General features: G+C 72.3%; 53 protein-coding genes, 1 pseudogene and 1 riboswitch (1 of these 55 running past the window's edge). Of the genes and pseudogenes, 29 read left to right on the top strand and 25 right to left on the bottom strand.

What is annotated here, in order from left to right:
* Nucleotides 1–517, bottom strand: the 5' end (the start) of a protein-coding gene (locus tag RIN75_RS06880; protein WP_309110940.1) for an LLM class F420-dependent oxidoreductase. The gene continues 533 nt to the left of window position 1, outside the view; only the first 517 of its 1,050 coding nucleotides appear in the window; it begins with the start codon at nt 515–517; its stop codon lies beyond the left edge, outside the window.
* Between the two features lie 119 nt (nt 518–636).
* Between RIN75_RS06880 and RIN75_RS06875 the strand changes: the two genes are divergently transcribed.
* On the top strand, nt 637–1,602 hold the full coding sequence (locus RIN75_RS06875; protein WP_309110939.1) for an aldo/keto reductase: 966 nt from the start codon (nt 637–639) through the stop codon (nt 1,600–1,602).
* Between the two features lie 104 nt (nt 1,603–1,706).
* Nucleotides 1,707–2,426, top strand: coding sequence for a carbonic anhydrase (locus tag RIN75_RS06870; protein WP_309110938.1), 720 nt, complete (start codon nt 1,707–1,709; stop codon nt 2,424–2,426).
* A gap of 1 nt (nt 2,427) precedes the next feature.
* Here the strand turns inward: RIN75_RS06870 and RIN75_RS06865 are convergent, their stop codons facing one another.
* Entirely contained in the window at nt 2,428–3,495 is a 1,068-nt protein-coding gene (locus RIN75_RS06865; protein ID WP_309110937.1) for a hypothetical protein, read from the bottom strand.
* Between the two features lie 172 nt (nt 3,496–3,667).
* On the opposite strand from RIN75_RS06865, the gene RIN75_RS06860 reads away from it, so the two are divergent.
* The 4 genes from RIN75_RS06860 to RIN75_RS06845 all read left to right on the top strand — a co-directional run bounded on the left by RIN75_RS06860 (nt 3,668) and on the right by RIN75_RS06845 (nt 8,104).
* Nucleotides 3,668–4,639 (top strand): hypothetical protein, encoded by a 972-nt coding sequence (locus tag RIN75_RS06860; protein ID WP_309110936.1) that lies wholly within the window; start codon nt 3,668–3,670, stop codon nt 4,637–4,639.
* Nucleotides 4,636–4,848, top strand: a complete 213-nt coding sequence (locus RIN75_RS06855) for a DUF5703 family protein (protein ID WP_309110935.1) — start codon at nt 4,636–4,638, stop codon at nt 4,846–4,848. Before RIN75_RS06860 ends, RIN75_RS06855 begins: the two co-directional genes overlap by 4 nt.
* Nucleotides 4,849–5,206: 358 nt before the next feature.
* On the top strand, nt 5,207–5,395 hold the full coding sequence (locus tag RIN75_RS06850) for a hypothetical protein (protein WP_309110934.1): 189 nt from the start codon (nt 5,207–5,209) through the stop codon (nt 5,393–5,395).
* An 87-nt stretch (nt 5,396–5,482) separates the two neighbouring features.
* A complete protein-coding gene (locus RIN75_RS06845; RefSeq protein WP_309110933.1) occupies nt 5,483–8,104 on the top strand; it encodes a CHAT domain-containing protein in 2,622 nt (873 codons plus the stop codon).
* Between the two features lie 441 nt (nt 8,105–8,545).
* Here the strand turns inward: RIN75_RS06845 and RIN75_RS06840 are convergent, their stop codons facing one another.
* From RIN75_RS06840 to RIN75_RS06830, 3 genes are read right to left on the bottom strand one after another with little or no spacing between them, the layout of a single operon-like run.
* Entirely contained in the window at nt 8,546–9,649 is a 1,104-nt protein-coding gene (locus tag RIN75_RS06840; protein WP_309110932.1) for an SWF/SNF family helicase, read from the bottom strand.
* Entirely contained in the window at nt 9,646–12,315 is a 2,670-nt protein-coding gene (locus tag RIN75_RS06835) for a DEAD/DEAH box helicase (RefSeq protein WP_309110931.1), read from the bottom strand. Before RIN75_RS06835 ends, RIN75_RS06840 begins: the two co-directional genes overlap by 4 nt.
* Before the next feature lie 25 nt (nt 12,316–12,340).
* Nucleotides 12,341–12,922: a PadR family transcriptional regulator gene (locus RIN75_RS06830; RefSeq protein WP_309110930.1), complete on the bottom strand. Its 582-nt coding sequence runs from the start codon at nt 12,920–12,922 to the stop codon at nt 12,341–12,343.
* 62 nt (nt 12,923–12,984) lie between these two features.
* Between RIN75_RS06830 and RIN75_RS06825 the strand changes: the two genes are divergently transcribed.
* Entirely contained in the window at nt 12,985–14,139 is a 1,155-nt protein-coding gene (locus RIN75_RS06825) for a winged helix DNA-binding domain-containing protein (protein WP_309110929.1), read from the top strand.
* Entirely contained in the window at nt 14,136–15,056 is a 921-nt protein-coding gene (locus tag RIN75_RS06820; RefSeq protein WP_309110928.1) for a DinB family protein, read from the top strand. Before RIN75_RS06825 ends, RIN75_RS06820 begins: the two co-directional genes overlap by 4 nt.
* Here the strand turns inward: RIN75_RS06820 and RIN75_RS06815 are convergent.
* Nucleotides 15,031–15,798 (bottom strand): putative protein N(5)-glutamine methyltransferase, encoded by a 768-nt coding sequence (locus RIN75_RS06815; protein ID WP_309110927.1) that lies wholly within the window; start codon nt 15,796–15,798, stop codon nt 15,031–15,033. The genes RIN75_RS06820 and RIN75_RS06815 overlap by 26 nt on opposite strands.
* 11 nt (nt 15,799–15,809) lie before the next feature.
* Nucleotides 15,810–16,589, bottom strand: coding sequence for a TetR/AcrR family transcriptional regulator (locus RIN75_RS06810; protein WP_309110926.1), 780 nt, complete (start codon nt 16,587–16,589; stop codon nt 15,810–15,812).
* Between the two features lie 625 nt (nt 16,590–17,214).
* Between RIN75_RS06810 and RIN75_RS06805 the strand changes: the two genes are divergently transcribed.
* Both RIN75_RS06805 and RIN75_RS06800 read left to right on the top strand, forming a co-directional pair.
* Nucleotides 17,215–19,476 (top strand): excinuclease ABC subunit UvrA, encoded by a 2,262-nt coding sequence (locus RIN75_RS06805; protein ID WP_309110925.1) that lies wholly within the window; start codon nt 17,215–17,217, stop codon nt 19,474–19,476.
* Between the two features lie 18 nt (nt 19,477–19,494).
* A complete protein-coding gene (locus RIN75_RS06800; protein WP_309110924.1) occupies nt 19,495–20,307 on the top strand; it encodes a siderophore-interacting protein in 813 nt (270 codons plus the stop codon).
* Between the two features lie 95 nt (nt 20,308–20,402).
* Here the strand turns inward: RIN75_RS06800 and RIN75_RS06795 are convergent, their stop codons facing one another.
* The gene (locus RIN75_RS06795) at nt 20,403–21,218 is read right to left on the bottom strand and encodes a hypothetical protein (RefSeq protein WP_309110923.1); all 816 of its coding nucleotides are present in this window, start codon (nt 21,216–21,218) and stop codon (nt 20,403–20,405) included.
* Nucleotides 21,219–21,856: 638 nt separating this feature from the next.
* Between RIN75_RS06795 and RIN75_RS06790 the strand changes: the two genes are divergently transcribed.
* The 3 genes from RIN75_RS06790 (at nt 21,857) to RIN75_RS06780 (ending at nt 25,816) form a co-directional block, all read left to right on the top strand.
* Nucleotides 21,857–23,779 carry a S8 family peptidase gene (locus RIN75_RS06790; protein WP_309110922.1) on the top strand — a complete coding sequence of 641 codons (1,923 nt, stop codon included), beginning with the start codon at nt 21,857–21,859 and terminating at the stop codon, nt 23,777–23,779.
* A gap of 61 nt (nt 23,780–23,840) precedes the next feature.
* Nucleotides 23,841–24,581, top strand: a complete 741-nt coding sequence (locus RIN75_RS06785; RefSeq protein WP_309110921.1) for an IclR family transcriptional regulator — start codon at nt 23,841–23,843, stop codon at nt 24,579–24,581.
* Between the two features lie 83 nt (nt 24,582–24,664).
* Nucleotides 24,665–25,816 carry a 4-hydroxybenzoate 3-monooxygenase gene (locus RIN75_RS06780; RefSeq protein WP_309110920.1) on the top strand — a complete coding sequence of 384 codons (1,152 nt, stop codon included), beginning with the start codon at nt 24,665–24,667 and terminating at the stop codon, nt 25,814–25,816.
* A 22-nt stretch (nt 25,817–25,838) separates the two neighbouring features.
* On the opposite strand, the gene RIN75_RS06775 is transcribed toward RIN75_RS06780, so the two are convergent.
* Complete coding sequence (locus RIN75_RS06775; protein ID WP_309110919.1) at nt 25,839–26,408, bottom strand: hypothetical protein; 570 nt, start codon at nt 26,406–26,408, stop codon at nt 25,839–25,841.
* A gap of 110 nt (nt 26,409–26,518) precedes the next feature.
* On the opposite strand from RIN75_RS06775, the gene RIN75_RS06770 reads away from it, so the two are divergent.
* Genes RIN75_RS06770 through RIN75_RS06750 form a run of 5 tightly spaced genes read left to right on the top strand, consistent with a single transcriptional unit; the run spans nt 26,519 to nt 29,599 of the window.
* Nucleotides 26,519–26,965: a YbaB/EbfC family nucleoid-associated protein gene (locus RIN75_RS06770; RefSeq protein ID WP_309110918.1), complete on the top strand. Its 447-nt coding sequence runs from the start codon at nt 26,519–26,521 to the stop codon at nt 26,963–26,965.
* Nucleotides 26,962–27,270: a type VII secretion target gene (locus RIN75_RS06765; protein WP_309110917.1), complete on the top strand. Its 309-nt coding sequence runs from the start codon at nt 26,962–26,964 to the stop codon at nt 27,268–27,270. Before RIN75_RS06770 ends, RIN75_RS06765 begins: the two co-directional genes overlap by 4 nt.
* Nucleotides 27,267–28,655 carry a hypothetical protein gene (locus RIN75_RS06760; RefSeq protein WP_309110916.1) on the top strand — a complete coding sequence of 463 codons (1,389 nt, stop codon included), beginning with the start codon at nt 27,267–27,269 and terminating at the stop codon, nt 28,653–28,655. Before RIN75_RS06765 ends, RIN75_RS06760 begins: the two co-directional genes overlap by 4 nt.
* Nucleotides 28,652–29,110 (top strand): DUF6346 domain-containing protein, encoded by a 459-nt coding sequence (locus RIN75_RS06755; RefSeq protein ID WP_309110915.1) that lies wholly within the window; start codon nt 28,652–28,654, stop codon nt 29,108–29,110. Before RIN75_RS06760 ends, RIN75_RS06755 begins: the two co-directional genes overlap by 4 nt.
* Before the next feature lie 45 nt (nt 29,111–29,155).
* Nucleotides 29,156–29,599 carry a hypothetical protein gene (locus tag RIN75_RS06750; RefSeq protein ID WP_309110914.1) on the top strand — a complete coding sequence of 148 codons (444 nt, stop codon included), beginning with the start codon at nt 29,156–29,158 and terminating at the stop codon, nt 29,597–29,599.
* Here the strand turns inward: RIN75_RS06750 and RIN75_RS06745 are convergent.
* On the bottom strand, nt 29,586–30,143 hold the full coding sequence (locus tag RIN75_RS06745) for a class I SAM-dependent methyltransferase (protein WP_309110913.1): 558 nt from the start codon (nt 30,141–30,143) through the stop codon (nt 29,586–29,588). The genes RIN75_RS06750 and RIN75_RS06745 overlap by 14 nt on opposite strands.
* Before the next feature lie 53 nt (nt 30,144–30,196).
* Here RIN75_RS06745 and RIN75_RS06740 point away from each other — a divergent pair, with 53 nt between their 5' ends.
* On the top strand, nt 30,197–30,622 hold the full coding sequence (locus RIN75_RS06740) for a MerR family transcriptional regulator (protein ID WP_309110912.1): 426 nt from the start codon (nt 30,197–30,199) through the stop codon (nt 30,620–30,622).
* Nucleotides 30,623–30,670: 48 nt separating this feature from the next.
* On the opposite strand, the gene RIN75_RS06735 is transcribed toward RIN75_RS06740, so the two are convergent.
* The 3 genes from RIN75_RS06735 to RIN75_RS06725 form a co-directional block, all read right to left on the bottom strand.
* Nucleotides 30,671–30,955, bottom strand: coding sequence for a PEP-utilizing enzyme (locus RIN75_RS06735; protein WP_309110911.1), 285 nt, complete (start codon nt 30,953–30,955; stop codon nt 30,671–30,673).
* A 125-nt stretch (nt 30,956–31,080) separates the two neighbouring features.
* On the bottom strand, nt 31,081–32,385 hold the full coding sequence (locus tag RIN75_RS06730; protein WP_309110910.1) for a PEP/pyruvate-binding domain-containing protein: 1,305 nt from the start codon (nt 32,383–32,385) through the stop codon (nt 31,081–31,083).
* Nucleotides 32,382–32,954, bottom strand: a complete 573-nt coding sequence (locus tag RIN75_RS06725) for a PEP/pyruvate-binding domain-containing protein (RefSeq protein WP_309110909.1) — start codon at nt 32,952–32,954, stop codon at nt 32,382–32,384. Before RIN75_RS06725 ends, RIN75_RS06730 begins: the two co-directional genes overlap by 4 nt.
* 320 nt (nt 32,955–33,274) lie before the next feature.
* Here RIN75_RS06725 and RIN75_RS06720 point away from each other — a divergent pair.
* Nucleotides 33,275–33,523, top strand: a pseudogene (locus RIN75_RS06720) (alpha/beta hydrolase); the annotation flags it as partial.
* A gap of 18 nt (nt 33,524–33,541) precedes the next feature.
* Here RIN75_RS06720 and RIN75_RS06715 read toward each other — a convergent pair.
* Nucleotides 33,542–33,700: a hypothetical protein gene (locus RIN75_RS06715; protein ID WP_309110908.1), complete on the bottom strand. Its 159-nt coding sequence runs from the start codon at nt 33,698–33,700 to the stop codon at nt 33,542–33,544.
* A gap of 118 nt (nt 33,701–33,818) precedes the next feature.
* Here RIN75_RS06715 and RIN75_RS06710 point away from each other — a divergent pair, with 118 nt between their 5' ends.
* Both RIN75_RS06710 and RIN75_RS06705 read left to right on the top strand, forming a co-directional pair.
* The gene (locus RIN75_RS06710) at nt 33,819–34,538 is read left to right on the top strand and encodes a hypothetical protein (RefSeq protein ID WP_309110907.1); all 720 of its coding nucleotides are present in this window, start codon (nt 33,819–33,821) and stop codon (nt 34,536–34,538) included.
* Between the two features lie 68 nt (nt 34,539–34,606).
* Nucleotides 34,607–34,957: a hypothetical protein gene (locus tag RIN75_RS06705; RefSeq protein ID WP_309110906.1), complete on the top strand. Its 351-nt coding sequence runs from the start codon at nt 34,607–34,609 to the stop codon at nt 34,955–34,957.
* Between the two features lie 51 nt (nt 34,958–35,008).
* On the opposite strand, the gene RIN75_RS06700 is transcribed toward RIN75_RS06705, so the two are convergent.
* The 3 genes from RIN75_RS06700 to RIN75_RS06690 form a co-directional block, all read right to left on the bottom strand.
* Nucleotides 35,009–36,187 (bottom strand): S8 family peptidase, encoded by a 1,179-nt coding sequence (locus RIN75_RS06700; protein WP_309110905.1) that lies wholly within the window; start codon nt 36,185–36,187, stop codon nt 35,009–35,011.
* A gap of 114 nt (nt 36,188–36,301) precedes the next feature.
* Nucleotides 36,302–37,252 (bottom strand): DMT family transporter, encoded by a 951-nt coding sequence (locus RIN75_RS06695; RefSeq protein WP_309110904.1) that lies wholly within the window; start codon nt 37,250–37,252, stop codon nt 36,302–36,304.
* Between the two features lie 68 nt (nt 37,253–37,320).
* The gene (locus tag RIN75_RS06690; protein WP_375295922.1) at nt 37,321–38,589 is read right to left on the bottom strand and encodes a cytochrome P450; all 1,269 of its coding nucleotides are present in this window, start codon (nt 38,587–38,589) and stop codon (nt 37,321–37,323) included.
* 96 nt (nt 38,590–38,685) lie between these two features.
* A riboswitch (cobalamin riboswitch) is annotated at nt 38,686–38,803 on the top strand.
* Nucleotides 38,804–38,895: 92 nt separating this feature from the next.
* Here RIN75_RS06690 and RIN75_RS06685 point away from each other — a divergent pair.
* The 5 genes from RIN75_RS06685 to RIN75_RS06665 are packed head-to-tail and all read left to right on the top strand — an operon-like array spanning nt 38,896 to nt 44,324.
* The gene (locus RIN75_RS06685) at nt 38,896–40,125 is read left to right on the top strand and encodes a prenyltransferase/squalene oxidase repeat-containing protein (protein ID WP_309110902.1); all 1,230 of its coding nucleotides are present in this window, start codon (nt 38,896–38,898) and stop codon (nt 40,123–40,125) included.
* Nucleotides 40,122–40,937 carry a hypothetical protein gene (locus RIN75_RS06680; protein ID WP_309110901.1) on the top strand — a complete coding sequence of 272 codons (816 nt, stop codon included), beginning with the start codon at nt 40,122–40,124 and terminating at the stop codon, nt 40,935–40,937. The genes RIN75_RS06685 and RIN75_RS06680 overlap by 4 nt, the downstream gene beginning before the upstream one ends.
* Nucleotides 40,934–41,971, top strand: coding sequence for an energy-coupling factor transporter transmembrane component T (locus RIN75_RS06675; RefSeq protein ID WP_309110900.1), 1,038 nt, complete (start codon nt 40,934–40,936; stop codon nt 41,969–41,971). Before RIN75_RS06680 ends, RIN75_RS06675 begins: the two co-directional genes overlap by 4 nt.
* Nucleotides 41,968–43,557 (top strand): ATP-binding cassette domain-containing protein, encoded by a 1,590-nt coding sequence (locus RIN75_RS06670; protein ID WP_309110899.1) that lies wholly within the window; start codon nt 41,968–41,970, stop codon nt 43,555–43,557. The genes RIN75_RS06675 and RIN75_RS06670 overlap by 4 nt, the downstream gene beginning before the upstream one ends.
* On the top strand, nt 43,554–44,324 hold the full coding sequence (locus RIN75_RS06665) for an ECF transporter S component (protein ID WP_309110898.1): 771 nt from the start codon (nt 43,554–43,556) through the stop codon (nt 44,322–44,324). The genes RIN75_RS06670 and RIN75_RS06665 overlap by 4 nt, the downstream gene beginning before the upstream one ends.
* Here RIN75_RS06665 and RIN75_RS06660 read toward each other — a convergent pair.
* The 6 genes from RIN75_RS06660 to RIN75_RS06635 all read right to left on the bottom strand — a co-directional run bounded on the left by RIN75_RS06660 (nt 44,310) and on the right by RIN75_RS06635 (nt 51,379).
* The gene (locus RIN75_RS06660) at nt 44,310–44,987 is read right to left on the bottom strand and encodes a hypothetical protein (protein WP_309110897.1); all 678 of its coding nucleotides are present in this window, start codon (nt 44,985–44,987) and stop codon (nt 44,310–44,312) included. The two genes, RIN75_RS06665 and RIN75_RS06660, sit on opposite strands and share 15 nt — an antisense overlap.
* Nucleotides 44,988–45,067: 80 nt before the next feature.
* Nucleotides 45,068–46,249: a sugar efflux transporter gene (locus RIN75_RS06655; protein WP_309110896.1), complete on the bottom strand. Its 1,182-nt coding sequence runs from the start codon at nt 46,247–46,249 to the stop codon at nt 45,068–45,070.
* A 60-nt stretch (nt 46,250–46,309) separates the two neighbouring features.
* Nucleotides 46,310–47,893, bottom strand: coding sequence for a methyltransferase (locus RIN75_RS06650; RefSeq protein ID WP_309110895.1), 1,584 nt, complete (start codon nt 47,891–47,893; stop codon nt 46,310–46,312).
* A 79-nt stretch (nt 47,894–47,972) separates the two neighbouring features.
* Complete coding sequence (locus RIN75_RS06645) at nt 47,973–49,358, bottom strand: acyl-CoA reductase (RefSeq protein WP_309110894.1); 1,386 nt, start codon at nt 49,356–49,358, stop codon at nt 47,973–47,975.
* Nucleotides 49,355–50,419 carry an acyl-CoA reductase gene (locus RIN75_RS06640; RefSeq protein WP_309110893.1) on the bottom strand — a complete coding sequence of 355 codons (1,065 nt, stop codon included), beginning with the start codon at nt 50,417–50,419 and terminating at the stop codon, nt 49,355–49,357. The genes RIN75_RS06645 and RIN75_RS06640 overlap by 4 nt, the downstream gene beginning before the upstream one ends.
* 198 nt (nt 50,420–50,617) lie before the next feature.
* Nucleotides 50,618–51,379 carry a VOC family protein gene (locus RIN75_RS06635; RefSeq protein WP_309110892.1) on the bottom strand — a complete coding sequence of 254 codons (762 nt, stop codon included), beginning with the start codon at nt 51,377–51,379 and terminating at the stop codon, nt 50,618–50,620.
* 492 nt (nt 51,380–51,871) lie between these two features.
* Between RIN75_RS06635 and RIN75_RS06630 the strand changes: the two genes are divergently transcribed.
* Both RIN75_RS06630 and RIN75_RS06625 read left to right on the top strand, forming a co-directional pair.
* Nucleotides 51,872–53,983, top strand: a complete 2,112-nt coding sequence (locus tag RIN75_RS06630) for a cyclic nucleotide-binding domain-containing protein (RefSeq protein ID WP_309110891.1) — start codon at nt 51,872–51,874, stop codon at nt 53,981–53,983.
* A 78-nt stretch (nt 53,984–54,061) separates the two neighbouring features.
* Entirely contained in the window at nt 54,062–54,925 is an 864-nt protein-coding gene (locus RIN75_RS06625) for a sigma-70 family RNA polymerase sigma factor (RefSeq protein WP_309110890.1), read from the top strand.
* On the opposite strand, the gene RIN75_RS06620 is transcribed toward RIN75_RS06625, so the two are convergent.
* Together RIN75_RS06620 and RIN75_RS06615 are read right to left on the bottom strand one after the other, a co-directional pair.
* The gene (locus tag RIN75_RS06620; protein WP_309110889.1) at nt 54,909–56,120 is read right to left on the bottom strand and encodes an FAD-binding protein; all 1,212 of its coding nucleotides are present in this window, start codon (nt 56,118–56,120) and stop codon (nt 54,909–54,911) included. The genes RIN75_RS06625 and RIN75_RS06620 overlap by 17 nt on opposite strands.
* Nucleotides 56,117–56,406 (bottom strand): DUF6098 family protein (locus RIN75_RS06615; protein WP_309110888.1); only part of this gene is annotated, 290 nt, incomplete at its 5' end. The genes RIN75_RS06620 and RIN75_RS06615, both read right to left, overlap by 4 nt.

Below are 56,406 nucleotides of genomic sequence, written 5' to 3'. Positions count from 1 at the left end.
TCTTCGGGCCGACCGAGGCCAGGTAGACCGGGATGTGCTCGCGCACCGGGTGCACGGTGAGGGTGAGCGCCTTGCCGGGTCCGCCGGGCAGGGGCAGCTGGTAGTGCTCGCCGTCGTAGCGCAGCTTCTCCCGGCGCAGCGCGGCGTTGACGATGTCGACGTACTCGCGGGTGCGGCCCAGCGGCTTGTCGAAGCGCACGCCGTGCCAGCCCTCGGAGACCTGCGGGCCGGACACGCCCAGGCCCAGCCGGAACCGGCCACCCGACAGGGTGTCGAGGGTGGCGGCGGTCATCGCGGTCATCGCCGGGGTGCGCGCCGGGATCTGGAAGATGGCGCTGCCGACGTCGATGCGTTCGGTCTGCGCGGCCACCCAGGCCAGCACGGTGGCCACGTCGGAGCCGTAGGCCTCCGCCGCCCACACCACCGACCAGCCCAGCCGGTCGGCTTCCCTGGCCAGTTCGAGGTTCGCGGCGTCGTTGCCCGCGCCCCAGTACCCGAGGTTCAGTCCCAGTCGCACGCCCCAGGACCCTACCGGCGGGTAACCTCGGGCGCCAGGGCAGGCTATCGGGTTGTTCTCGCCGGACACGTGCGGTGCGCGCACGGCCGGAATGTCGATCACCGTTTAGGCTGCGCCGCGTGGAACAGCGATACCTCGGCCGCAGCGGTCTGCGGGTCTCCCGGATGGCCCTGGGCACCATGACCTGGGGCCGGGACACCGACGCGGACGAGGCCGCCACCCAGCTCATGGCGTTCACCGAGGCGGGCGGGACGCTCGTCGACACCGCCGACGTCTACGTGGAGGGCGAGAGCGAACGCATCCTGGGCGGCCTGATCGGCGAGGTCGTGCCGCGCGACGAGCTGGTCATCGCGACCAAGGCGGTGGCCCGGCGCAACGACGGCCCGTTCGGCGGCGGCGCGTCGCGGGCGGCGCTGCTGTCGGCGCTGGACGGCTCGCTGCGCAGGCTCGGGGTCGAGCACATCGACCTGTGGCAGCTGCACGCGTGGGACCCGGCGGTGCCGCTGGAGGAGACGCTGTCCGCGCTGGACCAGGCGGTGGCGTCGGGCCGGGTCCGGTACGCGGGCGTGTCCAACTACTCGGGCTGGCAGCTGGGGACCGCCGCCGCGCTGCCGGGGCACACACCGATCGTGTCCACACAGGTGGAGTACTCGCTGCTGGAGCGCGGTGTGGAGCGCGAGGTCGCGCCCGCCGCCCAGCACCACGGGATCGGGCTGCTGCCGTGGGCGCCGCTGGGGCGGGGCGTGCTGACCGGCAAGTACCGCAACGGGACGCCGGCGGACTCGCGGGGCGCGTCGGCGCACTTCGCCGGGTACGTCGAGCAGCACCGCACGGAGCGGGCGGCGCGGATCGTGCAGGCGGTGGCGACGGCGGCGGACGGCCTGGGCACGAGCCCGTTGTGCGTGGCGCTGGCGTGGGTGCGCGACCGGCCGGGTGTGGTGGCCCCGGTGGTGGGCGCGCGGGACACCGGCCAGCTGCTGGGGTCGCTGGCGGCGGAGGACATCGCGCTGCCGCCCGCGATCCGGTCGGCGCTGGACGACGTGAGCGCGGTGGAGTTCGGCTACCCGGAACGTCCGATGGGATGACGTACGACCGAATTTTCCGCTTTGGTGACTTTGTGTAACCAAATTTGTGAGCTGTGTTACCTCAATGGCGGTGTTGGTCTGAACCAGGTCTAACGTTCGCCGCCGTGCGCGATTCAAGTGACACAGCCGCGGTGACGCGGCGCAGGCTGTTCGGCCTCACGGCCGGCACGGCGGCGGCCCTGACCGTCGCGTCCTCCGCCTCCGCCCAGGAGGCGCCGGAATCCAAGAAGCTCGACGCGGAAGGCGCGTGGCGCAAGCTCGCCGAGGGCAACCAGCGGTTCGTCAGCGGTCACCAGACCCACCCGCACGAGTCGTTGAAGTGGCGCGAGTCCCTGGTCAAGGGTCAGCACCCGTTCGCGTGCGTGGTCGGCTGCGCCGACTCGCGCGTGCCACCGGAGCTGGTCTTCGACGAGGGGTTCGGCGACCTGTTCACCATCCGCGCGGCGGGCGAGGTCCTGGACAACAGCGTCCTGGGCAGCGTCGAGTACGCGGTGGAGCACCTCGAAGTGCCGCTCGTGGTCGTGCTCGGGCACGCCTCGTGCGGCGCGGTGTCGGCGACCATCGACGTGGTCCGCGGGCGGGCCGAGGTGAGCGGTGACATCTCCACGCTCGTGCGGGCGATCGAGCCCGCGGTGCTGTCCACCCCGCCGGACGGGGACGAGAAGGCCTTCCTGGCCCGGTGCGTGGACAACCAGGCCAAGCGGGTGGCGGCCCTGATGGTGGAGCGCTCGGTGACCATCCGGACCGCGGTGCGCCACCACGGTCTGAAGGTCGTGGCCGCGAGCTACCAGCTCGACACCGGCGCGGTCAGCCGGCTGACCTGATCTAGATCAGCACCTCGTCCACCAGCCGGAACCACTCCCGGACCCCCGCGAGCTGGTCCTCCAGCCAGGTCGCCACGTCGGCGGCCAGGTCCAGCGCGCGGGGTGTCCGGACCCGACCCGCCAGGTGCTCGACCAGGGCCTGGATGCGGCGCACCGGCGGCGGGTGGATGGAGGCGAACGGGATCGGCCGGGACTGCTCGGCGGCCAGCCGGTCGGTCACCTCGTGCAGGAACAGCACCAGCAGCAGCGCGCCCACCAGGCACGGCTCGATGGCGTCCACCTGGCGCGGGGCCAGGTCGTCGAGGGTGCGCAGCATGATCGTGGCGGCCACCCGGTCGGCCTCGTGCTCCCGCGGCCAGCCGACCGACAAGGCGTCCAGCGCGCCGACCGGGGTGTCCGGGTCGGTGACGCGGCGGGCGGTGACCAGGTGGCCGGAGATGACGTGGGCGACCTCGTGGGCGATGACGAACTGGGTGGCCCGGCGCAGCATCAGGCCCACCAGGGCCAGGCGTTGGCCCGCGAGTTCCGGCAGCGGTCGGGCGGACACGGCGCCGTTGCCGTACAGGTAGGCGTTGACGGCTTCGGCCAGCGCGTAGGACGCCTGTTCTTGGGTGAGCAGCGACGGCGTCCCGTACGCGGGCAGGACGCCGGTCATGATCTTCAACACAGCCGCCGCCAGGTCCAGCAGGGCGGTGTTCACCAGCACCAGCACACCCCGGCCGGGCACCGGCACGCTGAGCCCGTCGAGCGTCCCGGTCGGGAACACGCCGGCCAGGACCGGAGTGCGGACCGCCCAGCCGGCCGCGTCGGCCAGGTGCAGGACCTCCGGCTGGCACGCGTCGAGGGTGGACTGGAGGTCGCGCAGGTGCTGCGGGCGGTAGGCGGCGGGGCGCACGCGGACGTCGGCGAGCCTGGCCAGGCGGGTCTTCAACGGTTCCGCTGCCACCTGGTTCCACGTGTGGTAGCGGTCCGGGTGCGGGCGGTCGGGGTCGGGTGGGCCGAGGTGGTCGGCGACACGCCGGTCGCGCAGCAGTTCCACGTGCCTCGCCCGCAATTCCTCGACCGTCATCCGCGCCTCCCGTCACCTGGGATAGTCGCGGAAATCCCCGCCGGGGTACGGGCGCGCGGCCACTACCACTCCCCTGGACCAACGACAACACCCTCCCCCTGCGTGACGATGGTGGTTTCGTGATGGATGCTGGGAGGAAGTTCTCGCGATCGGGCTAGCTGGAGGTTCGACGTTGCGCCGACTGGCCGCGGCAGTGCTCACCGGGACCGCGTTGCTGTCCGGCTGCGCGACCGAGGGGGAATCCGGCGACCCGTTGCAGATAGCCGCGACCCTCGAACCCGCGAAGCCCGCGGTGTCACCGCAGGTCACGGCCACGCCCGAGGGCAACGTCCTGCCGATGCGCCGCGCGACCGCCATCGCGGTCCTGCCCGGACACGTGGCCGTGGCGTTGTCCGATCCGCCTTCGGTGTCGCTGCACCCGCTGGACAACCTGGCCGCGCCGCGGGTCGTGCCGCTGCCCGGCCCGGCGGAGCGGCTGGTGGTCGCCGGTGACGCGGTGGAGGTCCCGGTGCCCGGCAGCGGTGTCGTGGTGACCGTGCGGTCGGACGGGACGACGTCGTCGCGGCCGGTCGACGGCGGGCCGGTGGACGTGGCGCGGGTCGGCGGCAAGGACGTGGTCGCGAAGCGGGACGCGAAGTCGCTGGACGTGGCCGGGCGCGCGGTGACCGGGGTGTCCAGCCCGGACCGGCTGGTGCCGGTCGGCGACCACGCGGTGGTGCTGGACCGGCCGCGCAGCGCGGTGTTCGACGTCGACCTCGGGCCTGAGCCGAAGCTGGGCGCGGGGCTGCGCGCGGGTGACGGCGCGACGACGGCGGTGGCCGACCGGTTCGGCCGGGTGCTCGTCGTGGACACCCGCGGCGGCGAGCTGATGGCGTTCTCGGTGCGCCCGCTGATCATGCGGCAGCGCTTCCCGCTGCCCGGCGCGCCGTACGGGATGGCCTACGACGAGCGGCGGGACCTGGTGTGGGTCACGCTCACCGAGCGCAACGAGGTCGTGGCGTTCGACGTCGCGGGTGGCGAGCCGGTGGAGAAGCACCGGTACGCCACGGTCCGCCAGCCGGATTCGGTGGCGGTGGACCCGGGCAGCGGGCGCGTGTTCGTCGCGTCCGGAGACGGCCAAGGGATGCAGGTGATCGGGTCATGAACGAAGGGGTGGTCGACGGGGACTGGGAGTACCGGCCGCTGCGCCTGCCGGCCGGTGTCTCCCGTCGCACGGCGACGACGCAGTTGGCGATCCACGCGGAGTTCGCGGGCTGGGAGCTGTCGCGGACGCTGCTGTTCGGCGACGGTTCCCGCAAGGTGTGGCTGCGCCGCAAGCGCACCGCCGCCGTGCTGCCCGGCGTGATCACCTAGTCGTCCCGCCAAACCCGCTCCCCCGCACGCGCCGTCCCCGGCTCGCGCGTCTGCGCCCCCACTCCCGGCCTCGACCGGCGATCTTCGCGCGCGGCCCGCCGGTCGCCGCAAATATTCTGCGCGCCGAGGAATTTTTGCTTTCGGTCACCCCCGCATTACCTGAACGGGTGAATACTAGGCCGTTTCCGCACGTCAGCCGAAGGTTGCGCGCCGATGTGCACAATTTACCCATCGATCATTACTCCGTTGTGCCACCATTGGTCCGTTCGTGCGGAGGAGGGGCCGCCGAACGTGACTCGGCGCAGTCGCGCGGGTCGCTTGATTGGCCTAGGCAGATCATCAGGGGAGGAAGATCGCGATGTCTACGACCACCGAGACCGGGTTCCAGGGCGGCGACGTGCCGGAGGACTCGACCACCACCGATGTCCTGACCGAGACGCAGGAGCAGGAGCAGGAGCAGCACGAACACGAGCACAACCACGACGGCGGCGAGCTGTCGCCGATGTGCTCGGGCAACGGCTGCGTCCAGAAGACGTCCTCGAACTGATCGACCCAGCGTGACGGCGCCCGTCGACCGACGATCCGGTCGGCGGGCGTTTCCAGTTGCGTTCTGTGATGTCATGGACATGTGCCTGTGATCGCTTCTCGCGACGAATCCGTGGTCATCCGCGAGGCCCGCGCCCTGCACCGGGACGGTGTGGACGCGTCGTGTTCGGGGCGACATCGCGAGGCGATGCGGTTGTTGCGCCGCGCCCGCACGTTGGCGGAATCGGTCGATCCGGACGATCCGGACACGCGCGTGGAATGGCTCGTGACGCGCATTCGCCTTTCCTCGACCTTGTCGGCGTTGATGGCCGACACGGCGGGGTTGGCCGCGGGACTGGCGGGCCTGGACGAGGTCCAGTTGCTGATCGAGGACGTCGACGACCCGCTGCTGCGGGCCGAGCTGTCCGGCAGCGTCGGGCACAACCGGGGGCTCCTGCTGCTCAACGCGGGCCTGCTGGAAGAGGGCGTGGCCGTGCTCGACCAGGCGCTGGCGCACGAGGAGTGGCGGCTGGCGGCGGCGGACGAGCCCGTGCCGGCGCTGGTGGAGCCGATCGTGAAGACGCTGCGCAGCCGCGGCACCGCGCACACCAACCTCGGCTCGATCACGCAGGCCCGCCAGGACCTGACCCGCGCGGTCGCGCTGGCCACCGGGCACGGCCTGGTGAACCTCGCCGCCGACGCCAGCCACGCGTTGGGCCGGCTGGAGCTGCGCATCGGTGACGTGCCGGCGGCGCTGCGCCGGTACGAGGCGAGCGAGCGCGCCTACCGCGACCTCGGTCTCGACGTGCCGCCGCTGCTCGGGTTGCACCGGGCGCAGGCGTTGCTGGTCGCGGGGCTCGCCGACGAGGCCGGTGACCAACTCGATCAGGTGCTGCCCGCGTTACGCGCCGACCAGGGTGTGGCGCCGGGTGAGCTGGCGGACGTGGAGCTGAGCCGGGCCGTCGCCGCGTACATGACCGGTGACCTGGACCTGGCGCGGGAGATGGCGTCGTCGGCGCGGCAGCGGATGCGGCGGTGGGGCTGCGAGACGTGCGTGGCGAACGCGACCCTGATCGGGCTGCGCGTGGACACCGAGTTGGCGCTGCGGTCGGGCCGGGTGCCGCGGTCGCTGCCCGCCAAGGTGCTGGGGTTCGCCGACTCGCTGCCGGTGCCGAGGCTGGCCGAGCAGGCGGCGCTGGCGCGGATGCTGGCGGTGCGGCTGGAGATCCGGCGCGGGGACCTCGACACCGCCGAGCGCGTCCTGGACGGCGTCCCGCGGCCGGGCCGGCTGACCGCGATCGACCACCGGATGCTGCGCCGGCTGTGCCGTGCGGAACTGGCCAGGGCACGGGGTGAGCGCACGGCGGCGCTGGCCGAGGTGCGGGCGGGCCTGGCGGACCTGGACCACGTGCGGGACCGGATGGGCGGGCTGGAACTGCTGACCGGGACGGCGTTGCACGGCCGGGAGCTGACGGAGCTGGCCGTGCAGCTGGTGCTGGAGGAGGGCAACGCACGCCGGTTGTTCGCGTGGCTGGAGCGGACGCGGGCGCAGACCTACCGGTACGAGCCGGTGACCCGGGTGGACAACCCGGAGCTGGCGGAGCTGATCGCCGAGGTGCGCAGCCTGACCCAGTCCATCCACAAGGCCCACCACGACGGGCACCCCACGGCGTCGCTGCGGGCGCGGCGGGCGGAGCGGCTGCGCAAGGCCAACCAGATCGGCTGGCACTCCGGTCGCTGGGGCAGTCCGCGGCCGATGGCCAAGCTGCGCGAGGTGGTGTCCCAGCTCGGTGAGCGGGCGCTGGTGAGCTTCGCGTCGTCGGAGGACCACCTGGTCGCCGTGGTCGTGGTGTCGGGTGACGTCCACCTGGTGCGGCTGGGGTCGGCGGGCGCGGCGGCGGAGAGCGCGCGGATGCTCAACGCCGATCTCAACGCCTTGGCTCCCGACCACCTGCCCGACGCTTTGGTGCGCGTGCTGTCGACGTCCGCGCACAAGCAGGCTTCGCGCCTCGACGCCCAACTGGCGCGGCCGTTGGCGGAGCTGGTCGGGGAGCGGGACCTGGTGGTGGTGCCGACGGGGGCGCTGTACGCGGTGCCGTGGGGCGTGCTGCCGACGTTGCACGGGCGGCCGATCGTGGTGGCCCCGTCGGCGACGGCGTGGCTGGCGGCCGAGCGCGGCGAGTGGCGGCGGGACGGTCGGACGGTGCTCGTGCGCGGCCCGGGTCTGCCGGCGGCGGTGGGCGAGATCGCGAAGTTGGGCGCGCACTACCGCTCGGCGGCGTTGTTGTCGGGTGAGGGGGCGACGGTCGCGGCGGTGCTGTCCACTTCGGACGATGCCGAGATCGCGCACTTCGCCGCGCACGGTGTGCACGAGCCGGAGAACGCTCTGTTCTCGAGGCTGGAACTCACGGACGGGCCTTTGTACGCGCACGAACTGGCCAACCTCCCGCACCCGCCGCGGCAGGTGGTTCTGGCGGCGTGCGAGCTTGCGTTGAACCGGGTCCGGCCGGGTGACGAGCCTTTGGGTTTCGCGAGTGCGCTGCTGGCGAGCGGGTCGCAGATGGTGGTGGCGCCGGTGAGCCGGGTGGGCGACCAGGCTTCGGCGGCGACCATGGACTACTACCACCGGCGGCTGGCGGCGGGTGCGCAGCCGGCTCTGGCGTTGGCGGACGCGATCGCGGTGGACCCGCTGCGACGGCCGTTCGTGTGCCTGGGCAGCGGCCAGAACTAGCACCACAGGTGTGGTACCACAGGTGTGGTGGTCGTTGGGCGCGCCAGCCTCCGGCCCCCGCGTCCATTGTCCCACGAGGCACCGACAATTCGGGGCGGAGCGGTGCGTCGGGACAGGTCAGCGCGGGCAGGCCGGTCAGGGCAGATCGGGCGGGCGGTACCGGGATCAGGGCGGGTCGGGCGGCGGCAGGTCGGGCGGGATGGGCGCGGGCCTGCGGGCGAGGGCAGGCGGGGCTGGGCGGGCGGCGCCGGGGTCACGGCAGGTCGGGCGGGCGGGATAGGTCGGGCGCAGCGGGGCGAGCGCGGGCGCAGCGGGGCGGGGCAAGCGCAGGCGCGGTGGGCGGCACCGGGGTCACAGCAGGCCGGGCGCGGCGCGGCGAGGGCGGGATGGGCGGCGGCAGGTCGGGCGGGATGGGCGGCGCGGCGGGCGGCGGTGGGGTGGTCAGGGTAGGTCGGTCAGGGCGGCGGCGGGGTCGCGGTGGGGGGTGCCGGTGGGCCACCAGCCGTCGGCTTGGGAGCGGTAGGGGTACCAGCGGTGGTCGGGGCCGTAGCGGAGTTGTCCGTTGTGGACCGTCCAGCGGTTGCGCCAGACCTTCGCCTCCGGGAGTTCCGACTCCTGCCACGCCGTCCGGGCCCGGTTCAGGTCCGACTTGGGCGGGGTCCACGCATCGTCCAGAACGGACAGTCCGATCGCGCCACCCTGCCGCCACGCCGCCACCTCGCGCTGGTCGGCGGCCAACCGACCGGCGAGCGCGGGTTGGGTGGCCGCCAGGCGGACGGTGTCCTCGCGGTCGGTCAACGACGGCCATTCGCCGGTGTGCAGGATGTCTCGGGCCTTCGCTGCCGCGTCGGCGACCAGAAGAGCCAGAGCCTCGACGTCCAGGCCCTCGACGGGCTCGAACTCCGGTAGGGCGCCGAAGTCCTCGATCGGCGGGTTCTCGGGGAGCGGGACGAGAGGCACCGAGTAGGCGGCTACGGCCAGGACGCCGGTGGTCGGGCGGGCACCGGCCACCACCTCCTCCTGGGTCCGGCCGCGCAGCAACAGCAGCAGCCACGGGTCGGTGTCCAGCAGCCACGACGCCTGGTGGCACAGGGCCGCCCCGTGCCGGCACGGGAGTTCCCAGTCCGGACAGCTGCACTCGAAGTCCAGGTCGCCGATGCCGGGCAGCAGCTCCACACCCGCGTCCGCCGCCGCCTCGGCCAGTTCGCGGGGCATCTCGCGTTCCAGCAGCGCGGCCAGGTGACCGGCCTTGGCCGCTACCGCGGCCAGGAACCTCGTCCACTCCGCCTCGGTGAACTCGGCCAGCTTCACGGTGGTCTGGAAGGTGTCGTCGGTGTCGTGGACGGGCGCCGTGATCCTGCCGGGGCTGACGGTGATGGTGCCGACCAGGCCCGCGTTGGCGTACTTGCGGCCCTGGCGCAGCGGCGTCTGGTCGAGGGAGGTGTCCTCCAGGGCCTGCGACCAGGTCCGTCCCCACCACGAACGGGCCCGCCGCACGCCCTTGCCGAACGGCGGGAAGCCCTTGGCACGCTCGGGGGAAGTCATGCGCCGCTCCTCAGCTCGACCAGGTCGGCCAGTTCCGCGTCGGACAGTTCGGTGAACGCCGCCTCGCCGTGCGCCAGCACCGACGACGCGAGGTCGCGCTTGGCGCGCAGCATGGCCGCGATGCGGTCCTCGATGGTGCCCTCGGCGATCAGCCGGTGCACCTGCACGGGTTTGGTCTGCCCGATCCGGTAGGCGCGGTCGGTGGCCTGGTCCTCCACGGCCGGGTTCCACCACCGGTCGTAGTGCACGACGTGGTCGGCGCGGGTCAGGTTGAGCCCGGTGCCGGCGGCCTTCAACGACAGCAGGAACACCGGCACCGACCCGTCCTGGAACCGCGCCACCATCTCCTCCCGCGCGGGCACGGGGGTGCCGCCGTGCAGCAGCTGCGACTCGACACCGCGCGCGGCGAGGTGCTTGCCGATCAACCGGGCCATGGCGACGTACTGGGTGAACACCAGCACCGCGCCGTCCTCGGCGAGGATGGTGTCCAGCAGCTCGTCGAGCAGTTCCAGCTTCCCGGACCGCCCCTCCAACCGGGGCGAGGACTCCTTCAGGTACTGGGCAGGGTGGTTGCACACCTGCTTGAGCCCGGTGAGCAGCTTGACCACCCGGCCGCGTCGGGCGATGCCGTCTGCCTCGGCGATCTCGGCCATCAACTCCCGCACGACCGCCTCGTACAGGGCGGCCTGTTCACGGGTGAGTGCGACGGGCCGGTCCGTCTCGGTCTTGGGCGGCAGTTCGGGCGCGATGCCGGGGTCGGACTTGCGCCGGCGCAGCAGGAACGGCCTGATCAGGGCGGCGAACCGGTCGGCGGTGGCCCGGTCGTGGTCGGCCTCGATCGGTTTGGCCCACCGCGCCTTGAACGCGGGCAGCGTGCCGAGCAGGCCGGGTGTGGTCCAGTCGAGCACGGCCCACAGCTCGCTGAGGCTGTTCTCCACGGGCGTGCCGGTCAGGGCGACGCGGGCGGCGGCCGGGATGCGGCGCAGCGCCTTCGCGGTGTCCGAGGACGGGTTCTTCACGTGCTGCGCCTCGTCGGCCACGACCAGGCCCCACTCGACCTCGGCGAGCCGGTCGGCGTCGACCCGCATGGTGCCGTAGGTGGTGAGCACGAACCCCTCGTGCGCGACCTCCCGCCCGGCGCCGTGGTAGCGGGTGACCGGCACGCCGGGCGCGAACCTGCCGATCTCGCGCTCCCAGTTGCCCAGCAGCGACGCCGGGCACACCACGAGCGTGGGACCGGAGTCGCGGTGCAGGTGCAGGGCGATGAGGGTGACGGTCTTGCCCAGGCCCATGTCGTCGGCCAGGCACGCGCCCAGCCCGAGCGCGGTCATCCGGTCCAGCCAGCGCAGGCCGCGGACCTGGTAGTCGCGCAGGGTGGCGTTGAGCGCGGCCGGGGGTTCGACGGGTTCGCTGTCGAGCAGGGCGAGCTTGGCGCGGACGTCGTCGAGCCACCCGGTCGCGGCGACCGGGACCTGTTCGCCGTCGACCTCGGTGACGCCGGTGAGGGCCGCGCCGAGGGCGTCGATCGCGGCGACGGGCTTGAGGTCGCGTTCGCGGGCCTTGCGCGCGAGGTCGGGGTCGACCAGGGTCCACCGGTCGCGCAGCCGGACCACGGGCCGGTGCGCCTCGGCGAGCTGGTCGAGTTCTTCCGGGGTGAGCGGGTCGTCGCCCAGCGCGAGCTGCCAGTTCACGGACGTGAGCTGGTCGGGGCCGAAGAACGTCGGCCGGTCGCCCCGGTCGTCGGAGCCCAGGACGACCCGGGCGGACAGGTCGCGCACCAGGTCCTTGGGCCAGTGCACGTCCACGCCGACGGCGGCCAGCCGCACCGCGCCGTCGCGCAGGAGCTGTTCGACGTCGGAGTCGAGCAGGACGACCTCGTCGGGCACGGGCAGGTCGAGCAGGCGTTCCAGCGGCGGGAACGCGCGGGCGGCGCGCCGGACGGCCAGCATCGCGTCGGACTGGGCGCGCCGGTCCGCCCCGGCCCACAGTTCGGCGGCGTCGACCACCAGCGACGGGTCGGCGAGGCTGTGCACCTGCACCACCGCGCGGAACTCCTCCAGCCCTTCGATCCGCAGCGACACCCGAACGCCCTGGTCGGCCCACGCCCGCAGGTGTGGCACGCGCTGCGGCGCGGGCGAGGCGAACGCGGGCGTGCCCAGCGCGCGCACCGCCGCGGCCCCGCGCGGCATGGTGTCGGCGACGGCGTCGAGGAACGCCCGGACCAGCGGCTCCGCCTCGGGCAGCTCCAGCGGCGCGCGCCCGTTCAACGGCACGGCGCGGGCGTGGGCGGGCATCGCGTCGGCGAGGTCGCGGACCCGCCGCAGGTCGGCCGGGTCGAGCGGCCCCAGCCGCCACGCGTCGAAGTCGCCATCGGTGACCGCCGGCCGCACCCGACCCCGCGCGACCACCTGCAACGCCACGACAACGGCCGCTCCCCAGAACGCTGCGGCGGGGTGGGCGTCACCGGTCCGCCGGGCCTTGGACAGCACGGGAACCGCCTCGGCCACGGGTAGCCGCACGGCCGGGACCTCGCGCTTCGACCCGTCGGGCAGCGCGATGACCAGCGAACCGGGCGTGTCGACCTCGGGCAGGTGGTCGCCGTAGAAGGCCACGGTGGACGTGCGTGGCGGATCGGCGGCCTCGAAGACGGCCGCGCAACGTTCCAAACCGGTGTTCAGTGCTCCCCCTCCACTACTCAAACTTGAGTATAGGCCAACTGCCGGGGTCGCCGGGGGAATTCCTCTCCCCGGCCATCGGGTAGGCCCCGCTCTCCAGCCGCTCCAGCAACCCGCGCGTCCACGCCACCCCGCTGTCCGCGGTGTGCTCCCACAGCCCGAACAGCTCCCGCACGTGCGGCGGGTCCGTCCACTCCCCCACCTGCTTGCGCGCCGCGTCCCGCCGGCTCTCCAACGCGGCCAGCCGCTCGTGCAGCAGCGCCACCGCGTCCGCCCGCGACAGCGACGGCAGCAGCGCCAGCCCCGCGGCGAGCATGTCCGGCCGGGTCTCGGGACGGCGCAACGCGTCGCGCAGCAGCCGCTGGAACTCCTGCTCCCCCTTCGCGGTGATCCGGTAGTCGGTGCGCGCGGGCGGGACCTCCTCGTCGGCCAGGCAGCCTTCCTTGGTCAGCTGCTTGAGCGCGTGGTAGATCGAGCCCCACTTGACGTTGGCCCACTCCCCCGCGCCCCACGACATCAGGTCGTTGCCGATGAGGTAGCCGTGGGCGACGCCGTACCCGCGCACCACGCCCAGCACCAGCAACCGCGTCGCCGACATCGCGCCCCTGCCTGAAGGAATCGACAGTTTCGCGGCCAGCGTAGATCGCCCAGGATGGGCTGGTGGCCCTCCCCGTGATCACCGACGACGACCGCCGCGCCCGCCTGGGCCGACGCCACCTGCTGGCGACCACAGTGGACACCGTGGAGGAGGTCGCCGATGCGCTGGTCGGTCTGCACGCCACCGACCCGGCCACGGTGTTCCTGTCGGTGTGCGCACGCCTGACCACGCCGTCCGTGGCCGCCGTCGAAAAGGCGTTCTACGAGCGGCAGACCCTCGTGCGGCTGCTGTGCATGCGGCGCACGATGTTCGCCGTCGCCACGACCCTGGCCCCGGTGGTCGACGCCGCCGCGGCCCGCGAGATCGCCGCCCGGGAACGCGCCGGGCTGCTCAAGTACCTGGCCGAGGGCGTGGGCTGGGACGCCGACCGGCTGGCCGAGGTCGAGCGGGCCACGCTCGCCGCCCTGGCCGCGCGCGGCGAGGCCACCGTGGTCGACCTCGGCCGCGACGTCCCGGACCTGCTGGAACAGGTCGTGGTGGCGGCGGGCAAGAAGTACGAGACCCGGCAGAACGTGTCCAGCCGCATCGTCCGGGTGCTCGCCGCCGACGGCCGGATGCGCCGCAGCCGCCCGCGCGGCACGTGGCTGAGCAGCCAGTTCCGGTGGGCGCCCGCCCAGCCGTGGCCCGCGGTGGACCCCGCCGAGGCCCGCGCCGAACTGGTGCGCCGCTGGCTCGCCTCGTTCGGGCCGGGCACGGAAGCGGACCTGAAGTGGTGGACCGGCTGGACCTTCGGCGCGGTCCGCACGGCGTTGAAGGCCGTCGGCGCGGTCGGCGTCGAGCTGTCCACCGGTCCCGGCTGGGCGCTGCCCGACGACCTGTTCACCCCGGAGACCGAGCCGTGGGTGGCGCTGCTGCCCGCCCTCGACCCGACGCCGATGGGCTGGCAGGGCCGCGACTGGTACCTCGCGCCGGAACTGCGGCCGCGCCTGTTCGACACCGCCGGCAACGTCGGCCCCACCGCCTGGTGCGACGGCCGCGTGGTCGGCGGCTGGGCGCAGCGCCCGGACGGCGAGGTCGTCTGGCAGGCACTCACCGACGTCGGCGCGCAGACCCGCGCCGCGCTCGACGCCGAAGCCGCGCGCCTCACGGAGTGGCTGGGCGGCACCCGGGTCGTGCCCCGTTTCCGCACCCCGCTGGAGAAGGAGCTGTCGAAGTGATCGAACTGCGCCCGGTGGACGAGGACGGCCTGCACCGGCTGGCCGCGCTCGCCGTGTCCGACGCCGACCCGGCCGACGTCATGCCGCCCGGCTGGACGCCGGGGGACAGGTCCGGGGTGCTGGACTTCTACCGCGGTTTCCAGGCCGATTCATTCGAGATCGTCCAGCGCGGCGACACAGTGGGGTTCATCCGCCTCACGCCGACGGGCGAAACGGGCCTGTGGGTGGCGCGGTCCGCGCGCGGCCGGGGCGTCGGGCTGGCGGCGCTGCGCTCGGTGGTCGACCAGGCGGTGGTGCGGCGCATCCCGACGGTCGTCGCCGAGACGACCACCGCGAACGCCGCCGCGCTGTCCGTTCTTCGCCGCGCCGGGGCGACCCTGACCGTCGACGGCGAGCGCGTGACCGGTCGGCTCGGCGTGCCGATCGAACCGCCGACCGACCTCGCCGACCCGGTCGAACTGCTGCTCCAGTACCTCGACTACTACCGCGCCACGGTGCTGCGCAAGCTCGAAGGCCTGACCGACGAGCAGTTGCGCACCAGCCGCGTGCCGTCCGGGTGGTCGCCGTTGGGGCTGGTCAAGCACCTGGCCTACGTGGAGCTGCGGTGGATGCGGTGGGGGTTCACCGGCGAGGAGATCGCACAGCCGTGGGGCGACCCGGACGTGGAGCGCGCCGAGTTCGTCGTGGACGGCGACACCGCCGACGAGGTCCGCGCGTTCTACCTGGAGCAGTGCGCGCGGTCCCGCGAGATCGTCGCCGCCGCGCGGCTGGACGACCGGATGGCGCGGTGGCGGGTGACCACGCTGCCGACGCCGACCCTGGCGTGGGTCCTGTTCCACCTGCTCCAGGAGTACGCCCGGCACGTCGGGCACCTCGACGTGGTCCGCGAACTCACCGACGGGGTCGTGGGGCAGTGACGCCCACGACGACGGTCGCCCCGACCTCGTCGTCCCGCTCGACCCGCGCGGTGAAGCCCGCCCGCTCGAACGCGGCGAGCGTGCTCGGCGCCTGGCGGTCGCTGGTCTCCAGCAGCAGCGCACCACCGGGCACCAGCCACTCCGGCGCACCCGCCGCCACGCGCCGCTGCACGTCCAGCCCGTCCGCTCCGCCGTCCAACGCGACCAATGGTTCGTGGTCACGGGCCTCCGGCGGCATGAGCGCGATGGCGTCGGTCGGCACGTAGGGCGCGTTGACCACCAGCACGTCCACCCGGCCGCGCAGGTCCGCCGGCAGCGCCGCGTACAGGTCACCCTCGAACACCCGGTCGGCCGGCAGGTTCCGCCGCGCGCACCGCACCGCCGCCGGGTCGAGGTCGGCCGCGTACACCTCCACCCCGGGCACCGCGTCCGCGACCGCCGCCCCCAACGCCCCGGCCCCACAACACAGATCCACCACCACCGCGCCGGGCTCGGCGAGCGGAACGGCAAGTTCGACCAGGTACGCGGTCCGCTGCCGAGGCACGAAGACACCCGGGTCCACCGCGATCCGCAGACCGCGGAACTCCGCGAAGCCCAGCACCTGCTCCAACGGCAACCCGGCCACCCGCCGGTCCACCATCGCCTCGAGTTCGGCCGGCGACGGGGCGGCCTCGGTCAGCAACCGCGCCTCGTCCTCGGCGAACACGCACCCGGCGGCCCTCAGCCGCGTCACCACGTCCACGGTGCGTACCCCTACCCCACCGACCGGGCGACTGTCGCCTCGATTCCGTCCAGCAGCACGTCGAGGCCCACGGTGAAGTTCCACTCCGCCTCGCGCTCCAGGTAGGGGGTGCACTCGTCGTCCGCCGGCGCCTCCGCGCCACCCAGCCACGTGGCCAGCGGGAACCGGGTCGCGAAGTCCGGCGCGACCTCCTCCAGCACGGGCGAGCGGGCGTACCACCACTCCTCGTCGCTGACCCCGGTGTCCCGAGCCGCGCGCCGAGCGTCCCCGATCACCTCCGCCGACCCCCGCACGAACTGCATCACCGCGCCCACCACCCCGCGCAGCACCTGCACGTCCAGCCCGGTCTCGCGCAGGATGCGCAGGAGCGTCTCCAGCATCCGGAACTCATTGGGCCCCAACACCGGCCGGGCTTGCGAGACTTGGAGCACCCATGGGTGCCACAGGAAGAACCCCCGCGTGTCCCGAGCCCAGGCCGACAACGCCACCCGCCACCCCCGGTCGAGCGCATACTCCCCGGGCAGTTCCCCCAGGACCTTGTCGTACATGAGGTCGATCAACTCGGCCTTGTTGGGCACGTAGGTGTAGAGGGCCATCGCCGTCCGCCCCAACCGCTCCCCCACGGCCCGCATGGACAGGGCGGCCATCCCGTGCTCGTCGGCGACGCCGATGGCCGCGTCGACGATGACGTCGAGACTCAACCCGCCCTTCGACCGCTCCCGGTGCTCGGGCGCACGCCACAACAGCGACATCGACCGACGAGCATCCCCCTGCCCGGCGTACACGACCACGTGGATCTCCTTGCACCGTAAACCGATCGGTGAGCCACTTTACGCCATAAAGAATCCACTGCCCAGCCGCCCCGGCCGCCAGGTTCTGTCGGTACCTCATGAGACAATGGATTCGGGGGCCGAAGGCCACGCCCGAAGCGCTCATCGACCCGCGAGCGACCCCAAGCAGGGCAGGCCACGTTCGGCCGGCGGAACTGACGGAACTGGGCTACCGGGACATGCCGCCGAGACTGGGCCACCGGACCTGGGCCGGCCACCAGGACGAGGGAGGCAGCGGTGGGCGCGTCTCCTCGGCGGCCGCTCGGCCACGGCGGGCGCGGCACGGACAAGCTGGGCAGGAGCGGTGCGGGCCGGCGTGGGCGGACCAGCGGTTGGCAGGCCGGCGGTTGACGGGCCGGGCGGCCAGCAGGCCGACTGGGCGTTGGCGGGCCGCGTTGTCCCGGCCGGCGGTCGACAGGCCCGCCTGCGGTTGGCGGGCCTGTGGTTGGCGGGCTGGGTGTGCGTGTGCCGGGGCCGGCGGACAGCGAGCGGAAGCGGAGAAGAGCGGGGCGCTTGCATCTCCTTACGGCATAAACTAGCCTGGCTCGGCACTTTACGGCATAAAGAAACCAGGGGGAAGCAAGGCATGGGAACCGCCGCCGACAGCCACGACGTCATCGAGGTCCGAGGCGCCAGGGAGAACAACCTCAAGGACGTCAGCGTCGACATCCCCAAACGCCGACTCACCGTCTTCACCGGCGTCTCCGGCTCCGGCAAGTCCTCGCTCGTCTTCGGCACCATCGCCGCCGAGTCGCAGCGCCTGATCAACGAGACCTACACCGCGTTCATCCAGTCCTTCATGGCCCCCGTCGGCCGCCCCGACGTCGACGCCCTGCGCAACCTCAGCGCCGCCATCGTCGTCGACCAGGAGCGCATGGGCGCCAACTCCCGCTCCACCGTCGGCACCGCCACCGACGCCCACACCATGCTCCGCATCCTGTTCAGCCGCCTCGGCGAACCCCACGTCGGCACCTCGGGCGCGTTCAGCTTCAACCTCCCCGAGGGCATGTGCCCGGAGTGCGAAGGACTCGGCCGCGTCTCCACCATCGACGTCGACCGGCTCGTCGACCGCACCAAGTCCCTCAACGAGGGCGCCATCACCGTCCCCGGCTTCACCGCCGACGGCTGGCTCACCCAGACCTACGCCCAGTCCGGCTTCTTCGACCCCGACCTGCCGCTGGAGCAGTACACCGACCAGCAGTGGCACGACCTCCTCCACAAGGAGAACACCAAGGTCAAGCTCGGCAAGACCAACGTCACCTACGAAGGCCTCGTCCTCCGCGTCCAGCGCTCCTTCCTGGCCAAGGACCGCGAGTCCATGCAGCCGCACATCCGGGCCTTCGTCGACCGCGCCGTCACCTTCAAGGACTGCCCGGAGTGCCGGGGCGCCCGCCTCAACGCCGCCGCCCTCTCCTCCAAGATCAACGATGTCAACATCGCCGAGTGCGCCGCCATGCAGATCAGCGACCTCGCCGACTGGGTCGCCAAGATCGACGACGAGTCCGTCCGCCCCATGGTCGCCACCCTCAAGGAAACCCTCGACTCCCTGGTCGAGATCGGCCTGGGCTACCTCAGCCTCGACCGCCAGTCCGCCACCCTCTCCGGTGGCGAGGCGCAGCGCGTCAAGATGGTCCGCCACCTCGGCTCCGCCCTCACCGACATCACCTACGTCTTCGACGAACCCACCGTCGGCCTGCACCCCCACGACATCCAGCGCATGAACGACCTCCTCCTGCGCCTCAAGGACAAGGGCAACACCGTCCTGGTCGTCGAGCACAAACCCGAGACCATCGAGATCGCGGACCACGTCGTCGACCTCGGCCCCGGCGCGGGCGTCCACGGCGGCGAGATCACCTACACCGGCACCGTCGAAGGCCTGCGCGCCGCCGGCACCCTCACCGGCCGCCACCTCGACCACCGCGCCCAACTCCGGCCCGACCCGCGCACCCCGCGCGGCCACATCGCCATCACCGGCGCGAACCTGCACAACCTCAAGGACGTCAGCGTCGACATCCCCCTCGGCGTCCTCACCGTCGTCACCGGCGTCGCGGGCTCCGGCAAGTCCAGCCTGATCCACGGCTCCCTGGGCAGCCGCGACGACGTCGTCACCGTCGACCAGTCCCCCATCCGCGGCAGCCGCCGCAGTAACCCCGCCACCTACACGGGGCTGCTCGACCCGATCCGCACCGCCTTCGCCAAGGCCAACGGCGTCAAACCCGCCCTGTTCAGCGCCAACTCCGAAGGCGCCTGCCCCAAGTGCAAGGGCATCGGACTCGTCTACACCGACCTCGCCATGATGGCCGGCGTCGCGTCGGTCTGCGAGGAGTGCGAGGGCAAGCGGTTCACCCCCGCCGTGCTGGAGCACAAGCTGCGCGGCAAGGACATCAGCGAAGTCCTCGCCATGTCCGTCACCGAAGCCCGCGACTTCTTCACCGAGAAGGCCGCCGCCGCCATCCTGGGCCGACTGGTCGACGTCGGCCTCGGCTACGTCTCCCTCGGCCAGCCCCTCACCACCCTGTCCGGCGGCGAACGCCAACGCCTCAAGCTCGCCATCCACATGGCCGAGAAGGCCTCCACCTACATCCTCGACGAACCCACCACCGGCCTGCACCTCGCCGACGTCGACCAGCTCCTCGGCCTGCTCGACCGGCTCGTCGACGACGGCGGCACCGTCATCGTCATCGAGCACCACCAGGCCGTCATGGCCCACGCCGACTGGATCATCGACCTCGGCCCCGGTGCCGGCCACGACGGCGGCCGGATCGTGTTCACCGGCACCCCCGCCGACCTCGTCGCCGACGGCTCCACCCTCACCGCCCAGCACCTGCGCGCCTACGTCGGCCGCTGACCCACCGGGGACCCACCGATGCCACTCCTGCACGTCACCGCCGTCGAACCGGTGACCCCGCGCGTCACCCGCGTGCGGTTCACCGGCGACGGCCTCGACGACTTCCCCACCTGGCCCGACCAGCAGCTCAAACTGCTGTTCCCGCGCCCCGGCCACCCCGTGCCCGACCTGCCCGCCGACCGCGGCGACAAGTACGGCATGGGCTGGTACCAGGCCTACCAGGCGATCCCCGAAGCCGAACGCCCGTGGCTGCGCAGCTACACCGTCCGCGCCCACCACCCCGAGTCCGCGGAGATCGACATCGACTTCGTCCTCCACGACCACGCCGGCCCGGCGACGGACTGGGCGAGGAACGCCAAGAGCGGCGACACCCTCGGCCGCTACGGCCCGTCCAAGGTCTACCACCGCCCCCTGGGCAAGGCCGACTGGTACCTCTTCGCCGGCGACGAAGCCGCCACCCCCGCCATCGCCACCCTCCTGGCCGCCCTGCCCGCAGGGACCAAGGCACTGACCTACGCCGAAGCCCGCGACGCCACCGAGGAACAACCGATCGGCGACGTCCACTGGGTCCACCGCGGCGACACCGCACCCGGCCGCGGAACCGACCTGCTCGACGCCGTGCGCGCCGCGGACTTCCCGCCGGGCACCGGGTACGCGTGGCTGGGAGGGGAAGCGGGCGCGGTCCGCGCGCTGCGCCGCCACCTGGTCGACGAACGCGGGTTCGACAAGCGGGCGATCGACTTCACCGGCTACTGGCGCCTCGCCCTCACCCAGGACGACTCCCCCACCGACGAAGACCTCGCCGACGCCCGGGAACGCGTCGCCTTCTGACCGACCGAACGGACCTCCCGACCGACCGGAAAGGGGTGGCCGGCTCCGAAGAACCGGCCACCCCAACACAAACCTCCCGCTCAGACCGCCCGGTCTCAGGCGGCGAGCTTCGGGAAGTCCTTGCGCTTGATCTTCGCGCGCCGCCCGTCCGGGTGGTGGAACACGATGCCCTCCGCCAGGTTCCCCGGCGCGTACCGGCTCTCCAAAGTGGACAGGAACTCGCGCAGCTCCGCGTACCCGCGCGGCACGTCCTCGTACACCGGCGCGTTGGTGTTGAACGGCACGCAGAGGTGGGTGTCCAGACCCAGCGGGTTGCCCTGGATGCGCGGACCCAGCGCCTCGCACGAGTGCTCGCCGTCCGGCCACTGCGACACGTCGGTGCCCTCCGCCGCCGCCAGGATCCACTTGTCCTCGGCCGAATCGGCGGACGTGTCGACGTACCAACCGTCCACGATGCCCAGCGCCTTCTGCTCCCGTCCCGGGTTGCGCCGCTTCTCCACGCGCACCAGGTGACCGGACCGCACGGTCAGCCGCACGTTGGTGCCGTCGAGCTTCTCGGTGCCGACACCCTCCCCCGCGAACACCCACGCGCACTCGGCCTTCGGCCGGTCGGTCACCCGGAACCGGTCGTCGCGCTCGAACAGCGTCGGGATCTTCTCCACGACTGGTCCCCCTCTCGCTCGTCCGGTCAACAACAACTCGTGGCTGACGACCCCGCTGGACAACCCGTCCGCCAGGCGCCGCACCAGATCGGCGACCGGCACGTCCGCGTCGGCGGCGGCGTGCTTGAGCGCCCGCTTCTCCTCCGGCGAGATCCAGGCGACGAGCCGGGACCACCCCTCGGGCGGTGTCCAGCGCGCCAACCGGTCCGGGTCCTTGCGGGGCCTACCCCGTCCCCTGCCGTCTGCCACGCCGGAACCGTAGCGATCTTGTGCAAGTTGGCACAACAGATATTCGCGCGTCGCCGTGCCGGCCCTGCGACTTGCCGGTGCGCAGCACTCGGGCTTGGCGCGCAGCACACGGGCTCGCGCGCGAAGCACGCTTGGCGCGCAGCGCTCGGGCCAGGCGCGCCCCGCGCGCCTGGCTTGTGCAGGGTCGGCTCGGGTGGGGTGGGCGGGCGGAACGCCCACAGAGAGCAAAGCGCGCTCCGGCCCGGCACCCCACCCACGCCCACCCGCAAGCCCGCCCCAAGCCACGCGCCCACCCCAAGCCGCCCGCACTCAGCCCTGCCCCCTGCGCCGCCTCGCCCTCGGGGCGGTTTTTGACGGGGCCGCACGGATCTACGGCCCCCGAGGGTGGGGGGATTGTTTATTTCATTCAACACTGAAGTCATCATGAATAGTGATCAATCGATGGAATAACGTGGAATGATCAACCCGCACACGTTCGGGAACCCGCACGCCCCAGCCACGGTCGGCCGATTGTCGACCCGCCCCACCTGCTCTAACGTTGCCGATCACGTCCGCGCGAACGTGAACCGAACTCCGCTCTCCGGCCGGGCCGCCGCCGCAACGGGTCCCGCCGGATCCTGCATGAGGGAGACCCTGCCATGCGCGGAAATCGAACACCCCTGCTCGCCTTGAGCACGGCCGCGGTGACGGCGCTCGCGTTGGCCGGCACGGCCACGCCCGCCGCGGCCGAAGGCGAAATCCTCGGCGCGGACAACCCGCGTGCGATCAAGGACAGCTACATCGTCGTCTTCAACGACCTGTCCACCCAGAGCGTCGACGCGCTCACCACCGACCTGAGCGCCAAGTACTCCGCCAAGGTCGAGCACACCTACCGCCACGCGCTCAAGGGCTTCGCGGGCACGCTCTCCGAACGCGCCGCCCGCCGGCTGGCCGCCGAGCCGACCGTGGCCTACGTCGAGCAGAACGGCACCGTCGAGGCCCTGGACACCCAGCCCAACCCGCCCTCCTGGGGCCTCAACCGCATCGACCAGCGCGACCTGCCGCTGGACACCAGCTACACCTACCCCAACACGGCGTCGAACGTCACCGCGTACATCATCGACACCGGCATCCGCACCACCCACTCCGACTTCGGCGGGCGCGCGGTCTGGGGCACCAACACCGTCGACAGCAACAACACCGACTGCAACGGCCACGGCACGCACGTCGCCGGCACGGTCGGCGGCACCTCCTACGGTGTCGCCAAGGGCGTGAAGCTGGTCGCGGTCAAGGTGCTCAACTGCCAGGGTTCCGGCTCGTTCGCCGGGGTCGCGGCGGGCATCGACTGGGTCACCGGCAACCACACCTCCGGCCCGGCCGTGGCGAACATGAGCCTGGGCGCGCAGGGCAGCGACGCCACCACCGAGAACGCCGTCCGCAACTCCATCGCCGACGGCGTCACCTACGCCATCGCGTCGGGCAACTCCAACGCCGACGCCTGCAACTTCACCCCGGCGCGCGTCGCCGAGGCGGTCACGGTCAACGCCTCGGACGCCAACGACGGCCGTGCGTCGTTCTCCAACTACGGCACCTGCACCGACATCTTCGCGCCGGGCGTCAACATCACCTCCGCGTGGATGACCAGCGACACCGCGACCAACACCATCTCCGGCACGTCCATGGCCGCCCCGCACGTCGCCGGCGGCGCGGCGCTGCTGCTGGGCGCGACCCCGACCCTGACCCCCGCCCAGGTGCAGAGCCAGCTCATCGCGAACTCCACCACCGGCAAGATCACCAACCCGGGCACCGGCTCCCCCAACCGCCTGCTGTTCGTCAACACCGGCGGCTCGGTGCCGGGCAGCCCGTCGGTCACCCCGCCGGGCAACCAGACCGGGACCGTGGGCACCGCGACCAGCCTCCAGCTCAAGGCCAGCGGCGGCACTCCCCCGTACACCTGGTCCGCCACCGGCCTGCCGCCCGGCCTCTCCATCGCCCCGAGCACCGGCCTGATCTCCGGCACGCCGACCACCGCCGGCTCCTACTCGGTGACCGCGACCGCCACCGACTCCGCGAGCAAGTCCGGCAGCACCACGTTCACCTGGACGATCAGCCCGCCCGGCGGCTCGTGCACCAGCCCCGGCCAGAAGCTGGTGAACCCCGGCTTCGAGTCCGGCACCACCGGCTGGTCCAACGCCACCTGGACGATCGGCGCCTGGACCGGTGAGGGCGCGCCGCGCACCGGCACCCGCTCGTCGTGGATCAGCGGCTACGGCTACACCGCGACCGAGACGCTCCAGCAGGTCGTCACGGTCCCGGCGGGCTGCACGAACTCCACCCTGTCGCTGTACCTGAAGATCAGCACCTCGGAGTACGAGCCCGCGGTGTTCGACACCTTCACCATCAAGGCCAACGGCACCACGCTGGCCACCTACACCAACCTCAACCCGTCCGGGTACGCCCTGCGCACGTTCAACGTGGGCGCGTACGCGGGCCAGTCGGTGACCCTGACCTTCACCGGCAGCGAGGACTGGTCGTACCACACATCCTTCGTGCTGGACGACCTCGCATTGAACGCGGCCTGATCCAAGCGAGGGTCTGGTTCGCGAGAACCAGACCCTCGCCCGGCGCGGGTACCGTGACGCCATGGCGGGTCGGTCGTCGGGACGCGGGGTGCTGGAGAAGGCGCTGGGTGTGCTGGACGCCTTCGAGGGCCGCCGCGACGGCCTGCGCCTGGCCGAACTCGCCCGGCACAGCGGTCTGCCGGTGACCACCGTGCGCCGGCTGGCCGCCGACCTGGTCAACCGGCAGGTGCTGGAACGGCTGCCCGACCGCAGGTACGTCGTGGGTCGGCGGCTGTGGCAGCTGGGGCTGCTGGCCAGGGTGCAGGGCGGGCTGCGGGACGTGGCGCTGCCGTTCCTCCAGGATTTGTACGAGGCCACGCGGGAGAACGTCCACCTGGCCGTGCGGGACGGGTTGCAGGCGCTCTACCTGGAACGTCTCTACGGCCGGACGTCCGTGCCGCTGGTCAGCCGGCCCGGCGGGCGGTTGCCGCTGCACGCCACCGGGGTCGGGAAGGTGCTGCTCGCCCACGCGCCCGAGGACGTGATCGCGTCGGTCGTCGCGTCCGCCGAGAAGGTCACCCCGTACACGATCACCGAGCCGGGCCGGCTGCTGCGCGAGCTGGCCGAGGTGCGGCGGCGCGGGTACGCCCGGACCGTGCAGGAGATGACGCTGGGGACGTGCTCGGTGGCGGTGCCCGTGCTCGACGCGTCCGGTGCCGTGGTGGCGTCGATCGGCCTGGTCCTGGCCACCCGCCGGGACCCCGGCCGCCACCTCGCCGCCCTCCGCGTCGCCGCCGCCGGGATCTCCCGCACCCAGCACTGAGCGCCTGCCGCTGAGCACTCGACTGCCACTGAGTGGACGTTTCGACTTCCGCGGCGTCGGTCGGCTCCGCGAGGCTCGTCGACATGCGCACACAGGTCGCCATCGTCGGCGCCGGCCCCGCCGGCCTGCTGCTGTCCCACCTGCTCTCGCTGCGCGGCGTGGAGTCCGTGGTGGTCGAGAACCGGTCCCGCGCGTACGTCGAGGCCCGCATCCGGGCCGGCGTGCTGGAGCAGGACACCGTGGATTTGCTGATCGACTCCGGTCTGGGCGACCGGCTGAAGTCCGTGGGGCTGCGGCACGACGGCGTGTACCTCCAGTGGCCCGGCGAGCGGCACCGGATCGACTTCCAGGCGCTGACCGGGCGGTCGGTGTGGATCTACGGGCAGACCGAGGTGGTGAAGGACCTGCTCGCGGTGCGCGGCGACGCCGTCCACTTCGAGGTCTCCGAGACCGCTTTGCACGACCCGGGTTCCCGGCCGTCGGTGTCCTTTGTGGACGCTGACGGGGTCCGGCAGGTGGTGGAGGCCGATTTCGTGGTCGGGGCGGACGGTTTCCACGGTGTCAGCCGGGCGCACGTACCCGGCTCACGGACGTGGGAGCGGGACTACCCGTACGGGTGGCTCGGCGTCCTGGCCGAGGTGCCGCCGTCGACCGACGAGCTGATCTACGCGTGGCACCCCCGCGGTTTCGCCATGCACAGCATGCGCTCCCCCAGCCTGAGCCGGCTGTACCTCCAGGTGGACCGCGGTGAGGACATCGGCAACTGGTCCGACGACCGGGTGTGGACGGAGTTGAGCACGCGGCTCGCGCTGGACGGCTGGACGCTCCAAACCGGCCCGATCGTCGACAAGGGCATCACGCCGATGCGTTCCTTTGTCAGCGCGCCCATGCACCACGGGCGGTTGTTCCTGGTCGGCGACGCGGCGCACATCGTGCCGCCGACCGGTGCGAAGGGGCTCAACCTGGCGGTCGCGGACGTCGCCGTGCTGTCCCGGGCGTTGATCGCGTTCTTCACCGAGGGCCGGTCGGACCTGCTGGAGACCTACGGGGAGCGGGCGTTGCGCCGGGTGTGGCGGTGCACGCACTTCTCGTGGTGGATGACCTCGATGCTGCACGTGACCGGCGACGACCTCGACCGCGAACTCCAGCTCTCGCAGCTCAGGTACGTGTGCTCGTCGACCGCCGCCGCGACCAGCCTGGCCGAGAACTACGTGGGGCTGCCGCACGAGCTGTGACCGGGCGCGGTGCCGCCGGCGGTCAGAGCACCGCGCCGTGCAGCGCCCGCACCAGTTCGTCGCCGGGCACGGTCAGCCGCACCCCGGCCGGCCCGCACAGCCGCAGCTCGAACGGCTCGTCCGCCCGGTCGAACACGACCGCGAGCTCCGCGCCCGTGCGGCGCTGCCAGTGCGGCGGCCAGTCGGCGGGCACGACCCGGTCGGAGGTGAAGGCGTCCACCACCCGCACCCCGCGCTCCTCGCGCAGCACCAGGTGCGGCCGGTCGCGGCGGGTCGGGTCCAGCGGCAGGACCAGCTCGCCGCCCAGCACCGCCAGCAACGCCTCGTCCGGTGCGATCGACCCGGCGCCGACCAGGAACACCGCCCCTTCCAGCTCGTTGCCCGGACCCTGGTAGCGCGGGTTCTCGACGTAGGTGTCGGTGATCTCACCGCGCGCGTCGACCAGGTACCGGCCGATCACCGCCTCGCTGACCGGACCGACGACCTTCTCCACCACCGGGTCGAACACCTGCAACCAGCTGTTGGGGATCGTGCGGGCGTGCTCGCGCGCCCGCACGGTGATCGGCGGCCGCGTCGTCTCCTGGGCCGTCACCTACCCACCTCTCCTCCACATCGGGGATCCGTATCGTCCCATTTCGATCATCCGGGCCCGCCGGCCGTGCCACCATCCGGGGCAGAGAACCGCCACCACGAGGACATCGAGTGACCGACCCACACCAGTACCTGGCCGACTTCGAGCAGCACCTGCAGCGCGCGCAGCAGCAGGTGGACGCCATCCAGACCGCCTTCCGCGACGCCCGCACCACGGCGACCAGCCCCGACGGCGCGGTGACCGTGACGGTCGCCTCCGGCGGGCGCATCGAGTCGCTCCAGCTCTCCCCGAAGGCCGACAGCCTGGGCCACACCGCGCTGGGCGCCACGATCATGACCACGATCCGCAAGGCCCAGGTGGACGCGGCGCGGATGATCGAGGAGACGGTGCGGCCGGTGCTCGGCGACGGCGAGGGCATGAGCTTCCTGCGCGAGCAGGTCGAGCAGGGCATCGCCGCGATCGACCCGACCGGCATCGCCACGCCGCCCGCCGATCGCGAGCGGCGCGAGCCGCCCAAGGACGACGACGACTACTACGGCGGGCCGGTGCTGCGATGAGCGGGTTCAAGACCAGCAAGGCGGATCTGGAGGACCACGCCAAGCTGCTCGACGGCACGCTGTCGTCCGAAGTGCGGGAGGCCGTGGACGCCGCCGGGCAGGTGAAGCTCGGGGCCGAGACGATGGGTGTGATCTGCCAGGTCTACTCGTTCATCTTCAACGACGAGCTGGACACCGCCCGCGACCTGCTGGCCAAGCTGCCCGAGGCGCTGGACGCCACCGGCGCGGAGCTGCGGGCGAGCGCGAACCTCTACGACACCACCGACCAGGGTGAGCGCCGGACCTTCGACGGGATGAACGGATGACGAACGAACTGGTCCAGAAGCCCCAGGACGACGGCAAGATCTTCACCGGCGCGGGTCTGCTGGACACCGGCGAGGACCTCGTCCGCAACTTCTCGGGCAAGAGCCAGGCCAAAGACGACAACGGCAACGTCAAGGACAAGGAACTCGACGAGGTCGCGCTGGCCATCGACGGCATCGCGATGGGCCTGGGCCTGGTGGGCGCGGCCGTGGACCCGTTGGGCACGCTCGCCGCCAGCGTCGTCGGCTGGATCATCGAGAACGTCAGCTTCGTCCGCAAGCCGTTCGACGACCTGGCCGGCGACCCGCCCGCGATCGAGGCCGTCGCGAACACGTGGACGAAGATCTCCGAGCGGCTCAACGAGGTCGCCGGCACGTACGAGACGAGCCGCGGCAAGATCGCCGACTGGGAGGGTGGCGGGGCCGACGCCTACGGCAAGCGCGCCGACGCCCTGGTCGCCCACCTGAAGAAAGCGGCGACGTCCGCCGAGGAGGCCGCGACGGCCATCAAGCTCGCGGGTGCGGCGGTCGCCGCCACCCGTGCCCTGATCCGCGACGTGCTCGCCGAGCTGGCCGCCACTTTGATCACGTGGGGCATCCCGGCGGCGGCCGCCGCCGTGCCCACGGCCGGCGCGTCCATCGCCGCGTTCATCACCCGCGCGGTGACCAAGGCGATCCAGATCGGCGGCAAGATCGCCCAGTTCCTCAAGAAGCTGTTCACCATCATGGACAAGCTGTCCGCGGTGGCCAAGCGGATGGGCGCCGGCATGCGCGGCCGGGCGGACGAGCTGGCCGACATGGCCCGCATGTCCCCCAACACCCCGGCGGGCAACCAGCGGGCGGGCGAGCTGCTGCACGCGTCGTCGGTGCGCAACGCCCGCGCCGACCGCTTGGACAACCTCGGCGACAACCTGGCCAACGGCGCCAACCGCGGCCGGGACTCGATGGACAACATCACCAACCGCGCCAACGACATCGCCCAGAACTGGAACCGGCGCGTCGGCGACTGGGCGGACCGCGTCAAGCAGAACGGCCCGAACCGCAAGCAGCGCGTGCAGGACCTGTTCAACCGGATCGGCAGCCCGCCGCCGAACACCCGCAGCGCGGACATGCCCGACCCGACCCACGTGCCCCGTCCGTTGTCCCGGTTCGACAACATCGTGGGCAACGGCATCATCGACGGCCAGAACTGGGCGCGCGCCGCCCGGACGTTCGACATCGGCCACCTGATGCCCGCCGCCGGCGACCTGATCTCCCCGACCCGCGAAGGGCTCAAGGAGCTCAACAAGGGGTTCTGGGCGGATGACGTGGAGAAGTCCGAGGAGAAGGACCGCGACCAGGGCAACCAGGTGTTCCTGCCGTACCGGAACCGGGACAAGGAACAATGACCCCCCGACCGTGGCACCGCAAGCGCCGAGTGCTCGGCGTGCTCATCCTGCTGTGCGTTTATGTGATGATCTTCCTGTACGACGGCGTCTACTGGGGTGACAAGCCGGAGAACACCGCCGACGCCGTTGGCAGGGACGTGAAGTGCGAGGCCGGCGGCTTCCACCTGGGCCTGGTCCACGACTGCTCGGTGACCTTCCAGTGGGAGGGCAAGACCTACACCTCGTCGTTCCGACACGAGATCACCCCAGCGGACATCGGCCGCGAGGTCCCCATCACCATGACCAGCAAGCACCCTCGGACAGGGCATCCGAGGTTCATCGTCGCCCGCGCCTACGACGGCCCACCGGAGTTGTTGCTGCCACTTTCGTGGCTTGTCCTCGGCATCACCGCCACCGTCTTCATGCTCCGCATCTTCTTGGTGACCAGTTCCCTGAACCGCGAGACGCAACGCTAGACACCGGCTGCGGCCCGGGACGCCGGCGTCTGCTTTGATCGGCCGGTGGCGGACAGGTACCCCGAGGTGTTGGTGGAGCGCGAGGTCGTCGTCGTGCGCGGTGGCGAGCAGGCTCGCGCGCCGCTTCGGGCTCAGCTCGACGGGTATGAAGGGCCGTGGCCGCGCTACCGGGTGGAACTGGTGGTGAGCAAGGACCTGTTCACCGCAACCGGGCCGGACCTGTTCGAGGCGCTGACCCGGTTGCGGCGGCAGTTGGAGCCGGCCGGGATCGCGGTCGCGGCGCGGGGTGCGCGGCGGGACGTGTGGCCGAGCGGGATGGCGCGGGACATGGGCGGCGGCCAAAGCGCCTACGTGATGCGGCCGGGGCAACGGACCGAGTTGGCGGACCTGGTGCCGACGCTGGACGACGCCCCGGTGGAACTGCTCGCGACGATCGCCGAGCAGGAGGAGTACCGGGACGCCTGGCTCGGTGGTTTCAGGGCGCGGTAGCGGACACGCGGGTGAACAGCGCCGGCGGCCGGCGCTTCGGGCGGACCGGCGTGCGCCGGACGTCGACGAGTCCGGCGAAGGACTCCCGCCCGACCCGGCTGAAGCGGAAGTCGTACACCAGCAGCACCCCACCCGGACGCAGCACGCGCGCCAACTCCCCCACCGCCCGCCCCGGGTCCGGCCACTCGTGCATGCTCAACGTCGACACCGCCACGTCCACGCTGTCGTCCGGGTGCGGCAGGTCCGCCACGTCCGCGACCACGATCCGCGAAGCCCAACCCCCGGCGCCGGCCGCGGCCAACGCGACCATGTCGGCGGACAGGTCGACCCCGCCCAGCACGAGGTCCGGGCGTCGGGACGCGATCTCGTGCAGGAGCCGACCGGGCCCGGTGCCGACGTCGAGCACCGACGCGCCCGGCGGCGCCACGGCCGCGACGTCGTCCGCGACCCGCCGGTACAGGCCGCCCAACAGGCGCACGGCCCGTCGTTCGTAGGCGGCGCTGCGCTTCTGGTCGAAGTAGTCGCGGGACAGGTGGTCGGTCACAAGGGTCTCCTGAGTGGTTGACAACGCCGACCACTGTGCAACTTCATGTCGACATGAAGTCAACCGAGGAGATGGCGATCGGGGCGCTCGCCGACCGGTTCGGGCTCGCCACCCACGTGCTGCGCCACTGGGAGGACGTCGGCCTGCTCACCCCGCGCAGGCAGGCGAACGGAAGGCGGCGGTACGGGCCGGCGGACGAGACGCGGGTCGCGATGATCCTCCTGGCCAAGGAAGCCGGACTCGGCCTGGACCAGATCCTCCGCCTGTTCGCCGCCACCGCCGACCTCCCGACCCGCCGCGCCCTCTACCGCGAGCACCACGACCGGCTGGCCGAACGGATCGCCGCGCTCCAGGCCTCCCTGTCGGTGCTCGAGCACGCGATGGAGTGCGAGGCCGAGGACATCACCGAGTGCCCGCACTTCAAGGCCAAGGTCGCCGCCCGCATTTCCGACAGCGGACCCCCAGGCGACGCCGGGTGACATCGCACAGCGCCATCGCGCACAAGGACGTCTTGGGCTGGTCAGGATTCACACGGGTGTCACGGTGCCCCGGCCGCCATCCACGCGGATCCGGTCGCCGCTCTTGATGCGACTCGTCGCGTTGCCGCAGCCGACCACGGCCGGTATGCCCAGTTCGCGGGCGACGATGGCGGCGTGGGAGAGCGGTGCGCCCACGTCGGTGACCACTGCCGCCGCCCGGGGGAACAACGGGGTCCACCCGATGTTGGTGACCGTGGTGACGAGGATCTCGCCCGGTTGCAGAAGATCACCCGCCTCAAGGCCGGCAACGACCCTCGCTGAACCTTCGGCCACGCCTGCCGCGCCGGGGAAGCCGGTGATGGCATCCTCCTCGGGCGGCTGGACACCGGTGCTGTCGTACAGGTCCTGGCGGCGGTCCGGGTCGGTGGCCCAGGTCTCGGGCGTGAACGGCCCCCGAATCAGGGTCGGGTACGGCGGTAGCGGTCGTACGCGGCTCGTCTTGCGTCGATCAGGGCCAACGGCCGGGTGTCGCCGTCCAGCACCGCCAGGATCTCCCGATAGGACAGCATGAACGTGTCCGCGCCGGTCAGTTCCCCCGCCCGCACCACGAAAGCGCGCAGCACGGCGAAGCCGCGCACCATCTCCGAGCGTGCCCGTTCCCGTCCGCGCGTGGCCTCGGCCAAAGCGTCCAGCTCGCGGCGGATGCGTGCGGCCTTGCGGGGGTGGGCGGCGAGGAGGCGTTGCCGGGCCTGGTCGCGGGCGATGGCCTGGCGGTGCAGCAGTTCTTCCGGGTCCGGGCCGTCCAGGGCGAGCTGCCGGTCTATCCAGGTCGGGTCTTCGGCCGGCCTGGGCACGGAGACTTCGTACTCGTCGGCGCACCGGTGGCCCCACAGGCGGGTGTAGGTGGCGCGGTCGATCTCGCCCCTCCGCAGGCGGGACAGGCCCAGCAGGGGACCCAGGCTGGCCAGGTCTCCGTCCGCGCCGTGCGCGCCCGTCATCAGGGCGGTGGTGTCGGCCTCGCCCACCAGGGCGTACAGCTTGCGGCGGAGTTTGGCGTCGTCCATGACCACCGAGCCCGCGCCGGCGTCGTAGACCCGGATGTCGTCGCGCAGGAAAGCGTCCACATCGGACGTCCACAGTGCACTCAGCTCGGCCGGCGTCCGGGTGGCGGCGATCCGCGCCCGCAGCTCCTCCGCGCGGGCCGGCGCGCCGGGCAGCAGCACGCCGATCCGGCGGCGGTACTCGCGGGTCTGCCGCACGAACGGGACCGCCGCCCCCAGCGCGGCGCGCACGGTCGCCCGGCGGGACAGCGGCAGGGGCGGCACCTCGACGTCGTCGGGGATGCGGCCGAAGGTGTGCTCGGCCAGGCGCCGCATCAGGCCGGTCAGGCCCAGGGCCGACGCGACGGCGAACACCGCGCTCAGGTTGAGGTAGAACCGGCCGCCGATGTTGCCGGTGGTGGGCACGCCGCCGATCGGCGGCCGGGCCAGGACCTGCGCGAACGACCACGTGGCGGGCGTCATCACGCTGGGCACGGCCTCGCCGAGGTTCGCGCACGTCCACAGGTAGTCGCCGCGCAGGCTGTCGTTCCACACCTCCGGCAACGCGGTCACCGGCCGGGCCTGGAGGATCGCGATCCGGCCGTCGTGCACCGCCCACTCCACGTCCACCGGCACCCCGTACAGGTCCTGGACGCGCGCACCCAGCGCGGCCAGCTCCAAGACCCGCGCCTCATCCAACACCGCACCGGTCGCGGACTTCACCGCTCCCCGGCGACGACGTACTCGTCCGGCGTGACCTCGCCGCCGACCAGGGCCTCCCCCAGGCCCGGCGCGGCGTTGACGACGGTCTCGTCCCGCGCCCCGGTCACCGGGTTGGCGGTGAACAGCACGCCGGCGGCGTCGGCGGGCACCATCTCCTGCACCACCACGCCCATCGCCGCGTCGGTGATGCCGTTGCGCGCCCGGTACGCCACGGCCCGCTCGGTGCCCAGCGACGCCCAGCACCGGCGGACCGCGTCCAGCACGCCCTCGCCGCGCACGTCCAACACGGTGTCGTGCTGGCCCGCGAAGGACAGGTCCGGCAGGTCCTCGGCGGTCGCGGAGGACCGCACCGCGACCGGGCCGTCCGGCAGCGCCGCGCGGATCTCGTCGGCCACCTCCGCCGGCACCTCCCCCGCCGGGCCGGCCAGCCGGAACGCGTCGGTCGTCACGTGGAACCCGCCCGGCACCGGCAACCCGGCCCGGACCAGGCGCGCCAACGACGCCCCCTTCCCGCCGACGGTGGCCAGGTCCGCCCCCGGGTCGTCCAACGGCAGCACGAATCTCCCCATGCCACGATCTTGACACACCCGCCCGTTGCCACACCGACGAACAATGCACGCCGCTTTATTCGCGGAAATCTACAGACAATTTCCCTTCCCGGCCGCGGTTTTCCGCGATGAGCTGCTGTCCGCCGCGCGGCCTGCCCATTTCCTTCTGCGAGGAAGTAGGACGACGTGGGTTCCATGAGCAGAATCACGGCCGGGGTGGCCGCTGCGGCGCCGGTCGGCGTGGGTTTACCGCACCGCCGCCGGAAATCCGCATGAACGCGGCCCGGCGCCGACGAAGCAACGCGTCGAGGCGTCGTGATCATCATGGAATGGACACGATCATCGCCCCGGTCGGCCGGCACTCCGAACCCTTCTACACCAGCCTGCCCGCCACCACCGACAAGGCGTACCTGGAGATCCGCAACGCCGACCACTTCGTGGTGAACTTCCCCAACACCACGATCGCGAAGTACGCGATCTCGTGGCTCAAGCGGTTCGTGGACGACGACACCCGCTACGAGCAGTTCCTGTGCCCGGCGCCCGCGCCGGACACGACGATCTCGGAATACCGGGACACCTGCCCGCACTGAGCCCGCGCCGAGGGGTCCTCAGCGCAGCAACAGCCGCAGGACCGCCTCCGTGTGCGCCGCCTCGGGTTCGCGGCCGGTGATCAGGTTCAGGTAGGCGTAGGGCTCGACCGCCTCCTCCCCCTCACCGACCACGTCCCGATCACCACCACTCTCACCGGCCGCACGGTCGAGGTCCACGCCAAGACCGACGGGCAGTGGTCCGCCACGCCACGGCGACCCGCGCCGCGCGCACACCGCCTAAGCCACCGCGACCACCGGTGACGTCCGCCTGTTCGCCGAGAACGGTGACCTCCTGATGGAAGTCCTGGGCGTGCGGGCCGACCAGCTCACCGGCCTCACCGTGGCACACCGCTGGGAACCCGCCGACGCCCCGACCGACCACCCGCCCAAGACCTGGCGGCTGGACGGCGACGCGGACGGCATCGCCGACGCACTGGTCCGTGCCGGCCACCGGGTCACGCGCGACCCCGACGAGCCCGGGGACGGCGTGGTGTTCGTACCGCGAGGGATCGAGGAGGACCTGCACCGGTTGGCCGCGATCAGTGGACCCGGCTGTGGGTGGTCACGCGCGGTGCGGTGGCGATGGCGGGCGGTGGACGTGCGGAACCCGTTGCTGCGGGCGTTGTCGCCGGCGGAGGGGGTGCGGGCGTTGGAGGCGGTGCCCGGGTCGGGGCGGGTGGCGACCGGGGTGGTGCGGTTCGACCGGGATGCGGTGGTGGAGTTGTTCAAGGAGTTGGGACGGCGGCCGTTCTTCTCCGGGGTGCTGGCGGTGGCCGAGGGGTTTGGCGGGGGCGGTGGGGTGGTTCGGGTGTTGCGAGAAGGTGCTGGAGTGCCGGTGCACCTGTTTCACCCGGCCGGTGGGCCTACGAGTGTGTATCGGCCGCTTGCCGAGCTGCTGGGTGACCGAAGCTGTTACGGGTACGAGCGACTGGATGACGTTCCCGACATCGCCGGGAAAGCTCAGCGGTACGTCGAGTGGGTGCGGTCGGTGCAGCCGGACGGGCCGTACTCGTGACCCACATCCGGGAGACCTAAGGGGCTTCCGTCGAGCTGCCCTGGGCGGAGTTGGGCGAGCTGGACGACATGGGGCAGGTCGATGCCGTGCTCAAGGCGATGGTGGACGGGGGGCTACCGATCTCCCTGGGAGCCTTGCGGCACCAGAAGACGTCCTACCTGGACGCCCGAGCCGCCGAACGGTACTCGCCGCGCCACTTCCCGGGACGGGTCGTGTTCTACCGGGCCTGTGAGCGGGAAACGTTGACCACCGTGCTGGACCCGCGATACCTGCGCCGCCAGGAGGACGACGACCTGGGCTGGGCGGACGCGTGCGGGGAACTGGAAGTGATTCCGGCGCCGGGCGACCACCTGTCCATGGTGGACCTCCCCCACGTCGCCGTGCTCGCCGAGCACCTCGCCGAAGTGCTGGGGCCGTAGGGTTCCCCGGCGCGCGGGGTGAGGGCTGGTCCCCCCGCGCGCCGGGGACGATCACAGGGCGTTGGTGAACAGCAGGCGGTTGACCGTGCCGCCCGTCGAGCCGCCGCTGATCACGTTCGGCGTGGCGTTGGCGTTGATCCAGTTGTGCACGGTCGCCGAGGACGCGTCACCGTAGCGCGACTTGTACAGGGCCGCGACGCCCGCGACGTGCGGGGTGGCCATCGACGTGCCGGACTTCGTGCCGGCGCCACCGGTGTTCAGCGTGGAGACGATCGAACCGCCGGGGGCGTACAGGTCCACGCACGCGCCCGTGCTGGAGAACGACGACCGCGCGTCGGTGCGCTCCGAGGACGCCACCACCGACGCCGTCTCCACCTTGCGCGGCAGGCGGTCGCACGAGTTGCCGCCCGTGTTGCCCGCCGACGTGGCCAGGAAGACGCCCGACGAGATCATGTTGCGGATCGCGGTCTCCAGGCTCGCGTTGGCCGGGTAGTTCCACGACGTGTTGGCCACGGCGGGCTTCTGGGCGTTCGCGGTCACCCAGTTGATCGCCGCGATGGCCGCGGAAGTGCTGGTGCTGCCGGAGCAGTTCATCATCTTCACGCCGTGCAGCCGGACGCCCTTGGCCACGCCGTAGGTGTTCGACCCCACCGTGCCCGCCACGTGCGTGCCGTGGCCCTGGCAGTCGGTGTTGTTGCTGTCGATGGCGTTGTAGTCGAACGTGGCCCGCCCGCCGAAGTCCGGGTGGCCGGGCGTGATGCCGGTGTCGATGATGTAGGCGTGCACGCCGGAACCGTTGACGTTCCAGGTGTAGCTGTTGGACAGCGGCAGGTTGCGCTGGTCGATGCGGTCGATGCCCCATGACGGCGGATTGGTCTGGGTGGCGTCGAGCGCGTCGGTGACCAGCATGTCCTGCTCGATCAGCTTCACCGACGGGTCGCGGCTGAGCTTGCGGAGCTGGGCCGGGGTGAGCTTGGCGGCGAACCCGGTGAACGCGGAGTCGTACACGTGGGTCGGGGTGACGCCGGCCGCGGTGGCCGCGGCGGTGAGGCCGCGGGCGGAGCGGTCGACGGTGACGATGTAGCTGTCCTTGATCGGCGTGGCCGTCGCGGTCGCGGTGGCCGTGACGATCCGGGCCTGGTGCGGCTCGGCGTTGGCGAGCCCGGTCGCCATGGTGGCCGCGGTCGCGGCGGAAGCGAGGACGGCGAGTGTTCTGATGGCAGGGCGCACTGATCGGCTCCTCGGGTCACCCGCGGACGGGTGCGCTCCGACGCAGGGTTGACGGAGCGGACTTTCACTCGTCCGGGGTTCAACCCAGGAGCCTGATCAGCGTCTCACCGCCGGTCAACGGTCATCCACTGAACAGCCGCCCGCGTGCTCACGCTCGGTCGAGATAACCGTGAAGTGGTGACGACTGGACACTTCTTGTGGCCGCCGGGGAACCGCCAGCCGGGTCATGGCGACGCCGGCGAGGACTACCGCCATGCCGAGGACGACCCGCACCGTCAACGGCTCCCCCAGCACGATCGCGCCCAGCGCCACGGACACCACGGGCAGCAGGTAACCGACCGTCGCGGCGGCCGTCGGGCCTTCGTCCTCGATGATCCGGTAGTTCAGGACGAAGGTCGCCCCGGTGCCGAACACGCCGAGGACGATCACCGCCACGATCGCGGTCACGTTGGGGTGCGCCGGACCCGACGACGGCAGGGCCAGGGCGCTCCACGCGGTCGCCGTCGCCAACTGGGCGGCGGAGATCGCCATCGGACCGCCCTTGCCGACCAGGTGGCGGCCCATGTAGGTGAAGGCCACGGCGTAGCTGGCCGCCGCGCCGAGCAGCGCCGGCGCACCCAGCCCCATCAGGCCGTTCTGCTGCCACGGCGCGAAGATCAGCACCACCCCGGCGAAACCCAGGGCCAGCCCGCCCAACCGGACCGGCCGCAGGTCGCGGTCCAGACCCAGCGAGAACCCGATCAGCAGCGACCACAACGGGGTCGTCGCGTTGATCACGCCCGCGACACCCGAGTCCACGCTCTGCTGCCCGATCGCGAACAACGCGAACGGCACGGCGTTGCAGAACAGCGCGGCCACGGCGAGGTGTCCCCACGTGCGCGCCGAACGCGGCAGCCGCTGGCCGCCCACCCGGGCGAGCACCAGCAGCACCGCCGCGCCCAGCGCGCAGCGGATCACGGTGAGCTGGACGGGCGTCAGGCCGGTGAGGGCCAGTTCGATCCAAAGAAAACATGACCCCCACAGCAGGGCCAGTACGCCCGTCCGCAGCACCGATCGACTCGTCATGCCTTCACGGTGCCCCGCGACACCCATCAGAAAAAGTGAAGGCTTATTGAGCCGCTTTAAGCGCTACTTCACGGTCGCGTGTGGACCCACAGCGCTTCCACACCGTGCACGATGGACGCCGTGCGGAACGGCGGCCGTTCCTCCGCCATCCGCAGGTGCGGGAACCGCCGCACCAGCGCCGGGTACGCCGCCCGCAGCTCCATCCGCGCCAGCTCCGCGCCCACGCAGCGGTGCGCGCCGTAGCCGAACGCCAGGTGCTGCGACACCTTGCGCGCCGAGTCGAAGTCCAGCCGGTCCAGGCCCTCGCGGTTGGCCGCGGCCAGCGACACCACCACGACGTCCCCCTCCTGGATCGGCGTGTCCGCGATCACCATGTCGTGCTTGGCGAACCGCGGGAACGCCACCTGCACCACGGTCAGGTGCCGCAGCAGCTCCTCCACCACCGGACCCACGGCCGCGTCGTCGTCGGCCATGCGCGCCCGTGCCTCCGGGTCGCTCATCAGCACGATCGCGCCCAGCGCCAACATGCTCGCGGTGGTGTCGAAGCCGCCGGTGAGCACGCCGTCCGCCAGGCCCGCCAGCTCCTCGTCGCTGACCTCGTCCCCGTGCTCGCGGATGATCATGCCGATCAGCCCGTCACCCGGGTTCTTCCGCTCCTTGCGGACGATCTGCTCCATGTACTTCAGCGACTCGGAGATCGCCCCGAGCGCCTGCGTCGCGCCCCCGAACAGGTCGAACCGCGCCGCCGCCAGCTCCTGGAACCGCGCCCGGTCCTCGTAGGGCACGCCCAGCAGCTCGCAGATCGTCAGCGACGGGATGGGCAGCGCGAACTCCTGCACCAGGTCGACCGGCCCGTCCGCGGCCTCCATCGCGTCCAGCCGCTCGGTCACGATCTCGTCGATCCGCGGCACCAGCCGCGCCAGCCGGCGCATCGTGAACTCGGGCGTGAGCAGCTTGCGCAGCCGCGTGTGGTCCGGCGGGTCGGCGAACCCGAGACCACCGGGCGTCTGCTCCACCCGCCCCACCGCCGCGCCCAGCCGCGCGTAGTCGTTGCTGAACGCGTCTGTGTCGGAAAGCACTTTTTTCGCCTCGTCCTGGCCCGTGACCAACCACACCCGGACGCCGAACGGCACCGGGAGCCGGTGGATCGGGCCGGACTGGCGCATCCGCTCCAACTCGGGCACGGGAACCACCCCGTCGCGCTTCAACGGCACCAGCGCCCGGTCCGGGAGCAGCGACAACGCGCGTGAACCGATCCTCCCCATGACCCAACGCGTGACCGAACGCCGTGCGACCCACGCCACAAGGCCGTCGCGCACCGACGCCAGAGTCGCCATTCCACACCCCTCTTCCCCAGGATTGATCGACCGACGGTAACGGTAGGAACGAGTGAGGAGCATCGCGCTACAGGCGGATTGACATGCCATGTCGTGTGACAGACGATCTGCAATCGCGCATGTGCGGGGGAAGCCGGTCGAAGTCCGGCGCTGACCCGCAACGGTAGGTCCACCCGGACGAGCCCGAACGCCTGCCATGCGCGCAACGCTCCAGACACCCGTCGAGGTCAGCGGGTCGGAGCCTGGGTGGTGCGGTGACGGCTGTCCGGGGTCCGCTCAGACGCCGTACCCGGAAAGGCTCCCACCATGTCGATCAGACGGACCGCCACCGTCGCCGCCGCCGTCGCGCTGGCCGTCCTCGTGGCCGCGCCCGCCTCCGCCCAACCCGTCACCACGTCGTCCGCCGAGGCCGGCGCGGGCTGGCTGGCCCGCCAACTCGTCGACGGCGAGCGGTTCGAGGTCGACTACGGCGGCAAGCTCTACCCCGACCACGGCGGCACGATCGACGCCGTCCTCGCGTTCGCCGCGGCCGGTGTCGCCGAGGACAACGCGCTCAAGGCGACCGCGTGGCTGGCCGAGCCCGAGGTGCTGCCCGGCTACATCGGCGACCCCAAGGACTCCCTCTACGCGGGCGCCTACGCCAAGCTCGCCCTGACCGCCCAGGTGCGCGGCGAGGACCCGACCGCGTTCGGCGGCGTGGACCTGATCGCCGGGCTGAACTCGCTGATCACCGCGTCCGGCCGGTTCTCCGACAAGTCGCCCTACCCCGGCGACTACAGCAACGGCTTCAGCCAGTCCTTCGCCGTTCTGGCGCTGGAGCGGCACGGCACCGCGCCCAAGGCCGCCGTGGACTACCTGGCGAAGAGCGCCTGCCCGGGCGGCGGGTTCCCGCTGAATTTGGAGCAGGCCACGTGCGTGCCGCAGGTCGACGCGACCGCGATGGCCATCCAGGCCCTCCTCGCCGCCGACCGCGCCGAGGACGCGGCGGCGGGTGTGTCGTGGCTGGTCAAGCAGCAGCAGGCGGACGGCGGGTTCATCGACGTGTTGTTGCCGGGTGAGGCGGGCACGACGACCAACGCCAACACGACAGGTCTGGCCGCGCAGGCGCTGCGCGTCGCGGGTTCCGCGGCTGCCGCGGACAAGGCGGTCGCGTACTTGAAGGCGTTGCAGGTGGGTTGTGGGGATGTGAACGCGGGCGCGATCTCCTACGACGCCAAGGGCTTCTCCCCCGCCAACGCCAACCGCGCCACCTCGCAGGCGGTGTTGGGCCTGGTGGGCACCGGGTTCGCGACGCTGTCGTCGTCGGGGGCCAAGGCCTCCGCGCCCGTGCTGGACTGCCCGGCGACGACGACCACGGTCGGGGTTCCCACCACTTCGGACGCTCCGGTCGCCGGCCCGCAAGCGCAGCAGCCCGAGGTGCTGGCTCGCACCGGTGTGCCGGTCGCGCCGGCGCTGTGGTTGGGCACGTTGCTGGTCGTGGCCGGTGCGCTGGCGCTGTTCCTGGGCCGTCGCCGGCTCGCTCCCGTTCGCCGATGAAGGCCTTCGCGCCGCTGGTGGCGCTGGGGTTGGCGCTGCTGGGCGCTCCTGCGCCGGCGTCGGCGGCCGGGTGCTCCGGGGTGACCGTGGTGGTGGACTTCGGGTCGTTGGGCGGCGGGGTGCGGACCGGGTGTGCTCCCGGTGATCCGGCCAGTGGGTTGGCGGCGCTGGGCGGGGCGGGGTTCGCGTTCGACCTGGCGAGCAGGCAGCCCGGGTTCGTGTGCCGGATCAACGGTGCCCCGGCGAGTGATCCTTGTGTGAACGCCGCGCCGAACACGGCTTATTGGTCGTACTGGCACGGCGCGCCTGGTGGGTCGTGGAGTTACAGCAGTGCCGGGGCGTCGGGGTACGACCCGGCGCCGGGCAGTGTCGAGGGGTGGGCGTTCGGGGCGGGTGGTCAGCCCGGCATCGCACCGCCCGCGCCGGCTCCCCAGCCCCAGCCGCAACCCCAGCCTGTGCCGCCGGTTCAGCCCGCGCCCAACCAGCCCGCGCCGAACCAACCGGGGGCCGCACAACCGACCTCGACCGGCCAGCCGGGGGCCGGGCAGCCGGGAACTGGGCAGCCGAGTGCGACCGGTCAGTCGGATGCGCCGGCTCAGCCCAGCACCGGCGAGTCGGTCGCACCGACCTCGGCCGGCGAGTCCGGGCAGCCCAGCGCCACCTCGAGCTCGGCGGGTGTGGTGCCGACGGCGGGGCAGTCACCGGACGGCGGTGGTGTGCCGGTCGGGTTGATCGTCGGGGTGGGTGTGATGGCCGCGTTGGGCGCGGCGAGCTGGTGGGTCGCCCGACGCCGGGCCGAGTCCGGTTCGTGAGCGGGGCGGTGCACCCCGGCGCGTGGTGGCTGTGGGCGTTGGGGTTGGCGGTCGTCGCCAGTCGGGCCACGAACCCCGTCGTGCTCGGGCTGGTGGTCGCGGTCGCCGGGTTCGTCGCCGTCACCTGCCGGCAGGACACCCCGTGGGCCGACTCCTACGACATGTTCTTCAAGTTCGGGCTCGCCGTGCTGGGCATCCGGGTGCTCTTCCACGTCCTGCTGGGCGGGGTCGACGGGCCGACCGTCCTGCTCGACCTGCCCGAGGTGCCGCTGCCGGACTGGGCGCGCGGCATCCGGCTCGGCGGACCGCTGACCGCCGAGGGCCTGGTCTTCGCGCTGTGCCAAGGACTCCAGCTCGCCACCCTGCTGTGCTGCGTCGGCGCGGCCAACGCCCTGGCCAACGCCAAGCGGCTGCTCCGGTCGCTGCCCGCCGCGCTCTACGAGGTCAGCGTGGCGGTCGTGGTGGCCATGACCGTCGCGCCGCAGTTGGTGGCCAGTGCGCGGTCGGTGCGGCGGGCGCGGGCGTTGCGCGGTGACGTCGTGCGCGGGGTGCGGGCGGTGAAGCTGCTGCTGGTGCCGGTGCTGGAGGGCGCGTTCGAACGGTCGCTCGTCCTGGCGGCGGCGATGGACTCGCGCGGCTACGGCCGGCACGCCGGCCTTCCCACGCGGACCCGGGTGCTGACCGGGTTCCTGGTGCTGGGCGGGCTGGTCGGGTTGTGCGTCGGCGCGTACGCGCTGCTGGACGGCGGTTCGGCCGGTGTTCCGGTGCTGGTGGTGGGTGCTGTGCCGGCGGCGGCCGGGTTGTGGACGGGGTCGCGGCGGGTGCGGCGCAGCCGGTACCGGCCCGACACCTGGGGAACGCGGGAAGCGCTGGTCGTCGGGTCCGGGTTGATCGCGGCGGTGACGGCCGTGCTGGGGCCGGACCTGGTGATGCCGACCGTCCCGTTGACCGCGCCCGACCTGCCGCTGCTGCCCGCGCTGGGACTGCTGTGCGCGCTCGCGCCCGTGCTGATCGCCGATCGGAAGAAGCCATGATCCGGTTCGAGGACGTCTCGTTCACCTACCCCGGCGCGTCCGGTCCCGCGCTGTCCGGGGTGGACCTGGAGGTGCCGGAGGGCGAGCTGTGCCTGGTCGTCGGCCGGACCGGGGCGGGCAAATCGACCCTGTTGCGCGCGGTCAACGGCCTGGTCCCCCATTTTTCGGGCGGTGTGCTCGGCGGGCGGGTCCTGGTCGACGGCCGCGACACGCGGACCAACCCGCCCCGCGAACTCGCCGACGTGGTGGGGCTGGTCGGGCAGGACCCGCAGGCCGGGTTCGTCACCGACTCGGTCGAGGAGGAGCTGGCGTACTCCATGGAGTCGCTGGGCCTGCCCAACCCGGTGATGCGCAAGCGGGTCGAGGAGACTCTTGATTTGCTGGGCCTGGCCGACCTGCGCCACCGACCGCTGGCCACGCTATCTGGTGGGCAGCAACAACGTGTCGCGGTCGGCGCGGCCCTCACCGCCCATCCCAAGGTGTTGGTGCTGGACGAGCCCACGTCGGCGCTGGATCCGGGCGCGGCGGAGGACGTCCTGGCCGCGCTGCACCGGTTGGTGCACGACCTGGGCATGACCGTGCTGATCGCCGAACACCGGCTGGAGCGTGTGGCCCAGTACGCGGATCGCGTGGTGTGGCTGTCGTCGGACGGCACAGTCGTCGCGGGTGATCCCGGTTCCGTGTTGGCGTCGGCTCCCGTCGCGCCACCCGTGGTGCGGTTGGGGCAGTTGGCCGGGTGGGAGCCGGTGCCGGTGTCCATCCGGGACGCGCGGCGGCGGGCCGGGGAGCTGCGGTCGTCTTTGGGTTCGCCGGCGTCGGTGGCGCCTCCGGTTGGTGCCGAGGTGATGCGGGCTGCTGACGTCCGGGTGCGTTATGGCTCGGTGGAGGCGGTCCGGGGCGTGTCGCTGGCGGTCGGCGCCGGTGAGCGGGTGGCGTTGATGGGGCGCAACGGGTCCGGGAAGTCGAGCCTGCTGTGGGCGTTGCAGGGCAGCGGGAAGCGGTCCGGCGGCGAGGTGCTGGTGGAGGGAGTCGATCCTGCTTCGCTGAAGCCCGGGCCACGGCGGCGTGCGGTGGGGTTGGTGCCGCAGCAGCCTGGTGACCTGCTGTACCTGCACACCGTTGGGGAGGAGTGTCGGCAGGCCGACCGTGAGTCTGGGCGGGAGGCGGGGACGTGCCGTGCTTTGTTGGACCGGTTGGCGCCGGGCGTTCCTGACGACCGGCATCCGCGTGACCTGTCGGAGGGTCAGCGGCTCGCGCTGGTGCTGGCGGTGGCGCTGACCCCGTCGCCCAAGGTCGTTCTTTTGGACGAGCCGACGCGGGGGCTGGACTACCCGGCCAAGACGCGGTTGGCCGAGGCGCTGGCGGAGTTGGGGCACGCGGTGGTGTTGGCCACGCACGACGTGGAGTTCGTGGCCGAGTACGCGACCCGGGTGGTGGTGCTGGCGGACGGCGAGGTGGTGGCCGACGGCTCCACCGGGGAGGTGGTGACCGCGTCGCCGACGTTCTCGCCGCAGGTCGCGAAGGTGTTGGCGCCGTTGCCGTGGCTGACCGTGGGGGATGTGGCGCGGGCTTTGGCGGCACGATGAGCGTTCCGATCCGTGCGCGTGCGGCGGTGGCCCTGGGCGGGTCGGCGGTGATCGGCGTGGCGGCGTTCTGCTGGCCGTTGTTCGTGCCCGCCGGGGGTGTGAGCGTCGAGGCCCCGTGGCTGTTCGCCTTGTTGTTGCCGTTGGTGTTGGCCGTGGCGCTGGCGGAGATCAGTTCCGGCGGGATGGACGCGAAGGCCGTGGCCATGCTCGGCGTGCTGTCGGCGTTGGGTGCGGCGATCCGGCCGTTGGGCGCGGGGACGGCGGGGATCGAGACCGTGTTCTTCCTGCTCGTGCTGGGTGGGCGGGTGTTCGGGCCGGGGTTCGGTTTCGTGCTGGGCAACACGATGCTGTTCGCGTCGGCCCTGCTGACCGGTGGGATCGGGCCTTGGCTGCCCTACCAGATGCTGGCGTCGTCGTGGGTCGGGCTGGGGGCCGGGTTGCTGCCGGCGATGCGCGGGCGGGTCGAGCTGGTGGTGTTGGCCGGGTACAGCGCGGTGGCCTCGGTGGTGTACGGGTTGCTGCTCAACCTGTCGTTCTGGCCGTTCGCGTTGAGTGCCGGGAGCACGAGCGTGTCCTATGTGCCGGGTGCGCCGTTGGGGGACAACCTGGTGCGGTTGGTGGGGTTCAGCCTGGCCACCTCGTTGGGGTGGGATGTCGGGCGGGCGGTGACGACCGTGGTGTTGGTGCTGGTCACCGGTCCTGTGCTGCTCCGGACCCTGCGACGCGCCGCCCGGAAGGCCGCCTTCACCGGATCAGGGCTTGGGTAGGGCGGAGGCGGTCTTGGCCAGGGCGTCCAGCAGGTCCGGGGGCAGGTGGCCGGTGGCGGACTCGGCTTCGGCGGTGGTGATGGTGGTCCGGTCCTGGTCCGAGCCGTAGTTGTGGCCGTGGAAGGTGGTGGGGGGCAGGGCCAGGAGTTCGGCGGGCAGTGGCCTGATGTCGCCGGTGCCGTGCTTGTCCATGAGGCGTTTGAACCGGTCGGCGTCCCGGGTGGTGCCGAAGCTCGTCCAGACGACCGAGATGAGCGCGGTGTTGCCGGCGTCGTCGTCGAGGGCGATGAGGATCTTGTCCATCGAGGTGCACCGGTGGTTGAGGAAGTACTCCTGCACCTGCCCGAAGGACGACGCGATGCACTCCGCCTGCTGGGTGGGTGTTCGGCGGCGTTCGCGCATCCCGAAGCGCCGCCAGGCGGCGTCGGAGTCGCCCCGTCTGGCGTCCTTCCGGCCTTCCGACTTGCGGACCGACATGCTCTGTCCGCTACTCGACGCGCTGCCGGCCAACTCCCCGATGGTGCTGACCCCGGCGCCCCCGGCGCTCAACGCGCCGACCGCCACCACCCCCGCGAGCAGCACCGCCCCGGCATTGCCGCGCTTGTTGTAGATCGGTATCCGCTTGCCGTTCTTGGTGATCCAACTGTCCGGCTCGTCCGCCATTCGGCCCCTCCCCTGTGGGGAAAGGTCTAGCAAGGTGTGGCGGGGGCTTCTCCCGAAAAGGGCGGAGATCTCGTGGGGTTTCACGCGACCTGATGAACTCGTTCGTTGCGGCGGGTGGCCAAGAGGAAGAGGAGGCCCAGGGCGGACATCACCAGGCCGATGGCGTAGGCGCTTCGGTAGCCGAAGACGGCTGACAAGGCCAGCAGCGGACCGGACAGCATGCCGCTGACCTTCATGGTGTTGGTGTACATGGTCGTGGCGTAACCAGGTCGGTCCGGCGCGATGTCCTGGAAGTAGGTGATGCCCACGCCCATCACGGCCGAGATGACCGTGGCGTGGAGGACTTGAGCTGCCGCGACTTGCCAGGTGGTTGATGTTGTGAGCATGACGCCGTAGTAGGCCGGCGCCACGACACCACCGGCCAGGACGATGCGTCGCAGCTCGATCCGCATGCCCAGGGCGCCGAAGGCCAGCATCAACGGGATCTCCAAGGCGGCGCACAGGCCCAGTACCAGGCCGGCGTCGGACGTGGAGCCGCGCAGAACATCGGTGATGTACAGCGGCATCGCGACCACCCCGACCGAGGTGGCGCCCTGCAACAAGGCGAACGCCGCGGCGGCGAACGCGATCTCCCGGCGGGGACCGGTGCCGTCGGTGGTTGATTCGGTCGGCTCGGCCGAGCCGGGTTCGGTCAGTGTGAACGCGGTCACGCCCGCACCGAGCAGGCAGATCACCGCCGCCGCGCCGTAGAGGCCGGTGAACCCGCTGATGTCGATCAGCACGGCGGCCAGCGGGGGTCCGCCGACCCACGAGACCGACATCATGGTGCGGAGTGCGCTGATGGCCAGTGATGCGCGGGTTGAGCCGGTGCGTTCGAGGACCTGGCGGGCGTAGGCGAACAGTTGGGGCATCAGGGCCGATGCCACGGAGAGCAGGGCTACGGACACGAGCAGGAGCAGCCAGTAGGTGCGGATAACGGCGAAGAGGCCGTACCCCACCCCGCCTGCGATCGACGCGATGATCATGATGTTGCGGCGCACCGCCCGTGCGTCGGACAGCCGGCCGACGAGAGTGCTCACCACCAGCGACGACAACGCCCCGCACAACAGGAACGCTCCCGTGGCGAACGGGCTCGCGCCCAGTTCCTTCACCAGGAACAACGACATGAACGGGAACGCCAGCGCGTACCCGACCCCCGACAGCAGGCTCACGGTCAGCAACGGGACGAACGGCCGGGCTGCGAGAGCGCTCACATGAGCCATACCGCCATCCTCGCCGCCCGACCGGACGGCGAGGAAGCGGTTTTCCGACCGGTGGGACGGTCAGACGGCGGTGGCGGTGAGGACCGCCATGTCCAGCGGTAGCGGCCGGATCTCGTCCAAGCGGAAACCGTTGGTGGACAACAGGTTGCGAAATTCGGTCGGGGTGCGTTCGCGGCCCTGGACGGTGTTGACCATCATGTGCACGTCCCACGCCAGCGGCAGTTCCTCCAGGTGGGTCTCGGGCACCGGACGTTCGACGACCACCAGCCGCGCGCCCGGCCCGGCGGCGGTGCGGATGCCTCGCAGGATGGTCGTGCAACGGTCGTCGTCCCAGTCGTGCAGGATGCGCGACATCAGGTACACCGCGCCGCCGGGCGGCACCGGGTCACGGAAGAAGTCGCCGGGTACCAGGGAAACCCGGTCCGCGCAGCCGAACCGGGAAAGCACGGTCCGCGCCGGCTCCATGACGTGCGGCCGGTCGAACAGCACACCGCGCAGGCCCGGGGCGCCGGCCAGGACGTAGCCGAGCAGGTGGCCGTCGCCGCCCGCGATGTCCACGACGATGCCCTCGGTGGGCAGGTCCAGCGCGGTGGGGACGATCTTGAGGAAGCTGGTCCCGGCCGCCATCGCGCTCTCGAACAAGCGCGCGTCGGCCGGGTGGGCGGCGAAGTGGTCGAACGGGTCGGCGCCGAACACGTTCGTGAACGCCGATTCGCCGGTGCGGACGGTGTGTTCCAAGGCCGAGAACGACCGGTAGAAAAGTCCGCCGTAGAGACGGGCCAGGTCGCGTTGCGAGCCCTCGACATCGCTGCGCAGCAGAGCGCCGGTCTCGGTGAGCACCCAACCGTTGTGGTCCTGCGCGAACACACCCAGCGCCGCCAGGTAGCGCAGCACGCGTCCCAGGTTGTCCTCCCGCGCCCCGCACGCCGAGGCCAGGTCGGCGGTGGCGCGGGGACCGTCGGCAAGCAGGTCCGGGACGCCCAGTTCCGCTATCACAGCCAGGGATCTGGTCCGCCACGCACCGCTCATCAGCCGCAGCAGGTCCCGGCGCGGCTGGTCCGGACGGCCCAAGTGCCTGCGCAGCAAGGATTCCCGGTGGCCTGGCACGGTCAACTCCATGCGGCGCGCGCCCCGCAGGTACAGCACGGTCACGTCCTCGTGCTTGTTGTAACCGCCCCCGTCGGGCGTGAGGCCGGCGTCGGCCAGGTGCTCGTAGATGCCGCGCAACACCACCTCGTCGTCGGTCGACGCGCGGAACGCCAAGTGCTCCTCGTCCCCCGGCACGTCCGGTAAATCACCGCACAGCACGAAAAGCTCCAGCTCGCGCGGCCCGGCACCGATCACGGCGTGCACGATCCGCACGTCGAGGTCCTCGCGGCCCAGTCGCCGCGCCAACCGGTCCCGCACCACCACGCTGGGGACGGGGTCCCGCGGGCGCACGCCCAGCCGCACCAGGTCCGCCACGACGGCGTCCACGTCCGGCGCCACCACCAGCAGCGCGCCGTGCGCGAAGTCCAAGTGGCGGACCAGGTCCAAGCCCGGTAAGACCGCGTCCAACGCCTCCCGCGTGCCGGTTCGGTCGATGAAGTCGACGGCGTCGGCGACCCGACGCGCATCCCGTTCGCACAGACCTGAAAAGGACATGGCGGTACCCTTCCCCCAGTCGTGAGCCGGTCCCCGTCTCCCAGCCGAGACGGGGACCCGCGGTCAGCGTACGGCGGTTTCAGCCCTCCGTGGCGGCCGATTCCGGGTGGTTTTCCACGTCACACCAACGAACCAGGCCGGCGATGCGCGGCTGACCGTCGTGCCGCCAGGCGAACCCGGCGCGGCTCATCTCACCGGGCGCGGCGATGCGGCTGGCGCCGACGCGGGCGAGTTGGTCGGCGATGCGCCAGAACTCCTCCCCCACCGCGCCCAGGCCGACGTTCTGCAGGTGCCGGGCGTACGGGCGCATCAGCTCCACGGCGGCGGCCGGGTCGGGCACCGCGACGATCCGCGCGACCCGGTTGCCCGCGCCGCTGAGCGGCAGCAGCGCGTCGTCCAGCACGACCGTCCACTCCAGACCGCTCGCCGCCCACACCTCGCCGGACGCCGTGCTCGCGGCCCGCCACTCGGCGTTGATCCTCCGGTGCTGCAACACGATCGCGTCGTCCTCGTCGACCGTCCCGGGTGGACAGTCGGAGGCGGCGCGGCGCATGGCGTCGGCGACGTGCTCGGCCACCGCCCGCGCGTGCCGCCGGTCCACCAGGTAGACCTGGGGCGACAGGCAGGCGTGCTGGTCGAAGTCGCTGCAGTCGGCGGCGATCCGGCGCGCCACCTCGGCGGGGCCGTGCAGCCGGGCGTAGGCGTCGGTGACGATGCCGAAGGACAGCTTGTGGCCGTGCTCCTCGTAGACCTGGTGCGGCGCGACCTTCGCGCGGATGGCCGCGCACGCCTGGTCGCTGCCGTAGGCGACGACCGCGTCCGCCTGCTCCAGCGCCGCGGACAACGTGGTGTCGTCGCTGCGGCTCCAGTACGTGGCCACGACGGCGTCGGCCAGCACGGGCTCCACCTCGTGCAGGGAGCGCAGGAACGCGGCGGTGAAGTTGGGTTCCTTGGCCGGGAGCTTCGCGATGAGGGCGGACTTCACCAGCAGCGCCCGCACCAGCGACCGCGCGGGCAGGCCGGGGACGTTGCCGGAGAACACCGCCAGCGTGACCCGCGGACCGATGGCCCTGGTGCCGCCGCGGAAGCCGTCGAGCACCTCCGGGTCGCCCAGTTCGCGTTCCAGGGCGGCCAGCAGGGACCCGGTCCGCAGGTTGCCCACTTCGGCGTCCAGGGCGCGGTCGACGGTCTCCTCGGACATGCCCGTCACCTTGACCGCGTCCACGACCGCCTTGCGGCGCAACGGGAAGTCGCGTTTGGCCCAGCGCTCGGCGACCACGTCGACCACGTCGACGATCCGCCGCACGGGCAGTTCGCGCAGCCGTTCGTGGGCGCGCCGCAACCCCTCGCCGGTCAACGCCCAGTCGACCGGGCGCGCACCGGGCCACTCGTCGTCGCCCGAGGACAGCGTGAAGGACTCGGTCGCACCGACCCAGTCCGGCAGCCACGACACCGACACCGTCACTGCCCTCCCGTCAGCTCATCCAGCGACAGCGAGCAGCCCCGGCTGGTGCTGCCCGCGACGCGCCCGGCGATCGCCACCCCGTCGCGGTGGGCGATGCCCAGGTCGCCGGTCAGCAGCACGTGCGGCCGGTCGAGCAGGCTCAGGTCCGTGATCTCCAGCAGACCGCGCCCCTCGGTGACGAACTCCCTGGTCCGCGGGTCGCGGACGCGCGGCCCGCCGAAGTGCTGCCACGCCTTGGGGCGTTCACCCAGCGGCCCCACCGGTTCGTCGGAGCTGTCGTAGAGCTGGTTGGCCAGCTCGGTCATGCCGAAGATGTTGCCGAACCGCTCGATCCCGAACACCCGCCGGACGCTGTCGCGCAGGTCGTCCACCCGCATCACGCGCGAACGCCCCTTGAACCCACCGCCGTCGAACATCCGCGAGCCGGGCGGTAACTCCCACCGCCTGCCCTCGGCTTCCAGCCGGTCGCACACGTTGACGTAGGCGAAGCTCGCGCCGACCATCACCACGGGCACCTCGTCCGCCACGGCCCGGTCGAGGGTGCGGGCGAGCAGGTCGTAGTCCACGCCGCCCGCGCCGATGACCGACGCGCTGTAGTGGGGATCGCCGCACTCCTCGCGGATGCGGGCCATGTCGAAGGCGATCGCCATGTCCGGCGCGGCCTCCTCGCTGGGCGCGAACACCACCACGGCGGGTTCCACCGGGTCCGGGATCAGGGCGCGGCGGGCGTTGGCGCGGATCGCGATGCCCTTGAGCGCCAAGCCAAGGCGGGTGTAGCGGACGCGGCCCCGCACGGCCCCGGTCGTGCCGCTGGTGCGGAACTCGCGGACCGCGGGCTCGTCGGGGAACAGGTGCGGCCCGCCGTCCTTGTACGCGTCGGCCGGGACGCCTACCCCGGTGCCGACCTGCTTCCAGTACCGCGCCACCTCCGGCGAGTTCGCCACCGCCAGTTCGACCAGCTGCTCGTGGAGCGCGTCCGGGTCGCCCTGCCGGTCGGTGGCCAGCAGCGCCAGCCGTTCGAACAGCCGGTGGACGTGCGGGTCGTCGTGGGCAACGGTCATCGACTGCCTCCATGCTCGGTGGGCACCCCGACGTGGAAAATCGGGTGGAAGGTGTGAGACTTCCCAGGTCGGGTGCTTCTGGAGCACCCGTTCGTCCCATCCCGGCCGGGCAGCGACTCGGGCACGCTAGCAACGTGAGCGGTCGTCCAACAAGGAACGTCGCCTGTTCGCAGTACCCCTGTTTTTGCGGACGGATCCTCAGGCAGAACTGGTGATCACGGCGAACCGTGCGCCGAACGGGTCGGCCAACCACGCCATCCGTCCCACGCCCTCGTAGTCCGTCGCGGGCATCACGACCGTGCCGCCCGCCTTCGTGCTCTTGTCGACGGTGGCGTCGGTGTCGACCACTTCGACGTAGGGCAGCCAGTGCGGGGAGTTGCCGGGCTGCAGCGGCGTCACGCCGCCGAACGACGAGTTCTCGTCACCACCCGCCGGGGTGAAGATCGTGTACTGGCCCTCGGCCATCGGCATGTCCGTGGCGTTCCAGCCCAGCACGGCGCGGTAGAAGGCGCGGGCGGTGTCCGGTTCGGGGCTGTGCAGCTCGGTCCAGGCCAGCGAGCCGGGCTCGGTGACCAGCTCCAGGCCGGGGTTCTCGCCGGGTTGGAACGCGGCGAACTCCGCGCCGCCGGGGTCGGTCAGCTGCACCAGCCGCCCGCCGCCGGGCACGTCCACGGGTTCCAGCCGCACGTGCCCGCCGGCCTCGCGCGCGGCCCGCGCGGTGGTCTCGACGTCGGGCGAGTGGAAGTAGATCGTCCACGCCGAGGCCGCGCCCTCGTCCAGCGACCCGACGGCGCCGACCGTCTTGCCGCCGTGCAGGAACAGCGCGTACTCGCCGTCGGGGTCGAAGCTGCGGGTCTCCCAGCCGAACACGCCGGTGTAGAAGTCGGCGGTGCGCTTCTGGTCGGGGCTGCCGATGTCCAGCCAGTTGGGGGTGCCGGGCGCGGAGTTCGTGGTCAGCACGGTGCACCTGCCGGGGGTGTGGTGTCCGGGGCGGCACCACGCTAGCGCCGTCGGCTGGTGGGGGCATCCGGAAGCACCCGGGCGGTCGTTGTGGCGGTCGGTCTCACCCGCATGGCCCAACTCGCCCATGCGGGTGTTCTTGACCGGTCGGGCGCGGGCTCGGGGGTGAGCACGCAGAGTTGTCGAATCATTCGACGCCGGCCGGTTCGCCACGAGAAAACCGGCGCAATTCCGGGAGCGCTCCCAGCGCATTCGGTGACAATTCCAGGTGAAGTGGCCGTGACCCACCACCCGGCCGGCAGAACCCGAGGTCTCCGCACTTTTGCGGCCGGTGTTGACGTTCCGGCCATTCCTACCATAACGATGTCACCGGTCGGGCTAACGCGGCACCGCAGATAGCGATATCCGCGCTATGGGGATCGATTCCACGCCGGCAGTACGAGTCGACCCCATGCCCCCCGGATGCAAACCACCAGCCACCTGGAGTGCCGGATGAACAGCCGAGTGGTCGAACTCGAATCCGTCCTGTCGCGCACGACCCCCGACCGCCGCGAGGCCCAGCACCTGGCGGTCGAACTGGCCGACACCCTCGACGCCACCACCGCCCGGCGGCACCTCGACCGCCTGCTGCGCTGCGTGACCGCGTTGACCCGGATCGGTTCGGCCGAGGCGGGCGAAGAACTCCTGGACGCGATGCTCGACCTGGTCGAGCCCGGCAGCGACGAGGCCTCGAAGGTGCGCGACCAGCGCGCCCTGGTCGCCGTCGCCCGCCGGGCCGACACCCCGATCACCCACCCCGCCAACCCCCGCACCACCCTCGACGCCCGCCCGCACACGCCGAGCCCCCGCCGGCCCGACTCCCCCGCCACCGCCGCGCAGCCGGTCGCACCGCACAACGGCCCCCAGCCCACCAACCGCCACCACGACCCCGCCGCCGGCGGCACCGCCCAGCCCTACGAGCGCACCAGACCTCTGGAGCGCGCCACCGACGCCCACCAGCGCGGCCCGCAGCCACTGGAGCGCACCGCCCAGCGCGAGCGCACCGCGCAGCCCCTCCAGCGCACACCGCAGCCCTACCAGCGCGGCACCGCCGCCCAGCCGCTGGAGCGCACGACCCCACCGCGGCCCCTCGGCCACACCGCCACCCGCCCGCACACCGGCCACGGCACCGCGGGCCTGGCCGCCATCGGCGTCATCCCCTCCTCCGGCACCCCGGACCTGCTGGCCTCCCCCACCGGCGCCCTCCCCGTCCTGGAGGCCGAGTACCGCCGCGCGACCGCCGCGTTCGGCGCGGACGACCAGCGCACGATCGCCGCGCTGGTCAACCTGCTGTCCTCCCGGTTCCAGGACGCCCGCGACCGGTGCAGCGCCGACGACGCCCAGACCGCCGTCGACGACCTGCGCGAGGCCTGCGACCGGGCGATCACCGCGCTCGGCCCGCACCACCCCAAGGCCCTGGTCGCCCGCTCCAACCTGGCCTCGGCGGAGTTCGAGCTGGCCCGCATCCGCCGCGCCGCGGGCCAGACCCAGCTCGCCCTGCCCGCCCTGCGCGCCGCCGCGGACACGTCCTTCGCCCGGCTGGGCCCGGACGACCCGCACACCCTGGTCGCCCAGTCCAACCTGGCCGCCGCCGAACTGGAGGTCGCCCGCGTCGAGGGCGCCCACACCCAGGCCCGCCGCGCGCTGGACACCGTCCGCACCGCCGCCGCCCGGGTCGCCTCGGTGCACGGCGCCGACCACCCCGCCGCCCGGCTGATCGCCCACCAGTTGCGCGCCTGCGAGACCCACCCGCTGGACCTGGAGCGGGTCCACGTCCCGGTCGACGAGGCGGCCCTGCTGCTCAGCCGCACCCGCCCGGCCATCCCGCTGACCCGCAGCCCAGCGCAGTACCGCGTGTCCGCCCCCTACGGCCCGGTCAACACCGACCCGCAGTGGCCCGCCAACAGCCTGCTGGGCCGGCTGCGCGACCACACCCGCCAGGAACTGCTCACCATCGGCACGGTCGTGCGCTACGCGGGCGAACGCGAGCTGATCGAGCAGGACGCCCGCGACACCCACGCGTTCCTGCTGCTCGACGGCATGGTCAAGGTCCAGGTCACCGACGAGGCCGGGGACACCGCCGTGCTCGCGGTCCGGGTGGCGGGCGACCTGGTCGGCGAGATGGCCGCGCTGGACCACAAGCCCCGCTCCGCCACCGTGGTGACCTGCGGTGACGTGGTCGCCAAGCTGATCACCAGCGCGGAGCTGACCGGGTTCATGCACCGCCACAACGACATGTTCGTCGAGCTGATCGGCGTCATCGACGACCAGTTGCGGTGGGCCAACAAGCGCCGCCGGGACTTCCTGTCGCACTCCGCCGCCGAACGGGTCGCCCGCGTGCTGGCCGAACTGGTCGGCTCCTACGGCCGGGAGGAACGCGGCGGCTGGACCCCGGGCATCCCGCTGACCAAGGTCGAACTGGCCTCGATCGCCGGCATGAAGCCGCGCACCGCGGAGAAGGCGTTCAGCGACCTGCGCAAGGCCGGGGTGGTGATCAGCCACTACCGCCGCGACGTGCTCATCCCCGACCTGGACCACCTGCGCCGGTTCGCCCGGATGACGTGATCCGATCACGGCGGTCACACCCGGGCGGCGACGTTCGTCAGGGAGGTGACGGCACAACGTGATCGGAGGAAGTCGACCGTGGACGACACCACCTTCCTGGCGGAGCGCTTCGACGCCAACCGGGCCCACCTGCGCGCGGTGGCCTACCGGGCGCTGGGTTCGATGAGCGAGGCGGAGGACGCCGTCCAGGAGGCGTGGCTGCGGTTGCAGCGGTCGGACGCGAGCGGGATCGCCAACCTGGGCGGCTGGCTGACCACGGTGGTCGGGCGGGTGTGCCTGGACATGCTGCGGTCGCGGTCGTCGCGGCGGGAGGACCCGCTGGACGACCACCTGCCCGAGGCGGTCACCGACGACGACCCCGAGCACGAGGCGGTGGTGGCCGACTCGGTCGGGTTGGCGCTGCTGGTGGTGCTGGAGACGCTGACGCCGGCGGAGCGGCTGGCGTTCGTGCTGCACGACCTGTTCGGGGTCGCGTTCGAGGAGATCGCGCCGATCGTCGGGCGCACCCCGGCCGCGGCCCGCCAGCTGGCCGGCCGGGCGCGGCGGCGGGTGCGGACCGGTGCGCCCGCGCCGGACGACCTGAGCCGCCAGCGCGAGGTGGTGGACGCGTTCATGGCCGCCGCGCGCGGTGGCGACTTCGACGCGCTGCTGGCGGTGCTGGACCCGGACGTGGTGCTGCGGGTCGACTTCGGCGCGCTCAAGCCGGAGCGGGCCGTGGTGCGCGGCGCGGCGGCGGTCGCGGGTCGGGCGCTGCGGTTCCGCTCCGCCTCGCGCGCGGGCCGGCAGGTGCTGGTCGACGGCGGCCTGGGCGTGCTGTCCAGCGAGAACGGCGTGCCGGTTTCGCTGCTGGGCATGACGGTCTCGGGTGGCCGGATCGTGGCGATCCACATCCTGGCCGACCCGGACCGCGTGCGGGACCTGGACCTCATCGAGCTGGACTGAGCCAGGCCTCCAGGGTCGCGTTGCCGAACTTGCCGGCCGGGTCGAGGGCGGCGCGCAGGGCGGCGAACCGGGGCAGCCCGGGGTGCGTGCCGGGGTGGGCGGACAGCTTGCCCCAGTGCGCCCTGGGCCGCCACGGCGCCAGCGCGTCCTCGATCCGGGCCAGTTCGGCGTGCACGGCCTCGTCCTGCCGCCAGGTGAAGTGGAACGCGACGCCGGCGCGCTCGAACGTAGGGCTCAGCCACTGGCGGTCGGCGGCGATGGTGCGGATCTCGGAAGTCAGCAGCAGGTCGCCGAAGTCGAGCCGGGACAGCGCGGCCAGCGCCTCGGGGGCGTGCTCGCGGGCCACGAAGTACTCGGACTGGAGTTCGCGGCCGAAGCTCGGGGTGAAGTCGGCGCGGAAGTGCGGTAGCCGCTCGTGCCACGGGCCGGGTTCGCCGAGCTGGGCGGTGCAGTGGTGGGCGGGCTGGCCGGGGACGGGGTGCAGCGGCACGGTGGCGTCGTGGCCGCCGGTCCAGGCCAGGTCGGCGGGCGGGTCGCCGACGCGCCGCTTGAGCCACACCCGGGCGGTGTCGCCCCAGGTGGTGAACGCGCTGACGCTGTAGGCGGCGGAGAACACGTCGTCGAACCGCTCGACCAGCGCGGCCAGCGGCACGTCCGCCACCACCCGCTGCTCGACGTCGAACGACGGCACCACGGCCAGCTCCAGCGCCACCACCACGCCGAGCGCGCCGAGGGACACAACGACACCGTCGAAATGTGGGTCGCCGTACCCGTAGGTCACCAGGTCGCCGTCGGCGGTGACGAGGTCGACCGACCGGACCAGGTCGGCGAGCGTGCCGACGCCGTCGCCGGAGCCGTGGGTGGCGGTGGCGACCGCGCCGGCCACCGTGACGTGCGGCAGCGACGGCATGGCGGGCAACGCGAAACCCTTGGCGTGCAGGCGTTCCGCGAGCCCGGCGAGCCGGGTGCCGGCGCTCACCCGGACCGTGTCGGCAGCCAGTTCGACCACCTCGGGCAGCGCGTCGAGGCGGATCAGGGTGCCGGTGGTGTCGGCGACCCGGCTGAACGAGTGGCCGGCGCCCAGGACGTGCGCCCGGTGCGCGGCGGCCACCACGCGGCGGACGTCGTCGACGGAGGTGGGGGATTCGACGCGGTCGGCGGTGAAGGTGAAGCTGCCCGCCCAGTTCGTGGTCACCCACCGGATTCTGCCTGCCCCTCCCGGTCCAGCGGACCCCACTCCCGGGCGTGCGCGGCGACCAGGTCCTCGCACTCGGCCAGGGCGTCGTCGCCGATCCACGCCAGCGCCTCGCGGCACTCCACCAGCGGCTCGTTGTCCGGGCCGCGCCCGGCCTCCTTGCCCAACAGCACCCACGGCCGCACGCCGGGGCCGCGCCGGTGCTCCAAGTGCCGGTAGTCGTGCAGGCGGCGGGCCACCCACAGCCGGGGGGGGGGGGGGGCCCCCCCCCCGGCGCCCGCCCCCC

This window comes from Saccharothrix sp. (assembly GCF_031180885.1).
In the GTDB taxonomy this organism is placed as follows: Bacteria; Actinomycetota; Actinomycetes; order Mycobacteriales; family Pseudonocardiaceae; genus Actinosynnema.
This window is presented reverse-complemented; position numbering and strand designations above follow the sequence as displayed.

Bases quoted from the DNA above. Each gene is read 5' to 3' on its own strand.
- RIN75_RS06865 (WP_309110937.1), bottom strand. From the start codon at position 3,495: ATGACGGTCGAGGAATTGCGGGCGAGGCACGTGGAACTGCTGCGCGAC.
- RIN75_RS06855 (WP_309110935.1), top strand. From the start codon at position 4,636: ATGAACGAAGGGGTGGTCGACGGGGACTGGGAGTACCGGCCGCTGCGC.
- RIN75_RS06850 (WP_309110934.1), top strand. From the start codon at position 5,207: ATGTCTACGACCACCGAGACCGGGTTCCAGGGCGGCGACGTGCCGGAG.
- RIN75_RS06840 (WP_309110932.1), bottom strand. From the start codon at position 9,649: ATGACTTCCCCCGAGCGTGCCAAGGGCTTCCCGCCGTTCGGCAAGGGC.
- RIN75_RS06830 (WP_309110930.1), bottom strand. From the start codon at position 12,922: ATGTCGGCGACGCGGTTGCTGGTGCTGGGCGTGGTGCGCGGGTACGGC.
- RIN75_RS06805 (WP_309110925.1), top strand. From the start codon at position 17,215: ATGGGAACCGCCGCCGACAGCCACGACGTCATCGAGGTCCGAGGCGCC.
- RIN75_RS06800 (WP_309110924.1), top strand. From the start codon at position 19,495: ATGCCACTCCTGCACGTCACCGCCGTCGAACCGGTGACCCCGCGCGTC.
- RIN75_RS06790 (WP_309110922.1), top strand. From the start codon at position 21,857: ATGCGCGGAAATCGAACACCCCTGCTCGCCTTGAGCACGGCCGCGGTG.
- RIN75_RS06785 (WP_309110921.1), top strand. From the start codon at position 23,841: ATGGCGGGTCGGTCGTCGGGACGCGGGGTGCTGGAGAAGGCGCTGGGT.
- RIN75_RS06780 (WP_309110920.1), top strand. From the start codon at position 24,665: ATGCGCACACAGGTCGCCATCGTCGGCGCCGGCCCCGCCGGCCTGCTG.
- RIN75_RS06765 (WP_309110917.1), top strand. From the start codon at position 26,962: ATGAGCGGGTTCAAGACCAGCAAGGCGGATCTGGAGGACCACGCCAAG.
- RIN75_RS06760 (WP_309110916.1), top strand. From the start codon at position 27,267: ATGACGAACGAACTGGTCCAGAAGCCCCAGGACGACGGCAAGATCTTC.
- RIN75_RS06755 (WP_309110915.1), top strand. From the start codon at position 28,652: ATGACCCCCCGACCGTGGCACCGCAAGCGCCGAGTGCTCGGCGTGCTC.
- RIN75_RS06740 (WP_309110912.1), top strand. From the start codon at position 30,197: ATGAAGTCAACCGAGGAGATGGCGATCGGGGCGCTCGCCGACCGGTTC.
- RIN75_RS06725 (WP_309110909.1), bottom strand. From the start codon at position 32,954: ATGGGGAGATTCGTGCTGCCGTTGGACGACCCGGGGGCGGACCTGGCC.
- RIN75_RS06710 (WP_309110907.1), top strand. From the start codon at position 33,819: ATGGAAGTCCTGGGCGTGCGGGCCGACCAGCTCACCGGCCTCACCGTG.
- RIN75_RS06705 (WP_309110906.1), top strand. From the start codon at position 34,607: ATGGGGCAGGTCGATGCCGTGCTCAAGGCGATGGTGGACGGGGGGCTA.
- RIN75_RS06695 (WP_309110904.1), bottom strand. From the start codon at position 37,252: ATGACGAGTCGATCGGTGCTGCGGACGGGCGTACTGGCCCTGCTGTGG.
- RIN75_RS06690 (WP_375295922.1), bottom strand. From the start codon at position 38,589: ATGGCGACTCTGGCGTCGGTGCGCGACGGCCTTGTGGCGTGGGTCGCA.
- RIN75_RS06685 (WP_309110902.1), top strand. From the start codon at position 38,896: ATGTCGATCAGACGGACCGCCACCGTCGCCGCCGCCGTCGCGCTGGCC.
- RIN75_RS06680 (WP_309110901.1), top strand. From the start codon at position 40,122: ATGAAGGCCTTCGCGCCGCTGGTGGCGCTGGGGTTGGCGCTGCTGGGC.
- RIN75_RS06670 (WP_309110899.1), top strand. From the start codon at position 41,968: ATGATCCGGTTCGAGGACGTCTCGTTCACCTACCCCGGCGCGTCCGGT.
- RIN75_RS06665 (WP_309110898.1), top strand. From the start codon at position 43,554: ATGAGCGTTCCGATCCGTGCGCGTGCGGCGGTGGCCCTGGGCGGGTCG.
- RIN75_RS06660 (WP_309110897.1), bottom strand. From the start codon at position 44,987: ATGGCGGACGAGCCGGACAGTTGGATCACCAAGAACGGCAAGCGGATA.
- RIN75_RS06655 (WP_309110896.1), bottom strand. From the start codon at position 46,249: ATGGCTCATGTGAGCGCTCTCGCAGCCCGGCCGTTCGTCCCGTTGCTG.
- RIN75_RS06650 (WP_309110895.1), bottom strand. From the start codon at position 47,893: ATGTCCTTTTCAGGTCTGTGCGAACGGGATGCGCGTCGGGTCGCCGAC.
- RIN75_RS06640 (WP_309110893.1), bottom strand. From the start codon at position 50,419: ATGACCGTTGCCCACGACGACCCGCACGTCCACCGGCTGTTCGAACGG.
- RIN75_RS06630 (WP_309110891.1), top strand. From the start codon at position 51,872: ATGAACAGCCGAGTGGTCGAACTCGAATCCGTCCTGTCGCGCACGACC.